This window comes from Streptomyces rishiriensis, assembly GCF_030815485.1.
GTDB classification, from domain to species: Bacteria; Actinomycetota; Actinomycetes; order Streptomycetales; family Streptomycetaceae; genus Streptomyces; species Streptomyces rishiriensis_A.
This window is the reverse complement of the sequence record NZ_JAUSWV010000002.1, coordinates 6,657,711-6,715,381: the sequence shown is the minus strand read 5'-3', so window position 1 is coordinate 6,715,381 and position 57,671 is coordinate 6,657,711. Positions and strand designations below refer to the sequence as shown.

The following is a 57,671-nucleotide window of genomic DNA, read 5'->3' as shown; positions in this document are numbered from 1 at the left end:
GGAGGGGCTCGGCCTCTCCGACGTGGACCGGGTGCTCGCCGTGAACGTGCGCGGGGTGTTCCTGGCCTCGCAGGCGGCGGCCGGGCGGATGGCCGACGGCGGACGGATCATCACGATCGGCACGTGTATGACCCAGCGGGTGCCCGGCCCCGGCGGGACCCTGTACGCGATGAGCAAGTCGGCCCTGGTCGGTCTGACCAAGGCCCTCGCCCGGGAGCTGGGCCCGCGCGGGATCACCGCGAACCTCGTCCACCCCGGCCCGATCGACACGGACATGAACCCGGCGGACGGCCCGTACGCGGCCGGTCAGGCGACGATGACGGCGCTGGGCCGCTTCGGCACGGCGCAGGAGGTGGCCGCGACGGTCGCGCACCTGGCGGGCGCCGCCTACGTCACGGGCGCCGAGTTCGCCGTGGACGGCGGACACGCGGCGTAGAAACCCGGCCGCGCCGGGAATCCGGCTCCGCCTCGGGCCCGGCCCTGGCCCCGGCTCGGGCCGGGGAGCTGGCTCCGACCGGGGAGCTGGCTCCGACCGGGGAGCTGGCTCCGACCGGGGAGCTGGCTCCGACCGGGGAGCTGGCTCCAGCCGGGGAGCTGGCTCCGGCTGGGGATGCGGTCCGGTTCGGATCCGGCCCGGGCTCGGATCCGGCCCGGGCTCAGGCTCGCGCTCTAAATCCGGCCCGGCCTGGGGAGCTGGCTCCGGCTGGGATCCGGCCGGGCTCAGGATCCGGCGTCAACCAGGGAGCCGGCTCGGGCTCAGGGTCCGGCCCGAGCTCCCGCTCGTATCGCGTTGGGCTGGGGTCCGGCCCAGAAGCCGGCCCGGGCTGGGAATCCGGCCCGGGATCTGGCCCGGGCCCGGAATCCGGCCCGGGCTCGCGCTCGACATCCAGCCTCGCTGGGATCGGGCCCATGAGACGCCTCAGGATCGAGCTAGGGCCCGGAATCCGGGATGCGGCTCGGGCCCGGGCCCGGGATCAGGGGGCCGGGAATCCCGGGCCCGGGACCCCGGCGCTCGGTCGTCGGAGGGGGCGCGCCTCCTCCGGCCGGGGTGTGCGCGGTGGAGTGGTCGGGTCAGCCGCCGAGTTCCTGGTGGCGGGCCGTCAGCGCCGCCGCGCCCGCTTCCGTGAGGGAGCCGAACAGCCGCAGCCGGGAGATGCCGCCGTCGGGATGGATGTCCACCCGCGCGTGTGTGCCGACCGCCGGGGCCGGCAGGACGAAACGGTGATTGGTGTCGGGCTGGAGGCGGGTGCGCGGGAGGATCTCCGCCCACTCGCCGCTCTCGCCGTCCTTGACCGACACCGACGCCCAGCCGGCGCTGTTGCCCTTCAGGTAGGCCGTGTCGATCTCCAGGGCCCGGATCCGTGCCTGGGCCGCCAGGCGGTAGCGGATCCAGTCGTGGCCCCGGTCGCGGCGGCGGCGGGTCTCCCAGCCGTCGTCCATCTTGCGGGAGCGGCCCGGCTGGATGGTGTTGCTCGCGGGCGAGTAGAAGAGGTTGGAGGCGTCCTCGGCGCGGCCGCCGTTCTCCAGGGCGACGACGTCGAAGGTGCCGAGCGCCGTCAGCCAGCCGGGATCGGGCACGACCTCTCCGTGCACGCGCAGGCGGGCGATGCCGCCGTCGGGGTGCTGGTTGAGCCGCAGGTGGGTGAAGCGCTGCTCCACCGACACGGCGAAGCCGTTCGCGGCGTGGCCGCCGACCGGTGTGCGCGGGACCAGCGTCGTCCACTTCACATGGTCGCCGAGGAGCTCTTCGGCGGACGGCGCGCCCGGCACCGAGGCGCCCTCGACCGACACCGCTTGCGGGTAGTTGCCGCGGAAGTGCGCCGTGTCGACGACGATGCCCCGGATCACGCCGGGCGCCCCGAGGCGGACGAGCGCCCAGTCGTGGTCCTCGGCGGTCGGCCACGGGTGGTCGGCGGAGGCACCGCGGCGGCGGCGGGTCTCCCAGCCGTCCATGACCTTGCCCTTGTGCCCGAAGTGCTCCGGGTCGAACTCGGCGGGGCCGGGCACCAGCAGGTTCTCGCGCTGGGCGAAGAACTCGTCGTTGGCGGCGATGACTCCCGCTCCGAGCTGCCGGTCGGCGAGGTCGGCGTACCGGGTGAAGGGGAAGTCGGCGGTGCGGTAGTCCGCGTACGGGTCGCCGCCGCCGTAGGGATTCGCGTCGCCGGTGAAGCTCTCTATCGCCGTCACGGTGATCAGGTCTGCCTTTCGGGAGTCGGCCGGTGCGGGTGCGGGTGGAAGAGGAACGCCGCGGGTCGAAGGGCCCCTCGGCTCAGGGGGTGCGGGTGAGGAGCCGGCCCTTCGGCTCGGTGAACTCGCCGTCGGAGACGATGCGTTCACCGCGCAGCCAGGTGGACCTGACGACGCCGTACAGGGTCTTCCCGGCGTACGCCGTGACGCGGTTGCGGTGCTGGAGCGCCGCCGGGTCGACGGTGAAGGTCTCGTCGGGGGCGAGGACGGCGAAGTCGGCGTCCCGGCCCGCTTCGATCGCGCCCTTGTGGGAGAGGCCCACGAGGGCGGCCGTACGGGCGGACATCCACCGGACGACGTCCTCCAGGCCGTGACCCCGCCGGCGGGCCTCCGTCCACACGGCCGCCAGGCTGAGCTGAAGACCCGAGATGCCACCCCACGCCGTCGCGAAGTCGTCGGTCTTGAGGTCGGCCGTGGAAGGGGAGTGGTCGGTGACCACACAGTCGATCGTGCCGTCCGCCAGGGCCTGCCAGAGCAGGTCCTGGTTGGCGGACTCACGGATGGGCGGGCAGCACTTGAACTCGCTGGCGCCGTCGGGGACTTCCTCGGCGGTCAGGGTCAGGTAGTGCGGGCACGTCTCGGCCGTGACGCGGACGCCCTCCGCCTTGGCGGCGGCGATCAGCGGCAGCGCGTCGCTGGAGGACAGGTGCAGTACGTGCACGCGGGCCCGGAGGCGCTTCGCCTGCGCGACGAGGTGGGCGATGGCGGTGTCCTCGGCGTCACGCGGACGGCTGGCCAGGAAGTCGGCGTACCGGGGGCCGCCCCGCTGCGGGGCGGCGTCGAGGTGGTGCGGATCCTCGGCGTGCACGATCAGCAGACCGTCGAATCCGGCGATCTCGGCGAGGGAGCGGGCGAGCCGGTCCTGGTCGAGGTGCGGGAACTCGTCCACGCCCGACGGGGAGAGGAACGCCTTGAAGCCGAAGACGCCGGACTCGTGCAGCGGGCGCAGGTCCTTGACGTTGTCGGGCAGGGCGCCGCCCCAGAAGCCGACGTCGATGTGCGCCTTGTCCGCGGCGACCTCCCGCTTGACGCGGAGGTGGTCGACCGTGGTGGTCGGCGGGAGGGAGTTGAGGGGCATGTCGACGAGGGTGGTGATGCCGCCGGCCGCCGCGGCGCGCGTGGCGGTCCAGAAACCCTCCCAGTGGGTGCGGCCGGGATCATTGACGTGCACATGAGTGTCGACCAGGCCGGGCAGCAGGACGTCGTCGCCGAAGTCCTCCAGCCGGGTCCCCTCGGGGACAGGGGCGTCGTACGGCAGTACCGCCGTGATCTTTCCGGCGGCCACCGCGACCGTGGCGGGCCGTGACCCTTCGGGAGTGATGACGCGCGTCGAGCGCAGCACCAGTTCGGCCTCGGACACCCGGACCCCTCTCTTCCGTTCTCTTCCCGTCACGCGGGAGAAACTTCCACGTAACGGAATTCAACGTTCTGTTGAAGGAGTCTTCCCTTCCGCCTTCGCGCCGTCAAGGGCACCCTCCCCCAGCTTGCACCCGCCCTCGACACTCTGGACGTTTCCACATACTGGAATTAGTATTCCGTCCAGCAGAATCTAATGACGCGCAAGCGAGGAGTCAACCGACCGCCGGGTAGGCTTCAGCCCTTCCGCCAGTTTCGAAAGGAACGCGCCGTGCCGACGTCCAGCGCCAGCACCACCGACTCCGCCAAGTCCGCCAGCGGCGGGGTCCAGTCCCTCGAGCGCGCCTTCGATCTCCTCGAGCGGATGGCGGACGCGGGCGGCGAGGTCGGCCTGAGCGAGCTGTCCGCGAGCAGCGGGCTGCCGCTGCCCACCATCCATCGCCTGATGCGCACCCTGGTGGTCTGCGGTTACGTCCGCCAGCAGCCCAACCGCCGTTATGCGCTCGGCCCCCGGCTGATCCGGCTCGGCGAGTCCGCCGCCCGGCTGCTGGGCACCTGGGCCCGGCCCTATCTGGCCCGCCTGGTCGAGGAGACCGGCGAGACGGCCAACATGGCGCTGCTCGACGGCGACGAGATCGTGTACGTGGCGCAGGTGCCGTCCAAGCACTCGATGCGGATGTTCACCGAGGTCGGCCGCCGCGTCCTGCCGCACTCCACGGGCGTCGGCAAGGCCCTGCTCGCGGGCTTCCCGGACGACGAGGTGCGCGCCCTGCTCGCCCGTACCGGCATGCCCGCCGCCACGGACAAGACGATCACCACCCCCGACGGCTTCCTCGCGGCCCTCGCGGACGTGCGGCACGCCGGCTACGCGGTCGACGACAACGAGCAGGAGATCGGCGTGCGCTGCCTGGCGGTGCCGGTGCCGGACTCCCCCACCCCCGCGGCCGTCTCCATCTCCGGCCCGGCGGGCCGCGTCACGGAGTCGGCCACGGAGAACATCGTGCCGGTACTGCGGCAGATCGCGGTGGAACTGTCACAGGCGCTGACGAGCTCCGGTCCGGCGGTCTAGGGCCGAGCCCCGCCGCGGCGCGCCCCCTCAGCGCAGCCCCACGTCAACGGCGGGGCGGCTCTCCGAACAGCTCCACGGCGTGGCGTACCTCCGACAGGCTCCGGGCCAGTGCGCTCACCGAGCCGATGGCGCCCGCGATCAGCAGCAAGGAGCGGCGTAACCGGGGCACTTCGGGGGTGCCGTGGGTCACCATCGCGGCGAGCGCGGCGAGTTCGTCCTCGGCGATCGCCCGGTCCGGGAACTCGGCTGGATACGTGGCGAGTTCGCGGCGCAGCCGGGACACCGCGGTCCGCAGTTCCGCCACCCTCGGTTCCTCGTAGCTGCCGGTCACTGCCCTCTGCCCCAAGCTCCGCAACACAGCTCTCCCCCCGCGCGCTCCGCCGAGCGCGCTTGCGCGCTCACCCGCCCCGCGGCCCCGCGGTACCGGCCGGGCACCGAAGGACGCGCGGGTCAGTAAACGCCACCCGACGCGGCGTGCGCCACCGCGCGGACCGAAATTCAGCCCCCACGCAAGCGCGCGGCCGACGCCGCGTCAGGTATGCAGGACGCATGACGCCAAAGGAAGACGGGGCCGTCGGCCAGGTGGCCGGCCTGCTCCTCGCGGCGGGCGGGGGCCGCCGGCTCGGCGGACGCCCCAAGGCACTGCTCGAACACCGGGGGCGGCCGCTCGTCGAACACGCGGTGGAAGCGCTGCGCACGGCGGGCTGCGCCCGGGTGCACGTGGTGCTCGGGGCCGCCGCCGGGACCGTACGGGAGCGGGCGCGGCTGGAGGGGTGCGTGCTCGTGACGAACCCGGAGTGGGAGCAGGGCATGGGTACGTCCCTGCGGGCCGGGCTCGGCTCGTTCGCCGGGACGGGGGCGCGTGCCGCGCTGGTCCTTCTCGTGGATCAGCCCGGCATCGGGGCGCAGGCCGTGGCCCGGGTACTGGCCGCCCACGAGGACGAGTCCTCGCTCGTCTGCGCCGCCTATGACGGCGTACGCGGCCATCCGGTCCTGTTCGGGGCCGCCCACTGGGCGGGCATCGCGGCGACTGCCACCGGCGACCGGGGGGCACGCGCCTATCTGAAGGAGCACGAGAAGGCGATCACGCTCGTCGAGTGCGCGGACGTGGCCCGCCCCTTCGACATCGACACCCCCGAGGATCTCGCGCACCTTGAGTGAGGGGGCTGGCACCGAGCGCCACCTTGCCTCGACGCGGAGAATCTCGACATCAACAAATCATTGAAGTTCCACGATGAGGAAACTAGTATCCACTGCTCAGAAGGTCCCGGCCCGTCCGGGCCCCCGCTCGCCGTACCCGGTTTCGACTGGCACCCGGTGCCACCGCTGAAGGAAGTGACCGCTCATGTCCGCACCAGCGCCGTCCCCGCTGGCCATCGTCGACGCCGAGCCCCTGCCGCGGCAGGAGGAGGTCCTCACCGAGGCGGCGCTCGCCTTCGTGGCCGAACTGCACCGGCGGTTCACCCCACGCCGTGACGAGCTCCTCGCCCGGCGCGCGGAGCGCCGCGCCGAGATCGCCCGCACCTCCACCCTGGACTTCCTCCCGGAGACCGCCGCGATCCGCGCGGACGACTCCTGGCGGGTGGCCCCCTCCCCCGCGGCCCTGGACGACCGCCGGGTCGAGATCACCGGCCCGACCGACCGCAAGATGACCATCAACGCGCTCAACTCGGGCGCCCGGGTCTGGCTCGCCGACTTCGAGGACGCCTCGGCGCCGACCTGGGAGAACGTCGTCCTGGGTCAGCTCAACCTGGCCGACGCCTACACCCGCAGGATCGACTTCACGGACCCGGGGACGGGCAAGTCCTACGCCCTGAAGGACGAGGGCGAGCTCGCCACCGTCGTCATGCGGCCGCGCGGCTGGCACCTGAACGAGCGTCACCTCGTCGACGCGGACGGACGTCAGGTCCCCGGCGCCCTCGTCGACTTCGGTCTCTACTTCTTCCACAACGCCCAGCGCCTGCTCGACCTCGGCAAGGGCCCGTACTTCTACCTCCCGAAGACGGAGTCGCACCTGGAGGCCCGCCTCTGGAACGAGGTGTTCGTCTTCGCGCAGGATCACATCGGCATCCCGCAGGGCACCGTGCGCGCCACCGTGCTCATCGAGACGATCACGGCCGCGTACGAGATGGACGAGATCCTGTACGAACTGCGCGACCACGCCTCCGGGTTGAACGCCGGCCGCTGGGACTACCTGTTCTCCATCGTCAAGAACTTCCGTGACGGCGGCGCCAGGTTCGTCCTCCCGGACCGCAACGCGGTCACGATGACCGCCCCCTTCATGCGGGCGTACACCGAACTCCTCGTCCGCACCTGCCACAAGCGCGGCGCGCACGCCATCGGCGGCATGGCGGCCTTCATCCCGTCCCGCCGCGACGAGGAGGTCAACAAGGTCGCCTTCGAGAAGGTCAAGGCGGACAAGGACCGCGAGGCGAACGACGGTTTCGACGGATCGTGGGTGGCCCACCCGGACCTGGTGCCGATCGCCATGGCCTCCTTCGACGCCGTGCTCGGCGACCGGCCGAACCAGAAGCACCGGCTGCGCGAGGACGTCGACGTCAAGGCGGCCGACCTGATCGCCGTCGACTCGCTCGAGGCCCGGCCGACGTACCCGGGACTGGTCAACGCCGTGCAGGTCGGCATCCGTTACATCGAGGCCTGGCTGCGCGGCCTGGGCGCGGTCGCCATCTTCAACCTGATGGAGGACGCGGCCACCGCCGAGATCTCCCGCTCGCAGATCTGGCAGTGGATCAACGCGGGGGTGGAGTTCGAGCGGGAGGGCGGCACGGTGAAGGCCACGCCCGAGCTGGCCCGCGAGGTCGCCGCCGCCGAACTGGCCGCGATCCGCGCGGAGATCGGCGAGGAGGCCTTCGCGGCCGGCCACTGGCAGCAGGCGCACGACCTGCTGCTGACGGTCTCCCTCGACGAGGACTACGCGGACTTCCTCACCCTGCCGGCGTACGAGCAGCTCGAGGGCTGAACCCCGCACGAGCCGGAACGCTCACCTGTCCGAGTGGCCCAGCGACTTCCCCGGGGCCACTCGGTCGCGGACGAGCTTCTTCACCGCGGTCGGCTCCGGGAAGCCCTGTTCGCGGCGGTCCCAGACCACCTCGTCGTCGACCCGGACGACGAAGACCCCGCCCGTGCCCGGCTTCAGGGCGAGCTCCGTCAGCTCGGCCTCGAAGGTCGTGAGCAGCTCCTGCGCCAGCCAGGCCGCGCGCGGCAGCCAGCGGCACTGGGTGCAGTACTCGATCTCGACCCGCCCGCCCACGTCACTCGCGTCGTTCATCCGAGATGCACCGACCAATCCTGTTCAGCGGCCGGCTTGCCGTGCAGGTCGGGGACCCGCTTCAGCCAGTCGGGCCGTCCTTGCCGGGTCCTCGCCGCGCGCCGGGCCTCGTCGGCGGCGAGCTCCTCCGGGGCGGGGAAGTCGGTGGGCAGCCAGGCCGCGGAGGCCGCCGCGCGCGCGTGGAGGTAACCCACGTACGCCTCCCGGACCGCGTCCGGGGTCGCGAACCCCGCTTCGCCGGTCAGCCAGGTGTCCGGCACCTCCGCCACGATCCGGCGCAGCAGCTCCTCGGTCACCCTGGGCGCCAGTTCGGCGTCGGCCGCCCGGGTGTCCGGGGCGCAGCGGCCGAGGGCGTGGTGGCGGAAGTCGTAGCGCTTCTCGGGGTCGGCGCCGTCCCAGCGGTGGTGGAAGACGAGGGCGGCGCCGTGGTCGATGAGCCAGAGCCGGGGCGGGACGGTGCCGAACGTGGGCCAGACCATCAGGTTGGAGCTGTGGACCGTACGGTCGACGTTCACGGTCAGGGCGTCCAGCCAGACGATCCTTCCGGCCTCCAGCGGCTCCACCGGGAAGGCCTCGGCGACCTCCGGCGTGAAGTCCTCCGCACCCGGCAGGAAGTCCATCCCGAGGTTGAGCCCCGCGCTCGCGGCATGCAGCTCCCTCACCTCCTGGTGCGGTTCGTCCCGCGCGATCGCCGGGTCGAAGTGGACCAGGACCAGCTCGGGGAAGCGCAGCCCGAGCGCACGCGCCAGCTCGCCGACGATCACCTCGGCGACGAGCGCCTTGCGGCCCTGCGCGGAGCCCGTGAACTTCACGACGTAGGTGCCGAGGTCGTCGGCCTCGACGACGGCGGGCACGGAGCCGCCCGCCCGCAGCGGAGCGAGGTAGCGGGTCGCTGTGACCTCGGTCAGCATGACGTACTCCCTCTGGTCTGAAGAAGCATGGTAACCAGGCGCGACGGCCGACGAGCGTGCCCGGCCCGGCGTGCGGAAGCGGCCCGTGGGCCGCGGTGGCCGCGGGGCTTCCTCAGCACGCGTCCCGGCGGGCGCGCGGGTCCGCCGCGGCCCTGAGCCGCTCCAGGGCCTGCTCCGGACCGGTCACGACCGGGACGCCCGCCGGGACCGGCGGTCTGCGGACCACGACCACGGGCAGTCCCGCCGCACGGGCGGCGGCCAGTTTCGGGGCGGTGGCCGCTCCCCCGCTGTCCTTCGTCACGACGACGTCGATCCGGTGACGGCGCAGCAGTTCGCGCTCCCCGGCAAGTGTGAAGGGCCCGCGGTCGAGCAGCACCTCCATACGGGGCGGGGCCGGTGTCCCGGGCGCGTCCACGGACCGTACGAGGAACCACAGGTCGTCCAGACCGGCGAAGGCGGCCAGCCCCAGGCGTCCGGTGGTGAGGAACACCCGCCGGCCGAGCGAGGGCAGCAGTGCGGCGGCCTCCGTCAGACAACCGGCCTCGTGCCAGTGGTCGCCCGCCGTCGGGACCCAGCCCGGACGGCGCAGCGCCAGCAGCGGGACAGCGGCCTCGGCCGCGGCCGTCGCCGCGTTGCGGCTGATGGTGGCCGCGAAGGGGTGGGTGGCGTCCACGAGCGCGTCGACCGTGTGCTCGACCAGCCACGCGGCCAGCCCCCCGGCCCCGCCGAAGCCGCCCACGCGTACCTCGCCCGGCGGCAGCCGGGGAGTGGTCACCCGACCGGCCAGGGAGGTCGTCACGCGGAGCCCGGGCAGGGCGTCGGCCGCCAGGAGTTCGGCGAGGCGACGGGCCTCGGCGGTGCCGCCCAGGATCAGTACGTGCACGAGTCCGGCCCCTTCCCGGGGGTGAGGCCCGAGCTGCGCGGCCGGGGCGGCGGTTTCGGCGCCCACTGAAGCACACCGACCCCGGCCCGGCCTCTTCGGCGTCGTGTCCGGCGGGGTGCGGCGGGCCCGGCAGGGCATCGACTCCCTCCGCATCACTTAGAGTAGCCTTGCCTAAGTTGACGGGTTTCGGAGGGTGGCTGGTGAGATCGGGGAACCCTTCGGGGCGGGACGTCCTGACGCGCTCGGTCAGGGGGCAGGCGCGGCGCGTCGGCCTCGGTGCGGCGCTCGGGTGTGTGCACCAACTGGGAGAAGCCCTGGTACCGGTGCTCATCGGTGTCGTCATCGACGAGGCCGTGGCCGGACAGGACGCCCGGCGGCTCGCCCTGTGGCTGGCCGTCCTGGCCGTGATGTACGTGGCGCTGTCGTGGAGTTTCCGGGTGGGCGCGCGGGCCGGTGAGCGCGGCGCCGAAGAGGCCGCGCACACCCTTCGCCTGGCGATCGTGCGCCGCGTGCTCGACGCCCGCGGGGGCGCCGAGGAGGGACGGCTGCCCGGCGAGCTGGCCAATGTCGCCACCGAGGACGCCAAGCGCGTCGGCGCGGTCAACATGGCGCTGATGAGGGGGACATGGGCGGTCGCGGGCATCACCGTCAGTGCCGTGTGGCTGCTGCTGACGTCCGTGCCGCTCGGGCTGATCGTGCTGGTGGGCACGCCGGTGCTGCTGTGGCTGGGGCATCTGCTGAGCAAGCCGCTGGAACGCCGCAGCGAGGCCGAGCAGGACCGGGCCGCCCACGCCTCGGGCGTGGCCGCCGACCTGGTGGCCGGGCTCCGGGTGCTGAAGGGGCTGGGTGCTCAGCAGGCGGCCGTCGAGCGGTACCGCCGCACCAGCCGCGCCTCCCTCGCGGCCACTCTGCGCGCGGCGCGTGCCGAGTCCTGGCAGACCGGACTCGTGCTCGCCCTGACGGGTGGGTTCATCGCGCTGATAGCGCTGGTCGGCGGGCGCCTGGCGCTCGACGGCCGGCTCACGCTCGGGCAGTTGGTGTCCGCGGTGGGTCTCGCCCTGTTCCTGCTGGGACCGTTGGAGACGTTCGCCTGGGTCAACGCCGAACTGGCCCAGGGCCGGGCCTCGGCCGCCCGGGTCGCGGAGGTCCTCGCGGCGCGACCCGCGGTGGTCGGCGGCCGGTCCCCGGTGCCGGACCCGGTGCGCGGTGAACTGCGGCTGCGCGGGGTGCCGCTCGGCGGGCCGGACGGTGTCGACCTGCATGTACCGGCCGGGCGGCTGACCGGGATCGCCGTGACGGATCCGGCCTCGGCCGAGGCCCTGTTGCGCTGCCTGGGCCGCGAGAGCGACCCGGAGTCGGGTTCGGTCGAGCTGGACGGGGTGCCGTTGACCCGGCTCGATCCGGCGGGGCTGCGGGCGGCGGTGCTGGTGGCCGCCCATGACGCCGTGCTGTTCGACGGCTCGCTGGCCGCGAACGTGACGCCGCAGGCGGAGTCGCCGAGCGGCCCGGCGGCCGGGGAGCCGGACGGAGCGGCGGATCCGCGGACGGAACGCGCCATGGCCGCCGCCCACGCCGACGAGGTGGCCCGATCCCTGCCGCGCGGCGCCGCCACCGGTGTCGGCGAGGGGGGCCGGTCCCTGTCCGGCGGTCAGCGCCAGCGCGTCCTGCTGGCGCGCGCCCTGCGCGCCGGGCCGCCCGTCCTGGTCGTGCACGATCCGACGACGGCCGTGGACGCGGTGACCGAGGCACGCATCGCCGAGGGCCTGCGGGAGATCCGGCGCGGCCGCACCACGGTCGTGGTGACCAACAGCCCGGCGCTGCTCGCCGTCGCCGACCGGGTGGTCCTCCTCGACGGCGGCCGGATCGGCGCCGAGGGCACCCACGCCGAACTCGTCCGGGCCCACGAGACCTACCGGACGGCGGTGCTGGCGTGACCACGGAAACCGAGCGCACGGAACCCGGGCCGACGGAACGCGGGCAGAGGGAGGCCGAGCGGACGGAACCCGGAGGGTCCCGGCCCGGACGGCCCCTGCCCGAAGCCGACCGGGCCCTGCTGCCCACGGCGAGTGCCGCTCGCACCCGGGCCGCGGTGCGCGAGCTGCTGCGCCCGCACCGGGGGCTGGCCGGGGCCGGGTTCGGGCTGATGGTGCTCGCCACCTCCGTCGGGCTGCTCACCCAGCCGCTGCTCGGTCACCTCGTCGACGTCGTCACCGAGCGGCGCTCCCCCGACGCGCTCACCCTGCCCGTCCTCGCGCTGGCCGGGGTCGCCGTGGTGCAGGGCGTCACGACCGCGCTCGGCATGTCGCTGGTGTCCCGGCTCGGCGAGACGGTGCTCGCCCGGCTGCGCGAGCTGTTCGTGGAGCGTGCGCTCGCCCTGCCGCTGGAGCGGCTGGAGAAGGCGGGCTCCGGCGACCTCAACTCCCGGGTCACCCGGGACGTGTCCCGGGTCGCCGACGCGGTGCGCGGCGCCCTGCCCGAACTGGCGCGCTCCGCGCTGTCGATCGTGCTCACCCTGGGCGCCCTGGCCCTGCTGGACTGGCGGTTCCTGCCGGCCGCGCTCGTCGCCCTGCCCGTACAGGCGCACACCGCGCGGTGGTACGTACGCAACGCCGTGCCCCTGTACGCCAGGGAGCGCATCGCCACCGGGGCTCAGCAGCAGCAGTTGCTGGACACCATCGGCGGGGCCCGGACGGTGCGGGCGTACCGGCTCCAGGAAGGCCACACCCGGCGGGTCACCGACCGCTCACGGGCGTCGGTGGAACTGACGATGCGCGGGGTGCAACTGGTGCTGCGCTTCTACAGCCGGCTGCACGTCGCCGAGTACGCGGGGCTCAGCGCCGTCCTGGTCACCGGGTTCCTGCTGGTCCGCTCCGGCTCCGCCTCGGTCGGTACCGCCACGGCCGCCGCGCTGTACTTCCACAGCCTGTTCGGACCGGTGAACACCGCGCTCGTGCTGCTCGACGACGCCCAGTCGGCGACCGCGGGACTGGCCCGGCTGGTCGGGGTGGTGGACGAACCGGCGCCGGCGTCCGCCGGACACGCGGACGACCGTTCGACCGCCGCCGGCGCCCCGTCCGTGACGCTGACCGCCGTCTCCCACGCCTACGTTCCCGGCCGCCCGGTGCTGCACGGCGTCGACCTGGAGATCCGGCCCAAGGAACGCGTCGCGCTGGTCGGCACCACCGGGGCGGGCAAGACGACGCTCGCGAAGCTGGTGGCGGGGCTGCACCGGCCGGAGGGCGGCCGCATCGACGTCGGCGGCGTCGCACCGGACGAGTCCGGCCGTCTGGTGGGGCTCGTCACGCAGGAGGTGCACGTCTTCGCCGGGCCGCTCGCCGACGACCTGCGGCTGGCCCGTCCGCGGGCGAACGACGAGGAGTTGCGGGAGGCGCTGGCCACCGTGGGCGCCCTCGACTGGGCCGAGGCGCTGCCGGACGGCCTGGAGACGATCGTCGGCGACGGCGGGCACCGGCTCACCGCCGACCGGGCCCAGCAACTCGCGCTGGCCCGACTGCTGCTGGCCGACCCGCCGGTCGTGGTCCTCGACGAGGCGACCGCGGAGGCGGGCAGCTCGGGCGCCCGCCTGCTCGACGAGGCCGCCGAGCAGGCCCTGCGGGGCCGCACCGCGCTGGTCGTGGCCCACCGGCTCAGCCAGGCCGCCACCGCCGACCGGGTGGTCGTCCTCAGCGACGGCCGCGTCGTGGAGAGCGGCACGCACGACGAACTGCTCACCGCCGACGGCGCGTACGCCGCCCTGTGGCACGCCTGGTCCGGCAGCCGCTCCTCCGCCCCGGACGGCCCCTGACGAGAACCCGCCCGCCCCCACCCCGGCACCGGCCGCCCCCGCCGGACGCACCGCGACGAACAGAAGGATCATCCGATGCCCCGCGCCCTCAGAGCCTGACGGCTGTCCGGCCTGCTCGCCTCCGTCGTCCTGCTCGCCGTCGCGGCGATCGGCTGCGGCGGCCCCGACTCCGGTTCCCGACTCCCGTTCCTCGTCCTCCGGCGCGAAGGGGTCGCACGCGTCGTCCGCCGAGGGCGCCTTCCCCGTGACCCCCGACCACAAGTTCGGCAGTACGACGATCACGTCCGAGCCCGTGCGGATCGTCACCGTCGGTCTCACCGGCCAGGACGCCGTGCTCGCGCCGGGCAAGGTGCCGGTCGGCACGACCGAGTGGCTCGGCGGATACAAGGGCGCCGCCGGCCCATGGGCCGAGGACGAGCTGGGCGGCGCGGCGGCGCCGACCGTCCTCACCGGCACCGGCTTGCCCTACCTGTCGCTCACACTCGCGTCCCCTCCTCGGCCTCACCCGATCAGGGGATTGGGCAGCGGCAGATAGCGGGCGTCGGCGCCGTCCGCTCCCGTCCACCGCAGCAGCAGGTTCGTCTTGCCGGGCAGGGTGGGCGCGGTCAGCAGGGCGGCGGCCTCGGGAAGACCGTGGCGGGCCAGTTCGCGGCGTACGGCGGGCCACGGGTCGAGGCCGGGGTGACGTTCGGCGAGCGCCGCCGCGACCTCCCACAGATGGTTGACGACCAGGCAGTACACCAGTCGCTCCCAGCCGGCCGCCCGCTCCACCTCCGGCAGCAGTTTCACGCCCTCCGCGTCCCGGAACAGGGCCTGCACGGGGGTGCCGTCGGCGTCCACGGCGACGAGCGTGTTCTGCAGATGGGCCTCGAGGACGACGCCGTGGTCGGCGAAGGCCGACAGCACCGGGGGGACGACGACGGCCAGATAGGCCTCCCACCAGGCCGCCGGGTCCGCCGCGGCGTCCGGGGGGCTGCCGTCGAAGCCCTCCACGAGTCCCGCGGCGAGCAGCGGGGTCGCGCCGGGCGGCAGCGCGTCCTCCAGCCCGTCGCGGACCAGGACCGCGAGCGCTTCGAAGGCGAACCCGGCGGTGCGGTACCCGCGGTCGCTCAGCCAGACCGCCGGGGCCGGGCGGCGCGCCGCCCGGCCTTCGCCGACGGCCGCCGCAAGACCACCGTCCGCCACGAGAGCGCCCGCCGGGGCGCCGTCCGCCGTGAAGGCCCGGACCGCCGCCTCGTCGGTGCGGCGCAGTTTCAGCAGGTCGTGCCGCCACAGCCGGCGGATGTCGTTGGTGATGCGGACGTCGAGGCTGAACTTCAGGCACAGGTCCCGCCCGGGTGCGTAGACCGTCCGCACGGCGGCCGTCGGCCAGACCTCGAAGCCGGTCGTGCCGAGCCGGACGAGGCGGCCGTCGGCGAAGGCCGGGGCGAGTTCCCGTCCGGCCAGCTCGAGCTGCCAGGGGTGTGCGGGCAGCAGCCGGTAGCCGGTCGGGGCCGTACCGAGGGCGTCCAGCGCGGAGGTGTCGCCCTCCTCGACGACCGCGTCCTCGCGCAGGCCCAGCAGGACCAGCGGAAAGCGGGCGTGCGCCTCGGGGGCGTAGGGCAGCCAGCCGGCGGTCGGGCCGCCGCCGCGGGCCTTGGGGGCGGGGTGGTGGGGGTGGCCGGTGAGGAGCGACTGCTCGGAGCGCAGATAGCGGCCGGGCGGCGGGGTGGCACGCGCGCGCGCGGTGAGCATGGCGGCGACCGCGTCCCTGCTGTCGGTCATCTCGTCCGGCAGTTCGTGGTTGGCGATCCCGGTGTGCCCCCGCAGCACCCCGGCGACCAGTTCGACCAGCGCTGCGTGGCCGAGGCGGTGCCAGGCGCCCGCCGTGTACACCTCGGGCTCGGCGGGCCGCCGGTCGCCGCGCACGCGCAGCAGCCGGCCGCCGCCGGGCGACCCGTCGCCGGGCAGCCGGTACACGAACCGGCCGTCGCCGCAGGGCGGGCCGGGCAGCGGTTCGGCGACCTCCCGCAGCAGACAGTTGAGCAGCGGCGCCGCCGCGTAGGCGTCGGCGCGCTCGGCGACGCCGTCGGCGGACGCAACGGCCTCTGCGGCCTCTGCGGCCTCTGCGGGCGGGGGGCTGAGGTCCACGCGATCCACTGGTTCCCTGGTTCCCTACGGTTCTTCCGGGCGGAGACGATCATTATCGCGTCGTCACAGCCCCTCCGCGACGTCGTACCCGCACCCTCAGGAGCCCACCCGTGCACCGTCCCTCCACCGCCGAGGCCGAGCTGGCCGCGGAACTGGCCGTCGTTCGCCCCTCTCTCGGCCCGCGGTACACGGCCGCGCTGCCCGGGGCGAGGGCGGCCGTGCTGACCCGGCTGTGGCGGGCGCTCGTCCACGAGCCCCTGCCGTGGATCGCGCACCGCGGGGGGTCCGGCGGGGAGAGCCTGCTGCGGCTGCGCGACGGCCGCCGCCTGCACGGCCCGCGCGCGGATCCGTACGCGACCGCCGCCTATGTGACGGACGTACGGCTGGACGGCGTGGCGTACGAAGATCCCTCGCGGCTGATGACGGACCTCTCCGTGCCGCACGGCGTCGGCTTCGCCGCCGAACTCGGGCACAGCGTCGCGTCGTTGGCGCTGTCACGGGCCGGGCAGAGGCCCGATCCGGCCTCCTCGCAGGATCCGGGCGAGTGGCCCGTGCACGACTGGGAGTGGGAGCAGCGGGTGGTCGACGGCCATCCGTACCATCCCAGCTGCCGTTCGCGGCCCGGTTTCTCGGCGGCCGAGCAGCTGGCGTACGGGCCCGAGCACCGGCCCTCGGTGCGGCTGGGGCTGCTGCCGGTGCCGAGCGACGAGTGCCTGGTGTCGGGTGAGTGGCCGCGGGAGCTGCGGGACGGGACACGGCTGTTCCTCCCCGTGCATCCGTGGCAGGCGGCGCACGTGCTCAAGCTCTCCTGCGACCAGGGGATCGCCGCGCATCCGCTGATGTCGCTGCGCACCCTCGCACTCCCCGGCGGTCCGCACGTCAAGACCGCGCTGAGCACCCGGCTGACGTCCTCCGTCCGGGACATCTCGGTCGGCTCCGTCGCCGCGTCCGCGGCCCTCTCCGCGTTCGCGGAGACCCTGACTCCGCACACCGACGGCCTGCTGCACATGACCCGCACCCTGGGCGCGGCCACCGCGCACTCCCCCGACCTGGCCGCCGTGTTCCGGGAGTCGCCGCGCGTGTTCGGGGCGCCGGGCGAGCACGTCGTCCCCGTCGCCGCCCTCGCAGGAACGGAACTGGCGCACTCCGCGGCCTGGTTGGCGCAGTTCGCGCGTCTCGCCCTCACCGTGGGGCTGCGGCTGCTTGAGCTGGGCGTGGCGTTGGAGGCCCACGGCCAGAACCTGCTGGTGGTGCTGTCGGCTTCGGGCGCTCCGCTGCGGCTGGTCTACCGGGACCTGGCCGACATCCGGGTCAGCCCGGCCCGGCTGTCCCGGCACTCCATCGCGCTGCCGGACGAACTGCCCGAACGGATCCGCACGGACGACGTCAACGCGTTGCGGCGCAAGCTGTTCGGCTCGCTGGTCGCGGGCGCGCTGGCCGGGACGGCGGGCAGCCGCCCGATCCTGCGGGCGGCCCTGGAGACGGCCGTACGGGATCTGCCGCGCTCGCCGGACCTCGTGGCGTTGTGCGAGGAACCGCTTCCCGTGAAGGCGCTGACGCTGATGCGACTGTCGGCGGAGGCGTCCGGGGACCAGTGGTCCCGGTTGCCCAACCCGTTGACGGGGGACGCCTCTTGACCGGGCGCGAGCGCCGGCCGGGGGCGAAGTCCGACCCGGATGCCGAAACCGGTTCCGCCGCCGTTTTGTGGCCGGGCGCCTCTGATCAATAGGATCCGCCGATGATCAGAACACAACGGCTGGCGGCGGGCGTCTGCGCCCTGCTCGCCGCGCTCACGGCCGGGATCGCTTTCCCGGCCGGGGCGGTCGCCGACGAGACCACCGCCACCGCGCCCAAGGTCGACCTGGTCCTCGACGTCAGCGGTTCCATGCGGACGAAGGACATGGACGGCGGGACGCGGATGGCCGCGGCCAAGCAGGCGTTCAACGAGGTGCTGGACGCGACCCCGGAGAACGTTCTCCTGGGCATCCGCACCCTGGGCGCCAACTACCCCGGCGACGACCAGAAAACGGGCTGCAAGGACACCGCGCAGCTCTACCCGGTCGGCCCGCTGGACCGGACCGAGGCCAAGACCGCGGTGGCGACCCTGTCACCGACCGGCTGGACGCCGATCGGCCCCGCTCTGCTGAAGGCGGCCGACGACCTCGACGGCGGCACCGGCTCCAAGCGGATCGTGCTGATCAGCGACGGCGAGGACACCTGCGCTCCGCTCGACCCGTGCGAGGTGGCCCGTGAGATCGCGGCCAAGGGCATCGGTCTGACGATCGACACGCTCGGCCTGGTGCCCAACGTCAAGATGCGGCAGCAGCTCAGCTGCATCGCCGAGGCGACCGGCGGCACCTACACCTCGGTGGAGCACACCGACGAACTCACCGACCGGGTCAACCAGTTGGTCGACCGGGCCGCCGACCCCGTGGTGACGCCGGTCGCCACCGAGGGCGCGGCCTCCTGCTCCGCGGCCCCGGCCCTGAAGTCCGGGCTGTACACCGACCGCGAGGAGTTCGGCCAGGAGCGCTGGTACAAGGTCGACGTCGAGCCGGGCCAGGAGCTGCGCGCCTCGGTGAGCGTGTCGGCGGACCGGACCATGAACCCCGACTACGGCGTGCTGCTGCGCGCGGTCACGGTGCACGGCCGGGAGATCGTGCGCGGCGAGGCGGCCGGCAACGGCCGTACCGACGTCATCTCGACCGGTCTGCGCTACCCGAAGGCCGAGAGCGACGAGGACGAGGCGCCCGCCGAGACGGTGTGCGTGCAGGTGACCAACTCGTACTCGGCGGCCGCGGGCGTGAAGACCACGCCGGGCATGCCGCTGGAGCTGACCGTGGACGTGGTCGACGGTCCGTCGCAGGCGAGCGACGTGGCCTCCTTCGGCCTCGGGCGCGGCTGGTGGCTGCTGGGTGTCCTGGTGCTGTTCGGCTTCCTCGCGGGTGTGCTGTGGGGCTGGGTGTCCCGCTGGCGGGTCGCGGTCTGGAGGACCAACTGATGCGTATCTCACGTGTGTTGACCGGCGCCCTGCTGGCGCTGGGACCGGTGCTGGGACTGGCGCTCGGACCGGCGGCCGCACCGGCCGCGGCCGACTCCACCCCGTCGGCGAGCCCGTCCGACGACGGCTCCGCACCGACGGAGGCGGGCACGTCCTTCCGTACGGCGACGGAGATCGACCAGGGGCAGACGGCGACGGCGAGCGGATCGGCGGGCGACTACCTCTACTGGTCGTTCCCGGCGGACTCCGGGCAGCGCCCCACCGTCAGGGCGACGGTGAAGCTGCCCGAAAGCCACACCACGCAGACCTGGCAGGTCGACGTGTACGACGGTCTGCGGCGCCGCCAGGCCTGCCAGTACGGCGCCCAGACGCGCACCGCCGCACAGGGCACCGCCTCGGTCGAGCTGGCCTGTGTGCTGCGCACGGTCCGCGCCTGGTCGGAGCCGTGGGCGGACGACCCGCTGCCGGGCACGTACTACGTCCGGTTGACGGCCCTCGACCTGAAGGCGGCCGACCTGGGCCTGCCGGTGAGCACGGAACTGAGGGTGGACTCCAAGGACATCGGGGGCGCCGCGGCCGTCGACGGTTCGCTGGCGAAGCCGCTGGTGCCGGGGATCGCGGTCACGTCCCGGGCGGAGGAGGACGACGACTCGTCGGCCACGGCCGTGCTGTCGAGCATCGAGCCGGACGACGGCTGGGCGTCCGGCTGGTGGTCCGACCGCTGGGTGTGGACCGCGATCGGCGCGATGCTGGCCGCCCTCGCCGGGATCGGCGGATACACGCTGACCCGGGGGTCGGGACGACCACGCCACGTGCCGCCGGGCGCCTGACCGGCACTTGACGGACCGTCGGACGGCCTGCCGCGACCTCGCGGCAGGCCGTCCGCCGTCCCCACCGCGCCACCACCCTGCCGCCAACGCCGCTTTTCGGCCCTGCCGCCCTGCCGCCCTGCCCGCCTTGCCGATCGGCCGTTGCCCTCCCGCCCTGTGACCTGACCGCTCAGCCGTCCTGCCGCGTGCGACCTTGCCGCTCAGCCCTCCTGCCGCTCAGCCGCCCCGCCGTCCTTGCCGCCCTCGCAGACCCTCCCCCGCGTCTCCCCCGCATCCTCCCCGCGCCGTCCTCACGCCTCCCGCAACGCCTTGGCGAGGGTGCCGTCGCCGCCGACCTCGATCCGGCCGGTCCGTACCGCGTCGCGCACACCCAACTCGCCCTGGGCGACCGCCGTGCAGGTGTCCGTGTCGAGGACGAGGAGTGCGTCGGGCTCCCCCGGCGCGGGACCGTCGCCGTACACCGGCCCGGTCTGCGCGCCGACCTCCAGGTGGAACACCCCTTCGTCGAGCCGGACCTCGACGAGCCCCGTACCCGCGGCCCCCTCGTCGCCGAGCCCGCGCAGCAGCGGCAGCGCGAACCAGTGGGCGCGGAGGGCGTCGGTGGGCCGCCGCGCACCGAGCTCACCCTCACCCCACTTGCCGAGTGCCTGCAGGACGGGCAGCAACTCCCTGCCACGTCCGGTGAGTTCGTACACGTAGGCCGCGCCCGGCGGGGGCAGCCGACGCCGGGTGGTCAGTCCGTCCCGCTCCATGTCCTTGAGCCGCGAGGCGAGCACGTCGGTGCTCACACCCGGCAGATCGGCGTGCAGGTCCGTGTAACGGCGCGGGCCGGCGAGCAGCTCCCGGACGATCAGCAAGGTCCAGCGGTCACCGACGGCGTCGAGCGCGCGGGCGGCGGAACAGTACTGGTCGTAGCTTCGGCGAGGTGACATGGCACGCAGTCTAGACATGTCGTTGGACTTTCCAAGCTGGAACTTGGTAAAACCAAGCAACACACAAACCGGAGGGGCGAGCGCGCATGGAGTTCCGGCAGTCGAACAAGCTGAGCGAGGTCTGTTACGAGATCCGCGGCCCGGTGATCGAGCACGCCGACGCGCTGGAGGCGGCGGGCCACAGCGTGCTGCGCCTGAACACCGGCAATCCCGCGGCCTTCGGCTTCGAGGCGCCGGAGGAGATCCTCCAGGACATGATCCGGATGCTTCCCCGGGCGCACGGCTACACGGACTCGCGGGGCGTCCTCTCCGCCCGCCGTGCCGTGGCCCAGCGCTACCAGGAGCGGGGCCTGGAGGTCGGCGTCGACGACGTCTTCCTCGGCAACGGTGTGTCGGAGCTGGTCTCCATGGCCGTACAGGCGCTGATCGAGGACGGCGACGAGATCCTGATCCCGGCCCCCGACTTCCCGCTCTGGACGGCGGTGACCACGCTCGCCGGCGGCAAGGCGGTCCACTACCTCTGCGACGAGCAGGCCGAGTGGTACCCGGACCTGGACGACATGGCGTCCAAGATCACCGACCGCACCAAGGCCGTCGTCATCATCAACCCCAACAACCCCACCGGCGCGGTCTACCCGAAGGAGATCATCGAGGGGATCCTCGACCTGGCCCGCCGGCACGGCCTGATGGTCTTCGCCGACGAGATCTACGACCAGATCCTCTACGACGGCGCCGTCCACCACTCGGCCGCCGCGCTCGGGCCGGACCTGGTGGTCCTGACCTTCTGCGGTCTGTCCAAGACGTACCGGGTGGCGGGTTTCCGCTCGGGCTGGCTGGTGGTGACCGGCCCCAAGCAGCACGCCAGGGACTACCTGGAGGGCCTCACGATGCTGGCCTCCATGCGCCTGTGCGCCAACGCGCCCGCCCAGTACGCCATCCAGGCGGCGCTCGGCGGACGCCAGTCCATCCACGAGCTGACGGCGCCGGGCGGCAGGCTCTACGACCAGCGGGAGACGGCCTGGGAGAAGCTCAACGAGATCCCGGGCGTGTCCTGTGTGAAGCCCAAGGGCGCGCTCTACGCGTTCCCGCGCATCGACCCCAAGGTGCACCCGATCCACGACGACGAGAAGTTCGTCCTGGACCTCCTGCTGAGGGAGAAGATCCAGGTCGTCCAGGGCACCGGATTCAACTGGCCGACCCCCGACCACTTCCGCATCCTGACCCTGCCGCACGCGGACGACCTGGAGGCGGCGATCGGCCGGATCGGGCGGTTCCTCAGCGGGTACCGGCAGTAGGGCGGCGGGGCGGTCGCTTCGTCGACCCGCCGAAGCGTCGGAGCGTCGCCCCGCCGGTCCCTCGGCCCGTCGGTTCGTCGGCCCGCCGGAGCGTTTCCTCGGCACGCCGCCGTCCGCTGACGTGCGCACGCCCAGGTCCTGTGTCACGGTGCACACAGGGGCGGCAGGAAGGGGCACGCGCGCGTGGGCGACCTGTTTCTCGTCCGGCACGGGGAGACCGCATGGTCACGCTCGGGCCGGCACACCGGATGGACGGACGTCCCGCTCACCGAGCACGGCCGGGACGAGGCACGACAACTGGTGCCGCTGATCCGCTCGCACCGGCTCGCGGCCGTGTTCGTCAGCCCGGCACAGCGGGCGCGGGAGACGGCGGAACTGATCGGACTGCACGAGGCCCGGGTCGACGCCGAGCTGCGGGAGTGGGACTACGGCGGCTACGAGGGCGTCACGACGGCCGAGATCCAGCGGACGCGACCGGGTTGGTTCCTGTTCACGGACGGTGTCGCACCCGGCCCGCCGGACCGTCCCGGTGAGACGCCCGAGCAGGTCGGCGAACGGGCCGACCGGGTCCTCGCCCGGGTCGACGCGGCCCACGCCGGCGGCGAGGAAGGCGTGCTGCTGGTGGCGCACGGACACTTCCTGCGGGTGCTGACCGCTCGCCGGCTCGGCCTGCCCGCGTCGGCCGGAGCACTGTTCCGGCTGGCGACGGGGACGCTGTGCCGACTGGGCACGGAGCACGGGCGGCCGGTGATCGCCGCCTGGAATGTCAGACCCGGGCCGTAGCCTTCGACGAGGCCCCACCGGGGGCGCTGTTCGAGGGGAGCACGCCGTGCCACGACCGCCGACCGCCGCCCAGCGGCGGGTGATCGACGCCGCCGACCCGGTCACCGGGCGGCTGCGGGGCACAGAGGCCCAGCTGGCCGCGCTGGTGCGGCACGGGCTCGCCTTCCGGCACCCCCGCCCGCCGCACGACCACTTCCTGACCCCGGCGGGCCATCGGACACGGGAGGAGACCCCGGCCGAGGCCGCGTCCACCGCCCCGGAAGCCGCTTCGCGGCTCGCCCCCGAACCGCCCGCGCCGGACACCGGCGTCTTCGCCGCGCGTGTCGGCGGCGAGGAGGACACCGGGCCCGCCACCGCCGCCTCCCGGGCCCGCGAGGTGCACAGCGCCTGGCAGGGCCTGCTCGAGCTGCGCCGGATGACCAACCGGGACGGGGACACCGACCGGCCGTGCGCCTGGGAGCGCACCCACCTCGTGCGGGCCGCCGCACTGGCCCTGGAGGCGGCCGGCCACGCTCCCGCCGGGCCGCGGGGCACGGACGGCTACCGGGTGCGGGCGACCCCGCAGCCGGAGGCGGTCGCCGTGCACGCCCCGGACGACGCGACACTGGTGGCCTGCGCGGCGACCCTGGAGAAGGCGGGCTGGCAGGTCGGCGAGCACACCGATCCCCGCACGAGAACGCGCTATCTGCTGGCTTCCCCACGCCGGGCGTGAGGGCATGCCAGGATCGACGGGCAGAGCACCGACATCGAGGAAGCGAGAAGAGGACACCGTGAGCGAGCCGTTCTCCGTCCGGGTCACCGTGCGCGGATACGAGACCGACGTGCAGGGGCACCTCAACCAGAGCGTGTACATCAACTACGCGGAGCACGCTCGTTGGTCGCTCCTGCAGGCCGCGGGCGTCACCCAGGCCGGTCTGCTCGCCAAGGGGGTGGGCCCGGTCGCCCTGGAGACGACCATCCGCTACCTGCGCGAACTGGTCGCGGGCGACGAGGTCGACGTGACCTGTGTCTTCGAGTGGGGCGGCGGCAAGACCTTCCGCATCCGGCAGACCATCCGCAAGACGGACGGCACGGTGTCCGCCGAACTCACCGCCGTCGGCGGGCTGCTGGACCTCAAGGAACGCCGGATGGTGGCCGACCCGGCCGACCGATTCAAGGAACTGGCCGCGGATCCCGGCCTGTTCGGGCTGTAGGTCACACCGGTTCGGTCTCCCGCTCGCTGTCGTAGGCCGCCCGCGCCTCGGCGACATAGACCCTGTTGCGCTCGGCCCAGTTCGTCAGGCGTTGCAGGGTCTCGTGCAACTCCTCGGCCACCGGCGTCAGTTCGTACTCGACCTTGGGCGGCACCGTCGGATGCACCGTGCGGGTGACGAGCCCGTCGCGCTCCAGATTGCGCAGGGTGAGCGTCAGCATGCGGCGGCTGATGCCGTCGATGCTGCGCTCCAGTTCCGTGAAGCGGATGGGGCCGTGCGCCGCCGCGACCAGGATCTGCACGCTCCACTTCCCCGAGACCCTGTCAAGAACTTCTCGCACCGGGCAGGCGTGCGCGTTCACCACCTGCGAGGTAACACCGGTGTTCCCCTGGGACATCGAAGTGCCTCCTTATGCCGTTCTCCATGGTTATCCACGATGGTCCCCGTTACAAGTCGTGCACCAAGGGTTCCCTGGAGAATGTGGAGGCCACACCGCCATGACGGCCATCGCCGAGTCCCCGACACCGAGACACACATCGAGATCGACGTCTACATCGACATCGAGCCGAACGTACTCCCGCTGGGCGTCCCTCGTCGTCCTGTGCGCGGGAACCCTGATGACGATCCTGGACGGCAACATCGTCACCGTGGCGATGCCCGCCATCCAGAACGACCTCGGGTTCAGCGGCCCCGGTCTGGCTTGGGTCGTCAACGCCTACCTCATCCCCTTCGGCGGCCTGCTCCTGCTGGTCGGCCGGCTCGGCGACCTGGTGGGACGCAAGCGGATGTTCACGGCCGGCCTCGCGCTGTTCACCGCGGCGTCCGTGCTGTGCGGGGTCGCCGGCAGCCAGGCGACGCTCATCGCGGCGCGTGCCCTCCAGGGCGTCGGCGGCGCGATGACCTCGGCGGTGGTCCTGGGCATGCTCGTGACGCTCTTCCCCGAGCCGCGCGAACAGGCCCGTGCCATCGCGGTGTTCAGCGCGGTCGGCGCGGCGGGCGGAGCGCTGGGCACGTTCCTGGGCGGCGCGCTCACCCAACTCGTCAACTGGCACTGGATCTTCCTCATCAACCTGCCGATCGGCATCGTCGCCTGGCTCGCGGCCGTCCGCGTCCTCGCACCGGAGAAGGGTGCCGGGCTCGGCAAGGGCGCCGACTATCCGGGCGCGGCCCTGGTCACGAGTGCGCTCATGCTGACCGTGTACGTGATCGTCGGGGCAGGCGACCGCGACGGCACCGCCACCGCGCTCCTGGCCCTGCTCGCCGCGGCCCTGTTCTCAGGATTCGTCCTGCGCCAGGCGCGGGCCGCCCGCCCGCTGCTGCGCCTGCGGCTGTTCGGCTCCCGGCTGCTCAGCGGGGCGAACGCCGTCCAGGTGCTGATGATCGCGACGATGTTCGGCTTCCAGTTCATCGGCGCGCTGTACCTGCAACGCGTCCTCGGATACAGCGAGTTGGCGACAGGCACGGCGTTCCTGCCCGCGCCGGTCGCGATCGGCCTGCTGATGCTGCTCCTGTCCGCGCGGACCATCGGACGCTTCGGTCCCTATCGTGTCCTGCTGGCCGGTCTGGTGCTGATCACCGCCGGAATGGCGCTGCTGAGCCGCGCCCCTGCCGACGGCTCCTACGCCGCCGACTTCCTCCCGCCCATGTTGCTCATGGCCGCCGGTTTCGCCGCCGCGATGCCCGCGCTGACCGGTCTGGCCATGTCGGGGGCCCGCGAGGAGGACGGCGGCGTGGCCTCCGGCCTCTTCAACACCACACAGGTGGTGGGCGGTTCGCTCGGCCTCGCGGTCCTGTCGACCCTGGCCGCGAGCCACACGGACGGCCTGGTCGGCGGCGGCGCCGAGCTGCTGCCGGCCACGGCGGAGGGCTACCGGCTGGCGTTCCGGGTGGCGTCGCTGTTCGCGCTGACGGCACTGGCGCTCGCCGCGGTCGTCCTCCGGACGCGGCGACCGGAGGACGACGAGGGCTGAGAGGGCGGGGGCCGAAGACGTCCGGGGCGGACAGCGGCGGGGGCCGAGGACGACCTGGACCCCGCGAGGCGGAGGCCGGCCCGGCGAGGGGCCAGGGGTGGGCGGAGGCGAGGGGTGGGCGGGTGGCGGGGCTCGGAGCCGCGCCACCCGCCCACCCCGTTTCCTCATGCGGTCCCGAAAGCCTCCCGGTGGTCGTGCGCCCATTGCCGGTACGTGCGCGCCGGACGCCCCAGCAGCTCCGGCACGTCCTCGGTGACGACGGCGTTCCCGCCTCGGCGGACGTACGCGGAACCCCTGGCGACCCCTTCCGCGACGGCCTCGCCCTGCCCCCAGCCGAGGAGGTGCTCCCGCACCTCGTCCGGGGTGAGGTCGTGTGTCGTCACCGGCCGGCCGAGGACATCCGCCAGAACGGCCGCCTGGCCGGGCACGCTGATGGTCTCGGGGCCGGTCAGCGTGTACGTACGCCCCGCCCACCGCTCGTCGAGGAGGGTCACGGCCGCCGCCTCGGCCACGTCGCGCGGGTCGACGACGCCCTGGGGTCCGTCGCCGCTCAGGTTCGGCACCGGCTCGCCCGCGCCGATCGCCGCCGCCCAGCCGAGGGTGTTGGAGGCGAAGGAGGACGGCCGAAGCACCACCCACTGCGCCCCGCTCTCCCGGACGGCCCGCTCGCCGTCGACATGCCATCGCCCTGCCGGACCCACCTCGGGATCACCGGTGCCGATCGCGGACAGCTTGACCAGCCGGCCCACGCCCGCGGCCCGAGCCGCCGCCACCAGGGCGCCGTCGTGCTGCACGGACGGTCCGGGCAGGCCCACCAGGAAGGCCGCCGTCACGGCGGACATCGCCCTCTCCAGGGAGGACGGGTCGAGGTAGTCCCCACGTGCCACCTCGACCTCCGCAGGCACCGCGGCCCGTGCCGGGTCCCGGGTCAGGGCGCGCACCTTCTCACCGCGCGCCGCGAGGTGTCGTACGAGTCGGCTGCCGATGGTGCCCGTGGCACCGGTCACGAGAATCATGCCGACCACGCTGCCGTCCGGTCCCGCCGCGTCTCTAGGAGATTCCGGCACGCTTCGGCCGCCCGGAGGATCCCTCGACGCGCTTACCGTGGAGGGCGTGACGAACAGCCCCGCGGGCGCGGCGGATCCGCCGCACCCGTCCGAACAGGTCCTGCCCGTCCCCGCCGCGCTGCGCCGCTGGATCACCGGCATCGGGACGGTCGCGGTCGGCCGCCCCCTCGACGACGCCTTCGCGCACGTGCCGGACACGGCCACGAAGGTGGTCCTCCGTGAGGAGGCGAACGGGCGGCGCGACACCTTGGTCGTCGGCCCGCGCACCCGTGCCTCGTACCACACGGACCCGGACGAGCGGGCGGTGTCATGCGTGCAACTGCGCTTGCAACCAGGCGCGGTCGGCCCGCTGTTCGGGGTGGCGGCGGTGGACCTCGTCGGCCGGGTGATCCCGCTCGGCGACCTGCCGGCCGGGACGGCTCGGCGACTGGCCCGCGAGTTGGCCCGGGTCGAACGGGACGCGGTCACGGCGCGTCTGGCGGAGCTGCTCCCACCCGCCGGGGACGGCTCGCGCGAACGGCTGCTGCGGGCCGCCGTCGAAGCCCTGTCGACCCGCCGTCACCGCACCCCCGCCCCGGTGCGGGACGTGGCCCGTGAACTCGCGGTGAGCGAACGCCAGTTGCGCAACCTGTTCGCCGACGGCGTGGGCGTCTCCCCCAAGCACTACGCCCGCATCGACCGGGTGCGCCACGTCCTCACCCACGCGGCCTCCGCGCCCTGGGCCGAACTCGCCGCCGCCACCGGCTATTACGACCAGTCGCACATGACGGCCGACTTCCGCACCCTGATGGGTGTCCCGCCGGGGGCCTTCTTCACCGGGCGGCTGCCCCGGGCCACACCCTGCCGGGCGCCCCGGCAGGGCTGAATGCGCAGGCGGAGCCCCGTGCGGACCTGCGCTGCTCCGGTTCCATGTCCGTACGACGCGTGAGACCGGCGTCGCACGACTGGACGTTCCTGCACTGGTACCTGATCCGCTTCACCGGGAAGAGCCCCTTCGGGCACTCCGGCTGCCTCGACATGAAGACGCTGTACGCCACCAAGGCGGGGTTGCCGCTGCGGGCGGTGGCGAAGCGCACGATGCCGGCGGAACCTGCTGCCGTGGCGCCCTCACACGCGTCACGCGCTGGACGACGCCGTCGAGCAGGCCGAGTTGCTCGCGAACCTCATGGCGTGGCCGGGGCCCGGGTCGCCCCGGTGAGTTCCTCCCCCGCCTCCATCGGGTGGGTCACGTCCGCCGCGTTGCGCCCCTGGCCGACGTGGTTGAAGACCAGGTTGAGCAGGACGGCGGCCAGGCAGCCCGTGGAGATGCCCGAGTCCAGGACGATCTTCGCCGTCTCCGGGAAGGCGTGGTAGAACTCCGGCTCGGTGATCGGGATGATGCCGACGGCCAGGGACACGGCGACGATCAGGACGTTGTTGTCCTTCTCCAGGCCGGCCCGGACCAGGGTCTGGATGCCGCTGGCGGCGACCGACCCGAACAGGACGACGCCGGCGCCCCCGAGGACCGGGCGGGGTACGACGGCGATGAGCGAGGCGGCCATCGGGCACAGACCCATCAGGACGAGGAAGCCGCCCCCGGTGGCGACGACATAGCGGCTGCGGATCCTCGTCATCGCGACCAGCCCGATGTTCTGGGCGAAGGCGCTGCACATGAAACCGTTGAAGACGGGGCTGAGCGCCGAGCCCAGGGTGTCGGCGCGCAGCCCGGCAGCGATGGTCCGCTCGTCCGCCGGACGTTCGACGATCTCGCCCAACGCCAGCATGTCCGCGGTGGATTCGGTCATCGACACCACCATCACCACGCACATCGACAGGATCGCCGCGAGCTGGAACTGCGGGGCGCCGAAGTGGAAGGGGGCGGGGAAGCCGATGACGTCCGCGGCGGCCACCGGGCCGAAGTCCGTGACGCCGAAGGGGATCGCGACGAGCGTGCCGACGACCAGGCCGAGCAGAACGGCGATCTGCTTGACGAAGCCGCGGGTGAAGCGGCGCAGGAGCAGCACGATCAGGAGGGTGGCGGCCGCGAGGCCGAGGTTCGTCGTCGAGCCGTAGTCGTGCGCCGCGGGGTCCGGGCCCTGCGCCCAGCCGAAGGCGACGGGAAGCAGGGAGACGCCGATCAGCGTGATGACCGTCCCCGTGACGACCGGCGGGAAGAAGCGGACCGCCTTGCAGAAGACGGGCGCGGCCAGAAAGCCCAGCAGACCGGCGACGATCACCGCGCCGAAGATGACGGGCAGGGCGTCCCGCTTGTCGTCGGTGGAGGCCACGATCGCCGTCATGGGGGCGACCCCGGCGAAGGTGACACCGTTGACGAAGGGAAGGCGGGCCCCGATCTTCCAGACGCCCAGTGTCTGCAGCAAGGTGGCGAGGCCGGCCGTGAACAGACAGGCGCCGGTGAGGAACGTGAGTTCGGAGCCGGTGAGGCCTACGGCCGCGCCGACGATCAGAGGCGGGGCGACGACCCCCGCGTACATGGCGGCCACGTGCTGGAGGCCGCTCGTCGTCATTCTCAGGGCGGGGAGTTTCTCGTCGACGGGGTGGTCGACTGCTTGCGAGGACACGGCGGCTCTCCTCCGGTCGGGTACACGTCGGCTCTGACGCGGGTGTCAGGGAGGTGGTGCGGCGGCGCTGGAAGCACCTGGGAACTGGCGGTTCCCGAAAACCGGCGGCACCGGAGAACGCGAGGTGCCGGGCGGTGACGGAAGACGCGAGATACCGGGTGGTACCGAGGAACGCCAGGTACCGGGTGGCACCGGGAACGGCAGGCCACGGAACGGGAGGTATCCGCGGACGGGAGGGGTACCTGCGGGAGGGGACGGTGGGGAACCGTTCCGGGGCACGCGCGTTCACGCGCGCCCCGGCCACGGCTGCCGGTCGAGGGCCGTCCCCCTCGACCGGAGTTCAGTGCCCGCAAGAGCCGAGCCCTTACGGAACAGGCCTGTCAGCCCTGCGCGGCGATGCGTGCCAACCGCTGCGCCTCTTCCCGCGTCGAGCGGGCGATCGCGTCCTCGTCGGCGTGCAACAGGCGTCCGTCCTCGACGATCTGACGGCCGTTCACGAGCGAGGCGGTGACGGGCGCCGCCGCGCCGAAGACCAGGGCGGTGACCGGGTCGGCGATGGAGGCGTGGGCGAGGGTGTCCAGCTTCCACAGCACCAGGTCGGCCAGCTTGCCCGGCTCCAGGGAGCCGATCTGCGAGGCGCGGCCCAGGACCTGTGCTCCGCCGTGGGTGCCGAGCCGCAGCGCCTGACGGGCGTTCAGGGCGGCCTCGCGGTGGGCGCCGAGGCGGTTGATGAGCAGGGCGTTGCGCAGCTCGGTGTGGAGCTCGCCGGACTCGTTGGAGGCCGTGCCGTCGACGCCGAGGCCGACCGGGACGCCGGCCCTCAGCATGTCGGGGACCCGGGCGATGCCCGCCGCCAGCCGGGCGTTGGAGGAGGGGCAGTGGGCGACGCCCGTTCCGGTCCGGGCGAAGGCGTCGATGTCGGAGTCGTTCATGTGGACGCAGTGCGCCATCCACACGTCCTCGCCCAGCCAGCCGGTGGACTCGAAGTAGTCGGTCGGGCCCATGCCGAACAGCTCGTGGCAGAACTTCTCCTCCTCGACCGTCTCCGAGCCGTGGGTGTGCAGACGCACGCCGAGCCGGCGGGCCAACTCGGCGCCCTGGCGCATCAGTTCGGTCGAGACGGAGAAGGGCGAGCAGGGGGCGACGGCGACCTGGGTCATCGCGTCGAAGGAGGCGTCGTGATGCTGTCCGACGGTCTGCTCGGTGGCGGCGAGGGCGCCTTCCAGGGTCTCGACGGCGAAGTCCGGGGGCAGGCCGCCGTCCTTCTCGCTGCGGTCCATGGAACCGCGGGCCAGGGTGAAGCGGACGCCCATGTCGCGGGCGGCGCCGATGATCGCGCCGGACAGGTCGCCGGAGCCCTTCGGGAAGACGTAGTGGTGGTCCATGGCGGTGGTGACGCCGCCGCGGGCCATCATCGCCAGGGAGCCCTGGGCGGCGGCGCGGACCATCTGTTCGTCGATGCGCGCCCAGGTGGGGTAGAGGGCGACGAGCCAGTCGAAGAGGTTGTGGTCGGTGGCCAGGCCCCGGGTGATCCACTGGTAGAAGTGGTGATGGGTGTTGACCAGGCCCGGGGTGACCAGGTGCCCGGTGGCGTCGATACGGCGCTCGACGTTCTCCAGGCCGTCCGGGGCCCTGCCCGCGCCGAGCGACTCGATCCGGTTGCCGGCGAGGACGACGTGACCGTTGCCGTATTCCGTGTCCTGAGCGTCGACGGTCGCGATCGAACAGTTCTCGATGACGGTGCGCCGGTCTGCTGCCATGGATTCGTCCTTTTCACTCAGTGGACTCTGGTGGAGAGGGCACGGCAGGACCCTGGGAGTTTGAGTGCCGTGGCCGGTGAGGCGCGGGCTCGCCGGCCACGGGTGCCGCGAAGGAGGGACGGTTCAGAGGTTGGTGAGGTCCACCGGGATCTTCGCCTCGCAGCCGTCCCGCAGAACGGTGGCCTCGATCAGGCCGTAGGGACGGTCGGCGGCGTAGTAGACGGCTCCGTCGGCGGTGTCGTTCTTCAGTCCGAACGGCTTCAGGTCCACCAGGAAGTGGTGCTTGTTGGGGAGCGAGAAGCGGACCTCGTCGATCTCGTCGCGGTGGTCGATGATCCGTGCGCCCATGGCGTACAGGGTCTGCTGGAGGGAGAGGGAGTACGTCTGCGCGAAGGCCAGCAGCATGTGCTTCTTGACCTGGGCGTACGACTCCTCCCAGTCCGGTGCCTGCTGGGCGTCGTCGGACCAGTGGAAGCGCCACCGGCTGGACACCTCGGTCGCCAGGACGCGGTCGTACGCCTCGGGCAGCGTCGTGTACTTGTCCTTGACGTAGCCCCAGAACTCGGAGTTCGTCGAGTTCATGACCGTCAGGTCCTTGAGCCCGGAGACGACCTCCCAGGAGGAGCCGTCGTAGGTGATCTGGGCGACGCGGGTCTCCTGGCCCCGGCGGACGAAGGAGTGCTCGTCCTCGCCGGGCGTCTCGATCCGCTCCCAGGCGTACTCCTCGATGCGGATCCGCGCGGTCCTGATCGGTTCCTGCGAGGTCACGAAGTGACGGGCGAGGTGGATGCCGAACTGCTCGGCGGACTCGATGCCGTGCTCCTTGGCGAACGCGTACACCGTGTTCTTGGTGGTGTCGGTCGGCAGGACGTTGGCGTTCGAGCCGGAGTAGTGGACCTCGTCCATGTCGCCGCTCAGCGACACGGACACGTTGAGGTCCTTGATGTGGTGGGTGGTGCCGTCCCGCGTGATCCTGACGACTCGGTTCTCGGCCTTGCCGTACTGGTTCTGTCCCAGGAACACAGGGCGGGCCGGGTGGGAATGGGCGGTCATCTAGCTAGCTCCCTCGGTAAACGGAGTAGCCGAACGGGTTGAGCAGCAGCGGTACGTGGTAGTGCTCGCCGGGTACGACGGCGAAGGTGATCGCCACCTCCGGGAAGAACACGGGTGGGGCACCGCTGTCCCGATTCGCGGGGGCGTCCTGCTGCGCATCGGCTTGCTTCTTCTCGGATCGCTCGAAATACGCCTCCACGGCGAAGTCGAGCCGTACATGGGTGGTCCCCTCCGGCAACGCCGGCAGGTCCTTGCAGCGGCCGTCCGCGTCGGTCGCGGAGCCGCCGAGCGCCCTCCAGCCCGCATCCGGCCCCTGCCGGGCATCCCGGCCCGAACGGGCGGACAGGTGGACGGCGACTCCCGCGGCGGGCCGGCCGACGGAGGTGTCCAGGATGTGGGTGGACACCGATGCGGTGCTGCTGGTGCTCATGGGGTGGGTCGGTCCTCTTCGACGAGTCGGGCGAGGCGGATACGGTTGATCTTGCCCAGTTCGACGCGGACGATCTCCCGTTCCTGCTCCGGCGCGTTGCCGATCCGCTCCTTGACCGCGTCGCGCAGCTGCTCGCCGGTGCGACCGGTGGCACAGATCAGGAAGACATGGCCGAACTTCTCCTGGTAGGCCAGGTTCAGTTCGAGCATCTCGGCCTTGAGTTCCCGCGAAGCGCCGGCCATGCCGTGCTGTTCGCGGGCCGAGGTCGGGTCGCCGGGCTTCGGACGGCCGATCGGCGGGTGCCCGGCCATCGCTTCCGCCAGGTCCGTGGCGGTCAGGTCGGCCATGGCGGCGTCGCTGACGCCGTACAGGTCGGTGACGGTGGCGTAGGGGCGGGCCGCGAGCAGTCGGGTGGTCCACGCCGTGGAGGCGCACGCCTCGTGGAGCGCGGCACGGGCCACGGACTCCTCGAGGTCGTTGAACCGGGCCAGGCCCGGGGGTGGGGAAGTCGAAGTCACGGGAGCCTCCGTGGCCGCGAGACGGCCTTCGTGCTTGAGCGGGCTGCGGCCAGCTAACGCCTGTCCGCGACATCACGTCAACACTTTGTTGAAAATTCCGGGTAACGAAACCCGGCGTCCACCGCCGGCCCACCACTCGCCCCCGGCCGGCCTCCGGACACGCCACAAGAGACCGCTCAGGCCTCTTTCTCCCGGTTGAGATAGTTGTAGACCGTGAAGCGGCTCACCCCGAGCGCGCTCGCCACGGTCTCCACACCGTGCCGTACGGAGAAGGCGCCACGCGCCTCGAGTATCCGCACGACCTCCTGCTTGGCCTTGCGGTCCAGGTCGGCGAGCGGTCTGCCCTTCCTGCGCTCCATGGCGGCGAGGATGTGGTCGAGGGAGTCGGCCAGCTGGGGCAGGCGCACGGCGACGGTGTCGACCCCTTCCCAGGCCAGGACGACGTCGTCGACGCCGGCCTCGTCCGGCGGGAGCATCTCCCCGCCCATCGCGTCGACCAGCGGCTTCACGGCCGCGATGAAGGCCTCGTCGCCGGAGGTGCTCACACGCCCTCCCCGACGACATCGCCGTCCGCGTCCCGGTCCCCGTCCCCCATGACGTTGACCTGGAGCGAGATGCGGGTGGCGCCCGCACCGAGGGACCTGCGCAGCAGGGCGTCCACGGCGGCGAGCACCGCGTCGGCGGCCCCCTCCACGGTGTTGCCGAACGGCCCCACGTCCACCGCGTCCAGGTCGGCCGCCTCGATCACCTCACGGGCGACCAGCGCGTGCGCGGGCGCCTCGTCGAGGTCGAAGGGCTCGGTGGTGAACTCCACTTTCAGTCGCATCGCGCCCCACACCTCTCTGAACGGGACCGGAACGTCGGCGCCCGGACACCGACCTTAACGGACCGGACGGACGACCACCCGGGAGTCGGGGTTCCACCTCGGCCGGGCTCCGGCGCACCCCTCCGCCCCTTGACAAGCCGCCCGGCCCAACGGCAATCTTCCAATAAGCAGAAAACAACTTCCGCAATACGGAAATACTCGACACGGAAGGGAGCGCGGCACCCTATGGGCTTCGAAGACCGGCGCTTCAACGTCAACCTGTCGATCCTCTTCACGGAACTCCCGCTCCTGGAGCGCCCCGCGGCGGCGGCCGCGGCCGGCTTCACCGCGGTCGAGCTGTGGTGGCCCTGGATCGACTCACCCACCCCCGAGCCGTCCGAGCTCGACGCCCTGAGGCAGGCGATCGAGGACGCGGGCGTACAGCTCACGGGCCTCAACTTCTATGCCGGACAGCTCCCGGGCCCCGACCGCGGCGCCCTGTCGCTGCCCGGCGAGGAGTCGGAACGGTTCCGTGCCAACATCGACGTGGCCGCCGGCTTCGCGCAGTCCCTGGGCTGCCGCGCGCTCAACGCGCTGTACGGCAACCGCCTCGACGGCGTGGACCCGGCCGAGCAGGACGCCCTCGCGCTGGAGAATTTGGTCCTCGCGGCCCGGGCAGCGCACCGGATCGGCGCGATCCTGCTCGTCGAGGCGCTGAACAGGCCCGAGTCGCCCCGCTACCCCCTGGTCAGTGCACCGGCCGCGATCGGCATCGTCGACAAGGTCAACGACGCCACAGGGCTCGGCAACGCGAAGTTCCTGATGGATCTGTACCACCTGTCGATGAACGGCGAGGACCTGCCGTCGGTGATCGAGCGCTACGCGTCGAGGACCGGCCATGTACAGATCGCCGACAACCCGGGCCGTGGCGCGCCGGGCACCGGCTCGCTGCCCCTCGAGGACCTCCTCGACCGGCTGCGGAAGGCCGGATACGACGGCTGGGTGGGCCTCGAGTACAAGCCGGGCGACCGTCCGAGCGCCGAGGCCTTCGACTGGCTGCCCCGCTGAACCCCCGTACCGAGAGGCACCCCCGATGAGCAACGCAGTTCCCGCAGTACCCGCACTTCCCAAGATCGCCTGGATCGGCCTCGGCATCATGGGCTCCCCCATGTCCGAGAACCTCGTCAAGGCGGGTTACGACGTCACCGGCTTCACCCTGGAACAGGACAAGCTGGACCGGCTCACGGCCGCCGGCGGCAGCGCCGCGGGCTCCGTCGCCGAGGCCGTGCGCGACGCCGACGTCGTGATCACGATGGTGCCCGCCTCGCCCCAGGTCGAGGCCATCGCGTACGGCCCCGAAGGCATCCTGGAGAACGCGCGGTCCGGGGCGCTTCTGATCGACATGTCCTCGATCACCCCGCAGACCTCGATCGACCTCGCACGGGCGGCGAAGGACAAGGGCATCCGGGTGCTCGACGCCCCGGTGTCCGGCGGTGAGGCCGGCGCCGTCGAGGCCGTGCTGTCCATCATGGTGGGCGGCGAGCAGGCCGACTTCGACGAGGCCGAGCCCGTCTTCGAGGCACTCGGCAAGACCATCGTGCTGTGCGGTCCGCACGGCTCGGGCCAGACCGTGAAGGCCGCCAACCAGCTGATCGTCGCCGTGAACATCCAGGCGTGCGCCGAGGCCGTGGTCTTCCTGGAGAAGTCGGGCGTGAACCTGAAGGCGGCGCTGGACGTCCTGGGCGGCGGGCTCGCCGGCTCGACCGTACTGGCCCGCAAGAAGGACAACTTCCTCACCCGCGACTTCAAGCCGGGCTTCCGGATCGACCTGCACCACAAGGACATGGGCATCGTCACGGACGCCGCCCGCAACGTCGGCGCGGCCCTGCCCGTCGGCGCGGTGGTCGCCCAGCTGGTCGCGAGCCTGCGCGCGCAGGGCGACGGCGGACTGGACCACTCGGCCCTGCTGCGGGCCGTGGAGCGCCTGTCGGGCGCGCGTCTCTGAGACTTCCGGGCGGCGCCGTCGCTGACATCTGTCCTGTCGCGCCCAGGCGGCGACGCCGCCCGGAAACCGCTTCCAGCAACCTGTCGCCGCCCGGTTCCCACGCCCCCGGCGCCGACGTGACACAAGACTCGTGCATGGCATCTGACGGAACGTCATAACGCCGTGCACGCGGCCCGCGGCTGTGCCGTGCGACCCGGATGAGGGGTGGTCGCCGGATACGGGCGCGGGCAGGGCGAGGACCGCGGCGGCGTGCGAGCCAGTGCGGTGGTGAAGGAACGGGGCCCGCTTCTCGACCTGAGGGAAGCCCGCTCCCGGCTCCGTCGCAACCCGCCGCGGTCCCTGCCCCTACCTCGACCCGTCCATGTCCCGGCCCACTCCGCCCCACCCCGCTCAGCCGGCCCCACCCCTGCCTCCGACCCCGGCCCGGCCTGTCCCGTCCGTCCCACTTCCCCGAAGAAGCTCCGTCCGGCGGCGCGAACGTCCTGTCGCGCCCAGCCTCGCGCCGTCGGACGGCCACCGCACCCCAGCGCTCCCCCGTCAGCAGGACCGACGAGGGAGCGCTGCGCGTTGCCCCGCGGAAAGGGCACCGATCTGGTTATGAATACGCGTATGAATACGGACAATACGACGCCGCAGCCGCACATCGTCGTCCACCCGCCGGCGCTCGACGGGTCCCGGCGGGTCACCTCGGGTGACGCCGTTCTCGGGGTCGCCTCCCATCTCGACGACGTCGTGGAGATCCTTCGGCTGGCCGACCTGGACCGGATCGAGGTGGAGGAGAGCGACCTCATCGAATGGCAGGGCGGCGGCCCCGACGACTGGCCGGGGCTGTCGGAGGAGCACGGGCACCGGCACGAGGAGTAGGCCGGGCACACCAACCTCAAATCAACCTCTGAAGTCCGTTCAAGAGGCTTCAACCACCCCCGCGCAAGGGCACATTGTGGTCACGCGGGGCCCGCCGACACGGGGGCGGCGGGCCTCGCTCCGGGGTTGGGAGCATGAGCGACGACATGTCGGTCCGGCTGGATCCCTACCAGGTCGCGCCGCTGCGGGGCGGTCCGCGGGCGGCGGGCGTCGGTCCGCAGGCGGCAGTGCGGTGGCCGCACCCGCCCTTCAGCTGAGGAGCCCGGTCGACGCGCGGCGGTCCGCGGGCAGCGGTGACAGTGGCCGCACCCGCCCATCAGCTGAGGAGTCCGGTCGACGCGGGGCGTCCGGGTCGGATCCGGGCGACCTGCGGGGCAGGCATCCCGTGCCGGCCGATGGCAGGGAAGGGGAAGGGCCGTCGACCGACGGCGTCCTGGCGGTGGCCCTGTACGGGCGAGCCCGCCCTGAGTGTCCTGGCAGCGCGCCCGCGCTTCGGGCAGGGCTGATCGCCCGGACCGAGGTGGCGGACACAGGGTTTCATCGCCGCTCACCGCGGGGCGGCGGAACGGGCGAAGTGATGTACTCCTGCGGCCGAGGCGGAGGCGGCGGCCGCTCGGACCGAATCCCGGAAACGGCTCGGAAAACGCCTACCGCACTGACAGGCAGCAACGCTTCTCGGAAAACGCCTACCGGACTGACGCACGGCAACGCTTGCGGAAAGCGCATACAGAAAGGGGTGGCCCATCCCCCGGATGGGCCACCCCTTCGCGACGACGAGCCTCGGCCCGGAACTTCAGTCCCGGACCCTCAGCCGTAGACCTTCAGCCTCAGACCTCAGACCCTCAGCCCTCAGCCCCGCAACCTCAGACCCTCAGCCTCACACCCACAACCTCAGACCTTCAGCGTCCTGATCGACGTCGGCGCATGCCCCGGCTCGGTGGCGAGCTCCTCGAACTCCACTACGTTGCCGATGTCGTTGGTGCCGCTCATCGAGATGTTGGTGACGCGCTCCAGGATCGCCTCCACGACGACCGGCACCTGGAACTCGGCGGCCAGCTTCTTGGCCTGTTCGAAAGCGGCCCCCAACTCGGCGGGGTCCGTCACCCGGATCGCCTTGCAGCCGAGGCCCTCGGCGACCTTGACGTGATCGACGCCGTACACGCCCAGCTCGGGCGAGTTGATGTTCTCGAACTCCAGCTTGACCTGGAAGTCGATGTCGAACGCCCGCTGCGCCTGCCGGATCAGCCCCAGGTAGGAGTTGTTGACGAGGACATGGACGTAAGGGATCTTGTGCTGTGCTCCGACCGCCAGCTCTTCGATCATGAACTGGAAGTCGTAGTCCCCGGAGAGGGCGACGACCTGCGCCTCCGGGTCGGCCTTCGCCACGCCCAGGGCCGCCGGGATGGTCCAACCGAGGGGCCCCGCCTGCCCGCAGTTGATCCAGTGGCGCGGCCGGTAGACGTGCAGCATCTGGGCGCCCGCGATCTGCGAGAGCCCGATGGTGGTGACGTACCGGGTCTCCGGACCGAAGGCCTTGTTCATCTCCTCATAGACGCGTTGCGGTTTGATCGGGATGTCGTCGAAGTGCGTCCGGCGCTGGAGGGTCGCCTTCTTCTCCTGCGCGGCGGCCGCCCACGCGGAACGGTCGGGGAGCGTGCCCGCCGCCTTCGACTCCCTCGCCGCCTCGACGAAGAGCTCGAGAGCCGCCTTCGCGTCCGAGGCGATCCCGTAGTCCGGAGCGAAGATCTTGCCGATCTGGGTGGGCTCGACGTCGACGTGGACGAAGGTGCGGCCGGCCGTGTAGACGTCGACGCGTCCGGTGTGACGGTTGGCCCAGCGGTTGCCGATACCGAGGACGAAGTCGGACTCCAGGAACGTCGCGTTGCCGTAGCGGTGCGAGGTCTGGAGGCCGACCATGCCGGCGTTCAGCTCGTGGTCGTCGGGGATCGCACCCCAGCCCATCAGCGTCGGGATGACCGGAGTGCCCGTCAACTCCGCGAATTCCACCAGGAGTTCCGTGGCATCCGCCGTGATGACGCCGCCACCCGCGACGATCAGCGGCCGCTCGGACGCGTTCAGCATCGAGAGCGCCTTCGCGATCTGCGCACGGCTCGCGACCGGCTTGTAGACGGGCAGCGGCTCGTACGTGTCCACGTCGAACTCGATCTCCGTCTGCTGGACGTCGACCGGCAGGTCGATGAGGACCGGGCCCGGCCGACCGGAGCGCATGAGGTGGAAGGCCTGCTGGAAGACGCCGGGGACCTGGGCCGCCTCCAGGACGGTGACCGCCATCTTGGTCACCGGCTTGGCGATGGAGGCGATGTCCACGGCCTGGAAGTCCTCCTTGTGGATCACGGCGGTCGGGGCCTGGCCCGTGATGCACAGGATCGGGACGGAGTCGCCGATGGCCGAGTACAGACCGGTGATCATGTCGGTGCCCGCCGGGCCCGAGGTGCCGACACAGACGCCGATGTTGCCCGGATGGGTCCGGGTATAGCCCTCGGCCATGTGGGAGGCGCCCTCGACATGACGGGCGAGGGTGTGGTTGATGCCGCCGGAGACCTCGAGTGCCGCGTAGAAAGGGTTGATCGCCGCGCCGGGGACACCGAACGCACTGGTGACGCCCTCGCGCTTGAGGATCTCGACTGCCGCGCGGGCAGCGGTCATACGAGCCATGGGCTACTCCTGCTTCGACTGCTTCAGCTGCTACAGCTGTCGGATTCGCTCTCCCGTCGCGCCCCGCGGTGAGCCCTTCCATCGGTTTCCAGCAATCCGCATACTTCCGTAATACGGAAAATACTTTCTGCTATCTGGAAGCAATGTAAGTGGGCAGGCGAAGGTCGTCAAGAGACGGACAAGCGGGGGCGGGAGGAGGACGATGGGGCCATGTCCGAGAGCGTGCCGGTGCGCTGCCCGGCCTGTCGGCGCGAGCGCCCCTACACCGCACCGTGCTACCCGTGTGCGTGCGGCGCTCCCGTCACGCCTGTGCTCGACCGGCGGACGGCGCCGACGACCGTCGTACACCGGGCGTGGGACGACGAGTGGGTCGCCCTGCGGTGTCCCTCCTGTCACCGTCGGCACCAGTGGCCGCACCCGGAACTGGGCTGCGCCTGCGGAGCGGTGATACGGGTCCCGGTGACCGACCCGCCCCCAGAGCCCGGAGAGGGGTCGGAGGCGGCGGGGACGGAAACAGACTCGGAAACAGGGTCGGAAACAACCGCCGTGGAAACAACCGCGCCGGAATCGCCACCGCCGCCGCCATCCGCACCTGCAAGGGATGCGGGACTTGCGCAGGCACAGGCACCGGCACAGACACCGGCACCGGCACCGGCACCGGCACCGGAGCGGCGTGCCTTCCGACCGGTCGCCATCCGTACCGCCCGTGACGCGGTCACCGCCGCAGCGCTCTATCTGAACTGGCTCGGGCACGAGGAGATCCGGCGAGCCGATCAACGGCCCACCTCCGGCATCGGACTCGCCGCCCGCGGGATCGTGGCCCAGGTGGATCCGAGCGTGCGGCCGGCCTCACTGCGGGACGTGGAGTGTCTCTGGCTGACGGCCATGACGGCATCCGCGGACTGTGTCTACTTCTCCCTCGCGGGGTACGCCGAGGACGCCCGGGCCCGTGCCGACCAACTGCGCGTACCGCTCTTCGTCCTGGACCTGACGGGCACCCCGCAGCCGGTCAACGCGATGGCCGACGCCCTCGACGCAGGAAACACCTGAGACGACGGCCATCACCGCGAAGAACCCGAAGTGCCCAGAGCCCGGGGCTCGAAGCCTCCGAGCCCCGAATCCCAAACCCGAGCTCCGAGCTCCGAGCTGCGAACTCCAAGCTCCGACGACCCGGACACCCCGAGCCCCGAGGACCCGGAAACATCGAGCCGGAAACACCGCTACAGCGCGTGCCCCTCACGCAGCTCGATCTTGCGCACCTTGCCCGAGACGGTCATCGGGAAGGCGTCCATGATGCGCAACCTGCTCGGGATCTTGTAGTGCGCCAGCCGGCCCTCGCAGTAGGCACGCAACTCCTCCAGCGACGGCGGGTCCGTCGCGTCGGCCGGGATGACGCAGGCGAGGACCTCCTCGCCGTACTTCTCGTGCGGGACGCCGACGACCTGGACGTCCCGGATCCCCGGGTGACCGTAGAGGAACTCCTCGATCTCGCGCGGGTAGATGTTCTCCCCGCCCCGGATGATCATGTCCTTGATCCGGCCGACGATCTCGACGTAACCGTCTTCGCGCATCACCGCCAGGTCCCCGGTGTGCATCCAGCGTCCCGCGTCGATCGACTCGGCGGTCTTCTCGGGTTCGTTCCAGTAACCGAGCATCACGCTGTAGCCGCGGGTGCACAGCTCCCCCGCGACGCCGCGCGGCCGGGTCACACCGTCCACCGGATCCACGACCTTCACCTCGATGTGCGGCAGGACTCTGCCCACGGTGCCGGTGCGGTGCTCCAGATCGTCCTCGCGGCGGGTCTGGGTGGAGACGGGCGAGGTCTCGGTCATGCCGTAGCAGATCGACACCTCGGCCATGTTCATCTCTGCGACCACCCGTTTCATCACCTCGACCGGGCAGGGCGAGCCGGCCATGATGCCGGTGCGCAGCGAGGAGAGGTCGTAGGACGCGAAGTCGGGCAGGTTCAACTCCGCGATGAACATGGTCGGGACGCCGTACAGAGAGGTGCACCGCTCCTGCTGGACGGCCTCCAGCGTGGCCTTCGGGTCGAAGGACGGGGCGGGGACGACGATGCAGGCGCCGTGCGAGGTGGCCGCCAGGTTTCCCATCACCATGCCGAAACAGTGGTAGAAGGGGACCGGGATGCAGATCCTGTCCAGCTCGCTGTAGGCGATCGACTCACCCACGAAGTAACCGTTGTTGAGAATGTTGTGGTGGGAGAGGGTGGCCCCCTTGGGGAAGCCCGTAGTACCCGAGGTGTACTGGATGTTGATGGGGTCGTCGCAGGACAACTCGTTTCCGCGGGTGTGGAGATCCTCGCGGAGATCGGGCGTTCCGCGCCGCAGCAACGCGTTCCAGCTCGGATCCCCGAAGTAAACGGTTTCCCGCAGTTGTGGACAGTTGCCGCGAACCTGCTCGACCATGGCGCGGTAGTCGCTCGTCCGGTGGCTGAGCGAGGCGAACAGCACGGAGATCCCGGCCTGTCGCAGGACGTACTCGACCTCGTGCGTGCGGTACGCCGGGTTGATGTTCACCATGATCGCGCCGATGCGGGCGGTGGCGTACTGGACGAGCACCCACTCGGCGCAGTTGACCGCCCAGATGCCCACCCGGTCGCCCTTGGCGACCCCGCTCGCGAGCAGCGCGTACGCGAGCCGGTCGACGTCCTCGACGAAGCGGCGGTACGTCCAGCGCCGCCCGGACGCCACGTCGACCAGTGCCTCGCGGTCCGGCCAGCGCTGCGCGGTGCGGTCGAGGTCGGCACCGATGGTGTCCCCGAGCAGCGCGGTAGCGCTCGTCCCGTGCGCATACGAAGCGCCTTGCCCCAGCGGGCGCGAGGCGCTCCCCTCGCCCGCAGCCGAAGCGGAAGCGGAAGCCGAAGCGGAAGCGCCCGTGTCCCTCGTGTAGGGAGCCTCGCTCACCGGAAGTCCTCCTCGCGGTACTCGTCCGGCGAACCCGCCTCGGTCGCCTCGCGCAGCTCGATCCGGCGGATCTTGCCGCTCACCGTCTTGGGCAGCGGGGCGAACTCCAGGCGGCGGACGCGCTTGTAGGGGGCGAGGACCTCGCGGGAGTGCTCGAACAGCACCTTCGCGGTGTCGGGGCCCGGTTCCCAGCCCTCGGCGAGCACGACGTACGCCTTGGGCACGGCGAGGCGCAGGGGGTCCGGGGCGGGGACGACGGCCGCCTCGGCGACCGCCTCGTGCTCCAGCAGCGCGCTCTCCAGCTCGAAGGGGCTGATCTTGTAGTCGGAGGCCTTGAGGACGTCGTCGGCCCGTCCGACGTAGGTGAGGTAACCGTTCTCGTCGCGGTTGCCGATGTCGCCGGTCCGGTAGTAGCCGCCGGCCATCGCCTCCGCCGTGCGGTCGGCGTCGCCGTGGTAACCGGTCATCAGGCCGACCGGCCGGGCCGCCAGGTCCAGTGCGATCTCGCCCTCCTCCGCACCCGGCGCGCCGGACACCGGGTCGAGGAGTTCCACCCGGTAGCCGGGGCTCGGGCGGCCCATCGAGCCGGTCTTGAGTTCCTGTCCGGGGCTGTTGGCGATCTGCACGGCCGTCTCGGTCTGCCCGAAGCCGTCGCGGACGGTCACCTTCCAGGCGCGCCGCACCTGCTCGATGACCTCGGGGTTGAGCGGCTCGCCCGCGGCCACCGCTTCGCGGGGCGGGATGCGCAGCTGGGTGAGGTCGGCCTGGATGAGCATGCGCCAGACGGTGGGCGGTGCGCAGAACGTCGTCACCCCCGCCCGGTCCATCTCGGTCATCAGCCGGGCCGGGTCGAAGCGGGTGTAGTTGTGGATGAAAACGGTTGCTTCGGCGTTCCAGGGAGCGAAGAGGTTGGACCAGGCGTGCTTGGCCCAGCCGGGCGAGGAGATGTTGAGGTGCACGTCGCCGGGCCGGAGCCCGATCCAGTACATCGTCGCCAGATGTCCGATCGGATACGACGTGTGGGTGTGCTCCACCAGCTTGGGGCGGGCGGTCGTGCCGGAGGTGAAGTAGAGCATCAGCGGGTCGTCGGCGAGGGTGGGGCCGTCGGGTGTGAAGCCGGCCGGGGCGGTGTAGGCGTCCTCGAACCGCTGCCAGCCCTCGGGGGCGCCGCCGACCGCGATGCGCCGGTAGTCGCCGGGGACCTCGTCGAACTTGCCGGTGTCCTCGGCGCGGACGAGGACGTGCCGGATACGGCCGCGCTCCACGCGGTCGGTCAGGTCGGCGGGGCCGAGCAGCGGTGTGGCCGGGATGACGACGGCGCGCAGTTTCATCGCGGCCAGCGCCGTCTCCCACAGTTCGGCCTGGTTGCCGAGCATGACGAGGATCCGGTCCTCGGCGGCGACGCCGCGCCCGCGCAGCCAGTTCGCGACCCGGTCGGAGCGCTCGGACAGCTCGGCGAAGCTGAGACGGGTTTCGGAACCGTCTTCTTCCACGATGTGCAGGGCGGTGCGCCCGTTGCCGTCGGCGATGACGTCGAACCAGTCCAGGGCCCAGTTGAAGCGTTCCGGGCGGGGCCACTCGAAACGCTCGTAAGCGGTTGTGTAGTCCTCGCGGTGTTCCAGCAGGAAGTCGCGGGCTCTGCGGAAGCACTCCGTCGCCGTCGTCATCTGTCCTCCGTGCTTTCTCGGCCTACTCGGTCGTGCACCGGCGGGGCGCTTCCCGCCCCCGCGGTTCACTCACGTGGCGCCGGACCATTGCCGGGCGGCTCTCTGCCATCGTGTAATCCGTGGTGCAGGTCTCACTACCCCCGGACGGGGGTGTGCGGCACCACGCCGCGCGGAAAGGGCGAGAACGTGGCGGCAGACGCGGCCGGAACGGTGGAGATCCGCGGTGCGCTGGCGCGGCTGCGGCGGACGACGGGGCTGCCGGTCGTCTTCGGCGGTCTGGTGGAGCCGGGGCGGCAGCGGATGCGGATCAGCGAGTTCAGCGGCGCGGCCGGTCTCGCGCTGCGCGGACTGGCGGTGACCTCCGGCAACGGCCTCGGCGGCAAGGCGGTGGCGTTGGCCCGTCCGTGCGCGGTGACCGACTACTCCCTCTCCCGGCAGATCAGTCACGAGTACGACGCGGCGGTCGCGGAGGAGGGTCTGCGCTCGGTGCTGGCGATCCCGGTGGTCGTACGGCGCCGGGTGCGCGGGGTGCTGTACGGCGCCCTGCGCACGGCCCAGCCGCTCGGCGACCGCACGCTGACGGCGGCCGTGCAGGTCGCGCGGGACGTCGAGCAGGCGCTGGTGGTCGGGGACGAGGCGCGCGACCTGCTGACCGCGGCCCGGCCGGTGGCCGCGAGCGCGGGGCCCGGTCCGGACGCCGGGGCGGGAGCGGGGGCGGGGGCCGGGTGGGAGCAGGTGCGTGAGGCGCACACGGCGCTGCGCGCGCTGGCCCCGCGGATCGCCGATCCGGCCCTGCGCGCCGAGCTTCTCGAGCTCTGCGGGCTGCTCACCCCGAGGCCGCCGGAGGGGTCGTCGGGGCAGCGGGTCGCCCTGGCCCCGCGTGAGCTGGACGTGCTGGCGTGGGTGGCGGCGGGGGCGACGAACGCGGCGGTGGCCGAGCGGCTGGGGCTGCGCCCGGAGACGGTCAAGGGCTATCTGCGGTCGGCGATGCGCAGGCTGGGCGCGCGCACCCGGGGAGAGGCGGTGGTCGCGGCCCGCAGGGCGGGCCTGCTGCCCTGATCGCGGGGCGCGCAACACGCCCGTAGCGCGGGCGGTGCAAGATGCCCGGGAGCGCAGATCACATCAAGCCAGGGAGGTCCCTCACGACAGGTGACCATTCATCGATCGAGTCCATGAATTTCCGTATGCATCACGTTGTTATATGGCTCACCACCCTGTGTCTCCGAATTTCAAAGAGACGTTGCCTAGAATTTGGCCCGGACACGACACTCGGAGGGGAGCGGTGACCGTGCGACGGGACTTCAAGGAGCCTGCCAGACGCCGCCCCGACCTGGTGATCGGCAGGGACGAGCTGTTCACGGCCGCCCGTGACCAGTTGGCGCGAGGCGGCAGTGTGCTGCTGCACGGCCCGGCCGGAATTGGAAAGTCGACCGTGCTGCGGGCATTGGCCGCGGATTACGGCGAGGCGGCCCACACCGTCCTGCGCTGCTCGGCGACCGAGTCCGAATCCCATCTCCCCTTCCTGGCTCTGGCCGACCTCTTCGGCCTGGTGCTGGACGGGATCTCGGACAAGTTGCCCGTCGCTCAGCGCACGGCCCTGGAGTCGGCGCTGACCGGCCGAGGCGAATCGACTCTGCAGCGCGACGGCCTCGCCCTGCGTCTTGCCGTGCTGTCGGCCCTGCGCGCCCTCGCCGCCGCGGGTCCCGTCCTGCTCGTCGCCGACGACCTCCAGTGGCTGGACTCGGCCAGCGCCGAACTCCTCGGCTTCGCCGCCCGCCGCCTCGGCGACACCCCGGTCCAGTTGCTGTGCGCGGTGCGGACGGAGGAGCAGGAGTACGACCGTCATCTACGCGCGTCCCCGCCCGACACCCTCGCCGTCCGGCTCAACCCCCTCTCCCGCGCCCAGGTCTCCGCGCTGCTCGACCACCGCGGTTACACCGACCTGCCCCGCTCGACGATGCGGGAGATCCACCGCACCAGCGGCGGCAACCCGCTCTTCGCCCTGGAACTGGGCCGGGCCCTCGGCGAGAGCCCGACACCGCCCCGGCCCGGCGAGCCGCTGCCGGTGCCGACCTCGCTGCGCGCCCTCGTCCTCAGCCGCCTCGACATGCTGTCCGACGAGGCCCGCCGCACCCTGCTCGTGGCCAGCGCCGGGGCCCGCCCCACGCTGGCCCTGCTGCACGCGGCCGGCCGGGAGAACGCCGAGGCCGAGACCGCGCAGGCGGCGGCCCTCGGGCTGCTGGCGACGGAGCCCGAGGGGCCGGCCGTACGGTTCGCGCATCCGCTGATCTCGGCCGCGCTGTACGCGGAGGCGCCCGCCCAGGAGCGCCGGGCCGCGCACGCCGCGCTGTCCACCGCCGCCTCCGACCCGATCGAACGGGCCCGCAACCTCGCCCTGGCCACCACCGGCACCGACCCCGAGGTCGCCGCCCGGCTCGCCGAGGCCGCCGCGCTCGCCCGCGACCGGGGCGCCCCCTCGGTCGCCGCCTCCCTCGGCCTCCTCGCCGCCCGGCACACCCCGCCCGACGGCGCTCCCGCCCCGGACGGCCGACGGCTCCAGGCCGCCGAGGACGCGATCACCGCGGGCGAGGTCGACCTCGCCCGGGACATCGCCCGCGAGGTGCTGACCCGGGCCAGCGTGCCCGCCGAGCGGATCCGGGCCTGGGAGGTGGTGATCGAGGCCGCCGGGCAGTCCCTGGGCGAGGTCGACGCCGTCTTCCCGCAGGCCCTCGCCGACGCCGGCGACGACCCGCGGCTGCTCGCCCTGGTCCACTACCGGCTGGCCTGGCGCAAGCTGATCGTGGAGGGCGACTTCGCCGAGGCCCGCGAGGAGGCCGCCCACACGGCCGACCTGGCGGCCCGCGGGGGCGACCGGCGCACCGAGCTGATGGCCCTGTCCTTCCAGGCCTCGACCGAGACCCTGATGGGCCACCCGAACGCCCCGGCCACCATCAAGCGGGCCCTGAGGGAGCCCCAGGACCCCTACGTGGCGTGCCATCACAACGGCGTGGGGGCGGCGCGCTTCCGCTGGCTGCTGATGAGCGATCAGCTGCCCGAGGCCCGGGCGACCATCACCGCGCTGCTGCGCGAGGTGCGCCGGCGCGGCATGGTCGAGAGCGAGGTCCACTTCCAGCGCTTCCTCGCCGAGACGGAACTGCGCTCCGGGCACTGCGGGCGCGCCCTCGACCTGGCCCGCGAGAGCCTGCGGCTGGCGCGGGACTCCGGGATCGGCCTGGGCGCCTCCGCGATGCTGGCCTCCCTCGCCGAGGCCTCCGGCGGTGACGTCGACCGGGCGCTGGCACTGGCCCGGGAGGCGGCCGGGAAGGCCGAGGAGGACGGCGACCAGATGTACGTCTCGCGCGCGCTGGCCGCGCTCGGCCACGCCCAGTTGGTCGCCGGGGACGCGGCGGGCGCCGTCGCCTCGCTGCGCCGGGTGCGGGAACTGGAGCAGGGTCTGGGCATCACCGACCCGGCCAGGGGCCGCTGGCAGGGCGACCTCGCCGAGGCGCTGGTCCGGGCCGGCGAGCCGGGCGAGGCACAGGACGTCATCGACGTGACGCGCGAGCACGCGCTCCGGCTGGGCCGGGAGAGCGTGCTGGCCGTGCTGGACCGGGCCGAGGCGATGGTGCGGGCGGCGCTCGGCGACCACGAGGCGGCGCTGTCGCGGCTGACGTCCGTTCAGGACCGGCTGGCCAAGCTGGGGTACGGCCTGGAGGAGGCACGGGCGGCGTTCGCGCTGGCCACGCTGCGCACCGGACGGCCCGGTCCGACGTCGTACGACGAGGCGGCCCGGTTGTTCCGGCGGTGCCGGGCGCTGCCCTGGCTGCGTCAGGTGGACGCGGCGGCGGCGACGGCCGCGCCCGGGACGGCCGCCGTGCCCCAGCAGACCGCTCCCCCGTCGGACGCGCTGGAGGGGCTGGCCTCGATGGAGCGTCAGGTCGCCGCGCTCGTCATGGAGGGCGCGACCAACCGGGAGATCGCCGCGCGGCTGTTCATCAGCGTCAAGACGGTCGAGGCGACCCTGACCCGGGTCTACCGCAAGCTGGGAATCCGGTCACGGGTGGACATCGTCCGACTGGCGGCGGGGCGTCACGCGAAGTGAAGAATCCGCGGGTTAACTGCCCCTCAGGGGCGCCCCACCCGCAGCGGGTGCTGCGCCCCGCGCGGCGGGTCCACTGAGGGCCCCCTCGGCGGCGACTGTGGCTCCCCTGAGCCGACCGAGGGTTTTCCCTGCCCCAACTCCCTTAGGGGGTTCCCTCATTGGGGGGAACGGGTGCCGGGTCCTAGCTTGAGGGACATGCCGCTCGCCCGGGCATACGGGGGTCGGTCCCGCGACCCCCGTGCAACCCCCCACACCCGCGCGACCCCCCACCGGCAACCCCACCGAGGAGATCCATGTTCGGGCTCAACCGGTTCGGAAAGACCGCCGCCGTCCTCGCGGCGACCGCCGCGGCCGCGACCGCGCTGCTCAGCGCCCCCACCGCTGTCGCAGCGCCGCAGCCGATCGTCGGCGGCACGACGGCCACGACCACGACGTATCCGTTCATGATGCAGATCACGGACGCCTCGCAGAACCAGTTCTGCGGCGGCACCCTCGTCTCGGCGACCAAGGTGGTCACGGCCGCCCACTGCATGGTCGGCGAGACCACGAGCAGCGTGCGCGTCGTCGGTGGGCGCACCTACCTCAACGGCACCAACGGCACGGTCAGCCGGGTCAGCAAGATCTGGATCAACCCGGGCTACACGGACGCCACCAACGGTGACGACGTGGCCGTCCTGACCCTGTCGACGTCGATGCCGTACACCACGGCGTCGTACGTCTCCTCGTCGCAGACCGGTGTGTACGCGGCGGGCACCACCGCCCGCATCATCGGCTGGGGCACCACCTCGGAGAACGGCAGCTCCTCCAACCAGCTGCGGACCGCGACCGTCCCGATCGTGTCCGACACCAGCTGCAAGAGCTCCTACGGTTCCGACTTCGTCGCGACCGACATGGTTTGCGCCGGATACACATCCGGCGGCGTAGACACCTGCCAGGGCGACAGCGGCGGTCCCCTGCTCATCGGGGGCGTCCTGGCAGGGATCACTTCTTGGGGCGAGGGCTGCGCGGAGGCCGGTTACCCGGGTGTGTACACCCGGCTGACCACCTTCTCCAGCCTGGTGACGACGCAGGTCAATTCCTAGCCCGTCACCGCGTGGCGGTACCCGAGAACTCCTGAGTACCCCTCAGGGAAAGACCGGGGGGCGCTGCGAGCCTCCACGAGCGGCCCGCAGCGCCCCCTATCCAAGATCCAAGCCCTCACCGGTCTCCGGTGGGGGCTTCTCGTCTGCCGGCGCGCGCGGCCGGCGGAGCGCGGTGGTCACGAGCGTACGACGGTCCCGAACCGGATGTCGTAGGCCTGCCCCGGGTGCAGGGTGGCCAGCATCCGCTCGCCCTCGGCGGTCACGTCCCGCCGCTCGGCCCCGGTGAGGGTGCCCAGGGGCTCGACGACCAGGGCGTCTCGCTCCAGTTTCCACACGCCGGCCAGGAAGCCGTCGACGAGGAGGGTGCAGTGCGCCTGGTTGCCCTGCCAGGAGCGGCCCCGGTATTCGGCCGGGACGATCCGGGTGCGGTCGGCGTGGGAGAGGAGAAGGTTGTCGAACTCCGGGAGGAAGCGCGGCGGGGCCGGGGTGCCCGGGTCGGGGCGCGGCGCGTCGGGCAGGTCGAAGAGCTCCACGCCGTGCTCGTCGACGAAGGTGCGGAGCTGCGGGCGGAGGCGTTCGAAGGCGTCGCGCAGCCGGGTCAGGCCGGCCCAGGTCTGCATGTCCTTGACGGAGGCCGGGCCGAAGGCGGCCAGGTAGCGCAGGACCACGGAGTCCGCCGTCGGGGCGGGCTCGGCGGCCCGGCCCAGCCAGTGCTCGGCGGTGGTGAGCGCGACCTGTCCGCTCCTGCCCCACAGTCCGCGCGGGGTGACCTGTACGAGGGGCAGCCGGCAGCGGGCGGCGACGGCCAGCGACACGGGGTCGGCGTCCGGCCACTCGGCGGACAGGACCTCGCGCAGCTGCTTCATGGTGCGCGGCTCGGCCTCGACGAGGTCACGGGCCAGGGCGGCGAGCCGGTCGAGGTCGACTCCGGCGAGGCCTTTGCGGAAGTACGTCAGTTCACGGTCGCGCGCGGGCTGGACGAACGGCCGGAGCGTCAGGCAGTCGTCGGCGGTGTGGGTGTGGATGGTGGAGCGCATGCTGACGATGCGGACGGCCTCCCGTCCGGCCATCAGCGCCGACAGTTCCTCCGGGACGAAGCCGTCGAGACGGGCGGCCAGCGCGTGGTACGGCGGCTTGACGTTCTGCGCCTGGAGGCCGAGCAGGTGCTCCACGGCGGCCGCGGCGGACATCGACGACGGCCGCAGCAGCAACTGCCGGTCGAGGGTGGCGCGGTTGAGGGCACGGACGTCGAGCACGGGGCCCGCCGGGTACGTCGTCTTCGTCATGTACGCAACGTAGCGGGGCTTGCGGACACCTTCCGTCCGCAACGTCCCCGAGGCAGGGACGGAGGGCGTCCCCTGCCCGGCCCGGCAGACCGCCGGGCCGCCGGGCCGCCGGGCCGCCGGGCCGCCGGGCCGCCGGGAGGGACGTTGCGGCCACGTTCCGGCCGTGTGCCATTCAATGGAAATCCGCCTGGTGGCCGTCTCGGCGGGCCCCCATTCTTGCCGCACGCCTCGTGGGGGGCCCGGGCCGCCAGGTCCCGGACATGCCGCTCCCGGGCGTTCCGCCCTCACCGCCCGGCTCGCGAAAGGAGCGGCTGCGTGACATCGACGTCTGCAGGCCCCTCGCTCACGGCACCGTCCGCCCGGACCTCCGAACGCTGGAACCCCCGTCTGGTGGCCTTGCTGGTGGCCCTGATCTGGCCGACGCAGCTGCTGGCCGTCGCCGGCATCGTCACGGCCAACACGACGGCCGACATCGCGCAACGCTTCCACACCACCCAGGTCGCCTGGTTCTCGCTGATCGTCACCATGGTGTCGACCCTGCTCATCCCGTTCGTCATCAAGGCAGGCGACCGGTACGGACGGCGGCGGATCATGCTCGCCATGATCGGCCTCGGGGTCGTCGGCGACATCGTCGCGGCCATGGCGGGCAGTTTCTGGCTGCTGCTGGTCGGCCGGGGCATCGCCGCTTGCTACGCCCCGTTCGCCGCCCTGTCCTTCCCCGCCGTGCGCGACCTCTTCCCCGCCCGGTTGGTGAAGCCGGCCAGCGCCGTGCTCGGCGGCAGCATGGGTCTGGTGGGCGTCGTGGGACCGTTGCTCGCCGGCCGGCTGATCGACGCCGGCGGCTACCGGGCCGCACTGTGGTTCATCGCCGCGGCGACGGCGGTGGCGTTCGTCCTGGTGGCGCTGCTGGTGCCCGAGACCCCGCGGCACGACTTCCAGAACGGCTTCGACTGGCTGGGCGGGATGCTGCTCGGCGGTGGCCTGACGGCCGTGGTCTACGCGGTCGGCCGGGGCGGGAGCTGGGGCTGGACGAGCGGCGCGACCCTCGGCTGGACGGCCGGCGGGCTGGTGGCGCTCGTCGTCTTCGTCCTCGTCGAACGCGGCAGCGCCCATCCGATCCTCGATCTGCGGGTGCTCGGCCGGCGCCCGGTCGCGCTGACCGTCAGCGCCGCGGCCGTCGGTCAGGCCACCGCGCTGGCGATGGCCTCCATGGGCATCCTGCTGGCCCTCTACCCGCACATCCCCGGGGTCTCCGACGGCCTGGGCTGGACCAGCACGCACAACGCGCGCATCGGCCTGACCTGGAACCTGGTCATGCTCGGCACCGGTTTCGTCGCCGGCCGCCTGCTGCGCAAGGCCGACGCCCGCCTGCTGTGGGGGATCGGCCTCGGGCTGGCCGCGGCGGGCTACGGGCTGATGAGCCTCTTCCACGCCGACGCCACCGAGCTCGTCCTGACGGCGTGTCTGGCCAACCTCGGCACCGGCCTCATCGTCTCCGTCGCCCCCGTGCTGGTGCTGGGCGTGGTCTCGGTGGAGGAGCAGGGGCAGGGCAGCGGCCTGATGCAGATGCTCTTCAACTTCTTCGGCACGGTGGTCCCCGCCGTGTGCTTCGCGGTCCTCGCCGCGCACAGCACGGTGCTGAAGGGCACCGCCTTCTACCTGGACGCGGGGTACACCTGGGTCTTCTGGACCGGAGCGCTGGTCCTGCTGGCGGCGCTGGTGGTGTCCCTGTTCATCCCGGCCCTTCGGGATCCGGCGGAGAGCGACCCGGCCCCCGCCGCCTGACCGGACAGAACCCCGGCCGCGGATCCTCACCGCCACCGCAACCGTCACCCCCCGCCGAGTGCCAGGGCGGGGGGTGACGACGCTGTCTCGCTCGGGGTTCACCCGGGGACCTGCCGAGGGTTGGCTCACGGATCCGGCCCGGGTCGCCCCGGGGGTTCACCGCCGTCGGAGGAGGCTGCCCTGCGCCGGAGCCGGCGGGCCCGTGACGGCGCCGAGGCTGCGGGACAGGGCCCGGGCGGTGGCACGCAGAGCCGGCGCGAGCACGCGGGGCTCCGCGTGGCCGGCCGGCACGACCACCGACAGCGCCGCGACGACCTCGCCGTCGGCCCCTCGTACGGGCGCGGCCACCGCGTGCAGCGGGACGGGTTCCGCGCGGTTGACGACGGCCACCCCGGTGCCGCGGATCTCGGCGAGGGAACGCCGCAGCGCCGCGGAGGACAGCGGCACGCCCTCCGGCTCGTGGGTCAGGGCCTGCGCGAGGACCTCGTCCTGGAAGTCGGGCTCGGCGTGGGCGAGCAGCACCAGACCGACGCCCGTGGAGTGCAGCGGCAGCCGGCCTCCCACCCGGTACAGCACGTCGATGGCGGCGTGCGCCGACAGCCGCTCGACGAGCAGCGCGTCCGTGCCGTCCCGTACGGCCAGCAGGACGTGCTGGTGCGTCGCCTCGTAGAGATCCTCCATGTAAGGGAGAGCCACCCTGCGCAGCCCGTGCGCGCGCGGTGCCAGCGAGGCGACCTCCCACAGCCGCAGGCCCACGACGTAGCGGCCGTCGGCGTCCCGCTCCAGAGCGCCCCAGTGCACCAGTCGCCGGGCCAGGCGTAGCGTCGTGCTCGGCGGGGTGCCGGTGACGCGGCTGAGCTCGGCGAGGGTCAGCGAGCGGCGGTCCTCGGTGAAGGCCGTGAGCAGCGCGAACGCACGGTCGATCACCGGCTCGCCCTGCGGCGGCCGTCTTCCCCGGGCGGCACGGGACGCGCCCGCGTTGTTCGTCACCCGTGCAGTGTGACCCACCCCGCGAGCAGAAACGTATGGCGTCCACGTTTCGACCGCATGCCAATCAATGGAATTCCGCCTGGTGGGACGCCGGCAGCGGGCCCATCCTTACTGCACCCGTCCTGACCGCGGCCGTGCCGCCGCGGTGGCCGTCCTGACGGCAGACCTCGACAGGTTGCCCGCCTCGGGCAGAGCCGATCAGATTTCCGAGGAGATCCCATGACTGCGGAGTTCGTCCAGAGCGGCGGTGCCAAGCGCCTCCCCCTGCCGGGGAAGCCGACGCCCTTCTTCCTGGAGGCCGGAGAGGGGGAACGGTCCCACCTGTTCGACGCCCTCATCACCGTTCTGCTCAGCAAGGACGAGACCGCCGGCCAGTTCGGCCTCTTCACCTACGCCGCGCCCAAGGGCGACGCGATCCCCACCCACAGCCACGCCGACGTGCACGAGACCTTCTACATCCTGTCCGGTCGCGCCCGGGTGTGGATCCAGGACGGCGAAGGGGAGACGTACGAGAAGCTCCTGAAGCCCGGCGACTTCGGCTACGTGCCCGCCGGCTGTCTGCACACCTTCCGGGTCGAGGCCGACGACACCAAGATCATGGGCGCGTCCAGCGGCGGCTTCGAGCGGTTCTTCGGCGAGGCCGGCACCCGCACGGACTCCCCGCAGCTCCCGCACCCGCCCTACATCCCCTCCCACGAGCAGCTGGCCCGGGTCGCCCGCGAACACCGGCAGGAGTTCCGGTTCGACCTGCGTCCCCTGGACGGCTGACATGGCCCCGTACGCATCCGCACTCCCGGCGGAGCAGACCACGACCGCGGGCGCCCGGGTGCTCCGGGGGGTCGAGTACGCCTCGCCGCCCGGCTTCCGTCCGCTGCTGCTCGACCTGTACCGCCCCGCGCACGACCCGCAGCGTCCCGTCCCGGTGGTCGTCTTCCTGCACGGCGGCGGCTGGCGGACCGGGCGGCGCGACCAGTTCGGCCCGGCCTTCGCCGGGTGGCCGGTCGGCCCGTTCGACCGTCTCGTCCGGGCAGGCTTCGCGGTCGCCTCCCTCGACTACCGGCTCAGCGGCGAGGCCGTCTTCCCGGCCCAGTTGCACGACGGAAAGGCAGCGCTGCGCTGGCTGAGCGCGCACGCCGGGGCGCTGGGGCTCGACGCCGGACGGGTCGTGCTGTGGGGCGAGTCGGCCGGCGGTCATCTCGCGGCCCTGCTCGCGCTCACCGACGGCAGGCCCGAGTGGGAGGGCGAGGTCGGTGAGCCCGGCGCGGGAGTGACCGTCGCCGGGGTCGTCGACTGGTACGGGCCCGCGGATTTGCGCACCATGCAGCGCCAGTCCCGGCCCGACGCGGTGAGCGCGCCGGACGCCGTGGACTCACGGGAGGCGCTGCTCATCGGCGCACCGGTACCGCAGGCGCCGGAACGCGCCGCCGCGGCGAGTCCGGTGAGCCATGTGTCCGCCGCCGCCCCGCCCTTCCTGCTCGCCCACGGCACCGCCGACCGGTTCGTCCCCAGCGGGCAGAGCGAACAGCTCGCCGAGGCCCTGCGCGCGCACGGCTGCCTGGTCACCCTGCACCTGGTCGAGCACGCGGATCACCTCTGGGCCGGACTGCCCGACCCCGAGGCCGTGTTCGCCGAAGCCGTGGAGTTCGCCGTCCAGGTCTGCGGTGCCCCCGGGCTCGCCGCCCCGGCCTGACTCCTCCTCGAACGTTTGGGTCACCTGTATGAACGCCGCTCCCACCTGTCTGCGCGCCGACGAACTGGAAGAGCCGCTGGGCCTCGGCGACCGCCGCCCCCGGCTGTCCTGGTGGCTGCCGCCCGGCGCGCGCGAACAGTTCGCGTACCGCGTCGGCACGAGCACGGGCTGGGACTCCGGCCGTGTCGACTGCGCCGAGAGCACGCACGTGCCGTACGGCGGGCCGCCGCCCGGCTCCGGCGAGCGGATCACCTGGCGGGTCAAGGTCTGGACCGACCTCGGCGAGAGCGCGTGGTCGCGGGAGACCTGGTTCGAGACCGGCCTGCTGGATCCCGCCGACTGGCAGGCCCGGTGGATCGAGCCGGTCGCATCCGTCGTGCCCGTCGTACCGGGCGAGCCCGACCGGCCCGGCGAGCCCGACCGGCCGGTCTCCGCTGAACCCGACCGGTCCGGCGAGCCCGGCGCACGCGGCGGTCCCGGGGCGGCCACCGCATCCACCGCAGCCGGACTGCCTCCCGCCGGGCAGCGGCCCGCCTCGCTGCTGCGCGCGGTGTTCACCGCGGGTTCCCCGGTCCGCCGGGCCCGCCTCTACGCGACCGCCCAGGGTCTCTACGAGGTCTTCCTCAACGGGGAGCGGGTGGGGGACGCCGAGCTGACGCCGGGCTTCACCCAGTACGACGTACGCCTCCAGGTGCAGGCGTACGACGTGACGGCGCTGCTGCGGGAGGGCGAGAACGCCCTGGGCGCGGTGCTGTCCGACGGCTGGTTCCGCGGGCAGGTCGGGGTCGCCCGGGCCCACGACCAGTGGGGCGAACGGGTCTCCTTCCTGGCGCAGCTGCACCTCGAGCACGCCGACGGCACCACGTCCGTCGTGACCACCGACCGCCACTGGCGCTGGGCTCCCGGGCCGATCGTGGCCGCCGACCTGATCGCGGGCCAGTTCACCGATCTGCGCCGCACCCCCGTCGGCTGGGACCGGCCGGGGTACGACGACTCGGCATGGACGCCGGTGGAGGTCGCCGACCACGGACACGCCGGACTGGTCGCCTCGCCCGCCCCGCCCGTGCGGCGTGTCGAGGAACTCGCCCCGGTCGCCGTGACCCGCCCGCGCCCCGACCGGCAGGTCTTCGACCTCGGCCAGAACATCAACGGCTGGGTGCGGCTGACCGACCTCGGTCCGGCGGGCACCCGCCTCGTCCTCACGCACGGCGAGTCCCTGGGCCCCGACGGCGACGTGACGACGGACCACCTTCGCGTGGACATGCCGTTCCTGCCCGAGCCGCTTCCGGCCGGCCAGGTCGACCGGGTCGTCTCGGCCGGCCGGCCCGGTGAGGCCTTCGAACCGCGGCACACCACGCACGGCTTCCGCTACGTCCGTGTCGAGGGCCATCCCGGCGAGCTGACCGCCGATGACCTGCGCGGCGTGGTCGTCCACTCCGACCTGCGGCGCACCGGCTGGTTCGACTGCGACGACGAACGGGTCGTCCGGCTGCACGAGGCCGCCCGGTGGAGTCTGCGCGGCAACGTCTGCGACATCCCCACGGACTGCCCCACCCGCGAACGCGCGGGCTGGACCGGGGACTGGCAGCTGTTCGTGCCGACCGCCGCCTTCCTCTACGACGTGTCGGGCTTCTCGGCGAAGTGGCTGCGCGACGTCGCCGCCGACCAGTGGCCGGACGGCACCGTCGCCAACATCTCGCCGGCCTGCCGCACCGAGGGGCCCAAGGGGCCGGTGGCGCATCTCAACGGCTCCGCCGGCTGGGGCGACGCGGTGGTCATCGTCCCCTGGCAGCTGTACCTGGCCTACGGCGACCCCGGGATCCTGGAGGAGCTGTGGCCGGCCATGACCGCCTGGCTGGGCCGGGTCGAACGGGCGGCCCGCGAGGAACGGCACCCCGACCGGATCCGGCGCTCCTGTCGCCCGGCGCCGCATGAACGGTATCTGTGGGACACCGGGTTCCACTGGGGCGAGTGGCTCGTGCCCGGTGAGCACATCGACGACCTGGCGGGGTACGCGGCCCTGGACAAGGCGGACGTCGCCACCGCGTACTACGCCCACTCCACCCGGCTGGCGGCGCGCATCGCCCGCGTCCTCGGCCGCGAGAAGGACGCCGACCGCTACCGGGAACTGAGCGAGCGGGTGCGCGCGGCCTGGCGGACGGAGTTCATCGCGGCCGACGGCTCGCTGCGCCCGGACACCCAGGCCCACCACGTGCGGGCGCTCGCCTTCGACCTGGTCCCGGAAGGCCTGCGGGCGCGGACCGCGGAACGGCTGGTGGAACTCGTCCGCGCCGCGGGCACGCATCTCGGCACCGGCTTCCTCGCCACCCCCGACCTGCTGCCCGTGCTCGCCGACTCCGGACACCTGGACGTCGCCTACGAGCTGCTGCTCCAGGACACCGCCCCGTCCTGGCTCTACATGATCGACCGGGGTGCGACGACCGTCTGGGAGCACTGGGACGGCGTCGGCGCGGACGGCGCCCCGCACGACTCCCTCAACCATTACTCGAAGGGCGCGGTCGTCTCCTTCCTGCACCGCTGCACGGCCGGGATCAGGCCCGACGAGGACACTCCGGGCTACCGCCGCTTCACCGTGGCGCCCCGCCCCGGCGGGGGTCTGACCCGGGCCGCGGCCGAGCACCACTCGCCGTACGGGCCGATCCGCTCGTCCTGGCACGTCGAGGACGGCCGCTTCCACCTCTCCGTCACCGT

General features: G+C 72.7%; 49 protein-coding genes and 1 pseudogene (2 of these 50 cut by a window edge). 28 read left to right on the top strand and 22 right to left on the bottom strand.

Annotated features, from left to right (window positions below; all coding sequences use genetic code 11):
- Positions 1-436, top strand: partial view of an SDR family oxidoreductase gene (locus QF030_RS32300; RefSeq protein ID WP_307166102.1) — the 3' portion only. It extends 311 nt beyond the left edge of the window; the window shows 436 of its 747 coding nt (coding positions 312-747); its start codon lies beyond the left edge, outside the window; its stop codon occupies positions 434-436.
- Positions 437-1,071: 635 nt separating this feature from the next.
- On the opposite strand, the gene alc is transcribed toward QF030_RS32300, so the two are convergent.
- The gene (alc, locus tag QF030_RS32295) at positions 1,072-2,187 is read right to left on the bottom strand and encodes an allantoicase (protein WP_307166101.1); all 1,116 of its coding nucleotides are present in this window, start codon (positions 2,185-2,187) and stop codon (positions 1,072-1,074) included.
- A gap of 82 nt (positions 2,188-2,269) precedes the next feature.
- Positions 2,270-3,607, bottom strand: a complete 1,338-nt coding sequence (allB, locus tag QF030_RS32290; RefSeq protein WP_307166100.1) for an allantoinase AllB — start codon at positions 3,605-3,607, stop codon at positions 2,270-2,272.
- 267 nt (positions 3,608-3,874) lie between these two features.
- On the opposite strand from allB, the gene QF030_RS32285 reads away from it, so the two are divergent.
- Positions 3,875-4,672: an IclR family transcriptional regulator gene (locus QF030_RS32285; RefSeq protein ID WP_307166099.1), complete on the top strand. Its 798-nt coding sequence runs from the start codon at positions 3,875-3,877 to the stop codon at positions 4,670-4,672.
- A gap of 43 nt (positions 4,673-4,715) precedes the next feature.
- On the opposite strand, the gene QF030_RS32280 is transcribed toward QF030_RS32285, so the two are convergent.
- Positions 4,716-5,030, bottom strand: coding sequence for a DUF5955 family protein (locus QF030_RS32280; RefSeq protein ID WP_307166098.1), 315 nt, complete (start codon positions 5,028-5,030; stop codon positions 4,716-4,718).
- A gap of 191 nt (positions 5,031-5,221) precedes the next feature.
- Between QF030_RS32280 and QF030_RS32275 the strand changes: the two genes are divergently transcribed.
- Both QF030_RS32275 and aceB read left to right on the top strand, forming a co-directional pair.
- Positions 5,222-5,833 carry a nucleotidyltransferase family protein gene (locus QF030_RS32275; protein ID WP_307166097.1) on the top strand — a complete coding sequence of 204 codons (612 nt, stop codon included), beginning with the start codon at positions 5,222-5,224 and terminating at the stop codon, positions 5,831-5,833.
- 184 nt (positions 5,834-6,017) lie between these two features.
- Positions 6,018-7,652, top strand: a complete 1,635-nt coding sequence (gene aceB / locus QF030_RS32270) for a malate synthase A (protein ID WP_307166096.1) — start codon at positions 6,018-6,020, stop codon at positions 7,650-7,652.
- 21 nt (positions 7,653-7,673) lie between these two features.
- On the opposite strand, the gene QF030_RS32265 is transcribed toward aceB, so the two are convergent.
- The 3 genes from QF030_RS32265 to QF030_RS32255 form a co-directional block, all read right to left on the bottom strand.
- Entirely contained in the window at positions 7,674-7,961 is a 288-nt protein-coding gene (locus QF030_RS32265) for a SelT/SelW/SelH family protein (RefSeq protein ID WP_307166095.1), read from the bottom strand.
- Positions 7,958-8,872, bottom strand: a complete 915-nt coding sequence (locus QF030_RS32260) for a HipA family kinase (protein ID WP_307166094.1) — start codon at positions 8,870-8,872, stop codon at positions 7,958-7,960. Before QF030_RS32260 ends, QF030_RS32265 begins: the two co-directional genes overlap by 4 nt.
- Before the next feature lie 112 nt (positions 8,873-8,984).
- Positions 8,985-9,755: a cobalt-precorrin-6A reductase gene (locus tag QF030_RS32255; RefSeq protein WP_307166093.1), complete on the bottom strand. Its 771-nt coding sequence runs from the start codon at positions 9,753-9,755 to the stop codon at positions 8,985-8,987.
- A gap of 200 nt (positions 9,756-9,955) precedes the next feature.
- Between QF030_RS32255 and QF030_RS32250 the strand changes: the two genes are divergently transcribed.
- The 3 genes and pseudogenes from QF030_RS32250 to QF030_RS32240 all read left to right on the top strand — a co-directional run.
- Positions 9,956-11,689, top strand: coding sequence for an ABC transporter ATP-binding protein (locus QF030_RS32250; RefSeq protein ID WP_307166092.1), 1,734 nt, complete (start codon positions 9,956-9,958; stop codon positions 11,687-11,689).
- Positions 11,686-13,560, top strand: coding sequence for an ABC transporter ATP-binding protein (locus QF030_RS32245; protein WP_373428837.1), 1,875 nt, complete (start codon positions 11,686-11,688; stop codon positions 13,558-13,560). Before QF030_RS32250 ends, QF030_RS32245 begins: the two co-directional genes overlap by 4 nt.
- A 102-nt stretch (positions 13,561-13,662) precedes the next feature.
- A pseudogene (locus QF030_RS32240) lies at positions 13,663-14,020 on the top strand (iron-siderophore ABC transporter substrate-binding protein); the annotation flags it as partial.
- Positions 14,021-14,061: 41 nt separating this feature from the next.
- On the opposite strand, the gene QF030_RS32235 reads toward QF030_RS32240, so the two are convergent.
- Positions 14,062-15,699 (bottom strand): IucA/IucC family protein, encoded by a 1,638-nt coding sequence (locus QF030_RS32235; protein ID WP_373428836.1) that lies wholly within the window; start codon positions 15,697-15,699, stop codon positions 14,062-14,064.
- A gap of 101 nt (positions 15,700-15,800) precedes the next feature.
- Here QF030_RS32235 and QF030_RS32230 point away from each other — a divergent pair, with 101 nt between their 5' ends.
- The 3 genes from QF030_RS32230 to QF030_RS32220 all read left to right on the top strand — a co-directional run bounded on the left by QF030_RS32230 (position 15,801) and on the right by QF030_RS32220 (position 19,521).
- On the top strand, positions 15,801-17,327 hold the full coding sequence (locus QF030_RS32230; RefSeq protein WP_307166090.1) for an IucA/IucC family protein: 1,527 nt from the start codon (positions 15,801-15,803) through the stop codon (positions 17,325-17,327).
- A gap of 101 nt (positions 17,328-17,428) precedes the next feature.
- On the top strand, positions 17,429-18,691 hold the full coding sequence (locus QF030_RS32225) for a VWA domain-containing protein (RefSeq protein ID WP_307166089.1): 1,263 nt from the start codon (positions 17,429-17,431) through the stop codon (positions 18,689-18,691).
- A complete protein-coding gene (locus QF030_RS32220; RefSeq protein ID WP_307166088.1) occupies positions 18,691-19,521 on the top strand; it encodes a hypothetical protein in 831 nt (276 codons plus the stop codon). Before QF030_RS32225 ends, QF030_RS32220 begins: the two co-directional genes overlap by 1 nt.
- A gap of 290 nt (positions 19,522-19,811) precedes the next feature.
- Here the strand turns inward: QF030_RS32220 and QF030_RS32215 are convergent, their stop codons facing one another.
- Complete coding sequence (locus tag QF030_RS32215; protein ID WP_307166087.1) at positions 19,812-20,453, bottom strand: winged helix-turn-helix transcriptional regulator; 642 nt, start codon at positions 20,451-20,453, stop codon at positions 19,812-19,814.
- 86 nt (positions 20,454-20,539) lie between these two features.
- On the opposite strand from QF030_RS32215, the gene QF030_RS32210 reads away from it, so the two are divergent.
- The 4 genes from QF030_RS32210 (at position 20,540) to QF030_RS32195 (ending at position 23,724) form a co-directional block, all read left to right on the top strand.
- A complete protein-coding gene (locus tag QF030_RS32210) occupies positions 20,540-21,748 on the top strand; it encodes a pyridoxal phosphate-dependent aminotransferase (protein WP_307166086.1) in 1,209 nt (402 codons plus the stop codon).
- Between the two features lie 183 nt (positions 21,749-21,931).
- On the top strand, positions 21,932-22,531 hold the full coding sequence (locus QF030_RS32205) for a histidine phosphatase family protein (RefSeq protein ID WP_307166085.1): 600 nt from the start codon (positions 21,932-21,934) through the stop codon (positions 22,529-22,531).
- Positions 22,532-22,577: 46 nt separating this feature from the next.
- Positions 22,578-23,243, top strand: a complete 666-nt coding sequence (locus tag QF030_RS32200) for a hypothetical protein (protein ID WP_307166084.1) — start codon at positions 22,578-22,580, stop codon at positions 23,241-23,243.
- A gap of 58 nt (positions 23,244-23,301) precedes the next feature.
- Positions 23,302-23,724: an acyl-CoA thioesterase gene (locus tag QF030_RS32195; protein ID WP_307166083.1), complete on the top strand. Its 423-nt coding sequence runs from the start codon at positions 23,302-23,304 to the stop codon at positions 23,722-23,724.
- A 1-nt stretch (position 23,725) separates the two neighbouring features.
- On the opposite strand, the gene QF030_RS32190 is transcribed toward QF030_RS32195, so the two are convergent.
- Complete coding sequence (locus QF030_RS32190; RefSeq protein ID WP_307166082.1) at positions 23,726-24,121, bottom strand: winged helix-turn-helix transcriptional regulator; 396 nt, start codon at positions 24,119-24,121, stop codon at positions 23,726-23,728.
- A 220-nt stretch (positions 24,122-24,341) separates the two neighbouring features.
- On the opposite strand from QF030_RS32190, the gene QF030_RS32185 reads away from it, so the two are divergent.
- Positions 24,342-25,694, top strand: coding sequence for an MFS transporter (locus QF030_RS32185; RefSeq protein WP_307166081.1), 1,353 nt, complete (start codon positions 24,342-24,344; stop codon positions 25,692-25,694).
- A gap of 164 nt (positions 25,695-25,858) precedes the next feature.
- Here QF030_RS32185 and QF030_RS32180 read toward each other — a convergent pair whose 3' ends face one another.
- The gene (locus QF030_RS32180; RefSeq protein ID WP_373428835.1) at positions 25,859-26,710 is read right to left on the bottom strand and encodes an NAD(P)H-binding protein; all 852 of its coding nucleotides are present in this window, start codon (positions 26,708-26,710) and stop codon (positions 25,859-25,861) included.
- A gap of 97 nt (positions 26,711-26,807) precedes the next feature.
- Between QF030_RS32180 and QF030_RS32175 the strand changes: the two genes are divergently transcribed.
- A complete protein-coding gene (locus QF030_RS32175) occupies positions 26,808-27,626 on the top strand; it encodes a helix-turn-helix domain-containing protein (RefSeq protein WP_307166079.1) in 819 nt (272 codons plus the stop codon).
- Positions 27,627-27,924: 298 nt separating this feature from the next.
- Here the strand turns inward: QF030_RS32175 and QF030_RS32170 are convergent, their stop codons facing one another.
- From QF030_RS32170 to QF030_RS32140, 7 genes are all read right to left on the bottom strand, one after another.
- Positions 27,925-29,268, bottom strand: coding sequence for a nucleobase:cation symporter-2 family protein (locus QF030_RS32170; protein WP_307167759.1), 1,344 nt, complete (start codon positions 29,266-29,268; stop codon positions 27,925-27,927).
- A gap of 434 nt (positions 29,269-29,702) precedes the next feature.
- The gene (locus QF030_RS32165; protein WP_307166078.1) at positions 29,703-31,082 is read right to left on the bottom strand and encodes an 8-oxoguanine deaminase; all 1,380 of its coding nucleotides are present in this window, start codon (positions 31,080-31,082) and stop codon (positions 29,703-29,705) included.
- A gap of 123 nt (positions 31,083-31,205) precedes the next feature.
- Positions 31,206-32,135: a factor-independent urate hydroxylase gene (gene pucL / locus QF030_RS32160; protein WP_307166077.1), complete on the bottom strand. Its 930-nt coding sequence runs from the start codon at positions 32,133-32,135 to the stop codon at positions 31,206-31,208.
- Between the two features lie 4 nt (positions 32,136-32,139).
- Positions 32,140-32,565: a hydroxyisourate hydrolase gene (gene uraH, locus QF030_RS32155; protein WP_307166076.1), complete on the bottom strand. Its 426-nt coding sequence runs from the start codon at positions 32,563-32,565 to the stop codon at positions 32,140-32,142.
- The gene (gene uraD / locus QF030_RS32150; protein ID WP_307166075.1) at positions 32,562-33,083 is read right to left on the bottom strand and encodes a 2-oxo-4-hydroxy-4-carboxy-5-ureidoimidazoline decarboxylase; all 522 of its coding nucleotides are present in this window, start codon (positions 33,081-33,083) and stop codon (positions 32,562-32,564) included. The genes uraH and uraD overlap by 4 nt, the downstream gene beginning before the upstream one ends.
- A gap of 176 nt (positions 33,084-33,259) precedes the next feature.
- A complete protein-coding gene (locus QF030_RS32145; RefSeq protein ID WP_062648954.1) occupies positions 33,260-33,628 on the bottom strand; it encodes a helix-turn-helix domain-containing protein in 369 nt (122 codons plus the stop codon).
- A complete protein-coding gene (locus tag QF030_RS32140) occupies positions 33,625-33,909 on the bottom strand; it encodes a thiamine-binding protein (RefSeq protein ID WP_307166074.1) in 285 nt (94 codons plus the stop codon). Before QF030_RS32140 ends, QF030_RS32145 begins: the two co-directional genes overlap by 4 nt.
- 225 nt (positions 33,910-34,134) lie before the next feature.
- Between QF030_RS32140 and QF030_RS32135 the strand changes: the two genes are divergently transcribed.
- From QF030_RS32135 to QF030_RS32120, 4 genes are all read left to right on the top strand, one after another.
- Positions 34,135-34,956, top strand: coding sequence for a TIM barrel protein (locus tag QF030_RS32135; RefSeq protein ID WP_307166073.1), 822 nt, complete (start codon positions 34,135-34,137; stop codon positions 34,954-34,956).
- Between the two features lie 25 nt (positions 34,957-34,981).
- Entirely contained in the window at positions 34,982-35,893 is a 912-nt protein-coding gene (locus tag QF030_RS32130) for a 2-hydroxy-3-oxopropionate reductase (protein WP_307166072.1), read from the top strand.
- A 609-nt stretch (positions 35,894-36,502) separates the two neighbouring features.
- Positions 36,503-36,757, top strand: a complete 255-nt coding sequence (locus QF030_RS32125) for a hypothetical protein (RefSeq protein ID WP_307166071.1) — start codon at positions 36,503-36,505, stop codon at positions 36,755-36,757.
- Positions 36,758-36,891: 134 nt separating this feature from the next.
- A complete protein-coding gene (locus QF030_RS32120) occupies positions 36,892-37,014 on the top strand; it encodes a hypothetical protein (protein WP_307166070.1) in 123 nt (40 codons plus the stop codon).
- 634 nt (positions 37,015-37,648) lie between these two features.
- Here the strand turns inward: QF030_RS32120 and gcl are convergent.
- The gene (gene gcl, locus QF030_RS32115) at positions 37,649-39,433 is read right to left on the bottom strand and encodes a glyoxylate carboligase (RefSeq protein WP_307166069.1); all 1,785 of its coding nucleotides are present in this window, start codon (positions 39,431-39,433) and stop codon (positions 37,649-37,651) included.
- A 210-nt stretch (positions 39,434-39,643) separates the two neighbouring features.
- Here gcl and QF030_RS32110 point away from each other — a divergent pair, with 210 nt between their 5' ends.
- Positions 39,644-40,483 (top strand): hypothetical protein, encoded by an 840-nt coding sequence (locus tag QF030_RS32110; RefSeq protein WP_307166068.1) that lies wholly within the window; start codon positions 39,644-39,646, stop codon positions 40,481-40,483.
- A 170-nt stretch (positions 40,484-40,653) separates the two neighbouring features.
- Here QF030_RS32110 and QF030_RS32105 read toward each other — a convergent pair whose 3' ends face one another.
- Positions 40,654-42,264 (bottom strand): AMP-binding protein, encoded by a 1,611-nt coding sequence (locus QF030_RS32105; RefSeq protein ID WP_307167758.1) that lies wholly within the window; start codon positions 42,262-42,264, stop codon positions 40,654-40,656.
- Between the two features lie 89 nt (positions 42,265-42,353).
- Positions 42,354-44,024, bottom strand: coding sequence for an AMP-binding protein (locus QF030_RS32100; RefSeq protein WP_307166067.1), 1,671 nt, complete (start codon positions 44,022-44,024; stop codon positions 42,354-42,356).
- A gap of 186 nt (positions 44,025-44,210) precedes the next feature.
- On the opposite strand from QF030_RS32100, the gene QF030_RS32095 reads away from it, so the two are divergent.
- The 3 genes from QF030_RS32095 (at position 44,211) to QF030_RS32085 (ending at position 49,208) form a co-directional block, all read left to right on the top strand.
- On the top strand, positions 44,211-45,083 hold the full coding sequence (locus QF030_RS32095; RefSeq protein ID WP_307166066.1) for a helix-turn-helix transcriptional regulator: 873 nt from the start codon (positions 44,211-44,213) through the stop codon (positions 45,081-45,083).
- A 223-nt stretch (positions 45,084-45,306) separates the two neighbouring features.
- Positions 45,307-48,126 carry an ATP-binding protein gene (locus QF030_RS32090; RefSeq protein WP_307166065.1) on the top strand — a complete coding sequence of 940 codons (2,820 nt, stop codon included), beginning with the start codon at positions 45,307-45,309 and terminating at the stop codon, positions 48,124-48,126.
- A 293-nt stretch (positions 48,127-48,419) separates the two neighbouring features.
- A complete protein-coding gene (locus QF030_RS32085) occupies positions 48,420-49,208 on the top strand; it encodes a S1 family peptidase (RefSeq protein WP_307166064.1) in 789 nt (262 codons plus the stop codon).
- A 176-nt stretch (positions 49,209-49,384) separates the two neighbouring features.
- Here the strand turns inward: QF030_RS32085 and QF030_RS32080 are convergent, their stop codons facing one another.
- Positions 49,385-50,494: a winged helix DNA-binding domain-containing protein gene (locus tag QF030_RS32080; protein ID WP_307166063.1), complete on the bottom strand. Its 1,110-nt coding sequence runs from the start codon at positions 50,492-50,494 to the stop codon at positions 49,385-49,387.
- Positions 50,495-50,809: 315 nt separating this feature from the next.
- On the opposite strand from QF030_RS32080, the gene QF030_RS32075 reads away from it, so the two are divergent.
- Complete coding sequence (locus QF030_RS32075) at positions 50,810-52,279, top strand: MFS transporter (protein WP_307166062.1); 1,470 nt, start codon at positions 50,810-50,812, stop codon at positions 52,277-52,279.
- A 156-nt stretch (positions 52,280-52,435) separates the two neighbouring features.
- Here the strand turns inward: QF030_RS32075 and QF030_RS32070 are convergent, their stop codons facing one another.
- Positions 52,436-53,269: an IclR family transcriptional regulator gene (locus QF030_RS32070; RefSeq protein WP_307166061.1), complete on the bottom strand. Its 834-nt coding sequence runs from the start codon at positions 53,267-53,269 to the stop codon at positions 52,436-52,438.
- Positions 53,270-53,488: 219 nt separating this feature from the next.
- Between QF030_RS32070 and QF030_RS32065 the strand changes: the two genes are divergently transcribed.
- The 3 genes in view from QF030_RS32065 to QF030_RS32055 are tightly spaced (at most 28 nt apart) and all read left to right on the top strand, a layout consistent with a single transcriptional unit that may run on beyond the window.
- Complete coding sequence (locus QF030_RS32065) at positions 53,489-54,037, top strand: quercetin 2,3-dioxygenase (protein WP_307166060.1); 549 nt, start codon at positions 53,489-53,491, stop codon at positions 54,035-54,037.
- Position 54,038: 1 nt separating this feature from the next.
- The gene (locus QF030_RS32060) at positions 54,039-54,959 is read left to right on the top strand and encodes an alpha/beta hydrolase (protein ID WP_307166059.1); all 921 of its coding nucleotides are present in this window, start codon (positions 54,039-54,041) and stop codon (positions 54,957-54,959) included.
- 28 nt (positions 54,960-54,987) lie between these two features.
- Positions 54,988-57,671 carry the 5' portion of a glycoside hydrolase family 78 protein gene (locus QF030_RS32055; RefSeq protein ID WP_307166058.1) on the top strand. It continues 127 nt past the right edge of the window, so only the first 2,684 of its 2,811 coding nucleotides appear in the window; it begins with the start codon at positions 54,988-54,990; the stop codon falls past the right edge of the window.

Coding starts and splice junctions, on each gene's coding strand:
- QF030_RS32170 (WP_307167759.1), bottom strand. CDS start 29,268: ATGACGACGAGCGGCCTCCAGCACGTGGCCGCCATGTACGCGGGGGTC.
- QF030_RS32215 (WP_307166087.1), bottom strand. CDS start 20,453: ATGTCACCTCGCCGAAGCTACGACCAGTACTGTTCCGCCGCCCGCGCG.
- QF030_RS32275 (WP_307166097.1), top strand. CDS start 5,222: ATGACGCCAAAGGAAGACGGGGCCGTCGGCCAGGTGGCCGGCCTGCTC.
- QF030_RS32080 (WP_307166063.1), bottom strand. CDS start 50,494: ATGACGAAGACGACGTACCCGGCGGGCCCCGTGCTCGACGTCCGTGCC.
- QF030_RS32220 (WP_307166088.1), top strand. CDS start 18,691: ATGCGTATCTCACGTGTGTTGACCGGCGCCCTGCTGGCGCTGGGACCG.
- QF030_RS32100 (WP_307166067.1), bottom strand. CDS start 44,024: ATGACGACGGCGACGGAGTGCTTCCGCAGAGCCCGCGACTTCCTGCTG.
- gcl (WP_307166069.1), bottom strand. CDS start 39,433: ATGGCTCGTATGACCGCTGCCCGCGCGGCAGTCGAGATCCTCAAGCGC.
- QF030_RS32165 (WP_307166078.1), bottom strand. CDS start 31,082: ATGGCAGCAGACCGGCGCACCGTCATCGAGAACTGTTCGATCGCGACC.
- QF030_RS32110 (WP_307166068.1), top strand. CDS start 39,644: ATGTCCGAGAGCGTGCCGGTGCGCTGCCCGGCCTGTCGGCGCGAGCGC.
- QF030_RS32060 (WP_307166059.1), top strand. CDS start 54,039: ATGGCCCCGTACGCATCCGCACTCCCGGCGGAGCAGACCACGACCGCG.
- aceB (WP_307166096.1), top strand. CDS start 6,018: ATGTCCGCACCAGCGCCGTCCCCGCTGGCCATCGTCGACGCCGAGCCC.
- QF030_RS32140 (WP_307166074.1), bottom strand. CDS start 33,909: ATGCGACTGAAAGTGGAGTTCACCACCGAGCCCTTCGACCTCGACGAG.
- QF030_RS32125 (WP_307166071.1), top strand. CDS start 36,503: ATGAATACGGACAATACGACGCCGCAGCCGCACATCGTCGTCCACCCG.
- QF030_RS32085 (WP_307166064.1), top strand. CDS start 48,420: ATGTTCGGGCTCAACCGGTTCGGAAAGACCGCCGCCGTCCTCGCGGCG.
- QF030_RS32120 (WP_307166070.1), top strand. CDS start 36,892: ATGAGCGACGACATGTCGGTCCGGCTGGATCCCTACCAGGTCGCGCCG.
- uraH (WP_307166076.1), bottom strand. CDS start 32,565: ATGAGCACCAGCAGCACCGCATCGGTGTCCACCCACATCCTGGACACC.
- QF030_RS32265 (WP_307166095.1), bottom strand. CDS start 7,961: ATGAACGACGCGAGTGACGTGGGCGGGCGGGTCGAGATCGAGTACTGC.
- QF030_RS32260 (WP_307166094.1), bottom strand. CDS start 8,872: ATGCTGACCGAGGTCACAGCGACCCGCTACCTCGCTCCGCTGCGGGCG.
- QF030_RS32225 (WP_307166089.1), top strand. CDS start 17,429: ATGATCAGAACACAACGGCTGGCGGCGGGCGTCTGCGCCCTGCTCGCC.
- QF030_RS32210 (WP_307166086.1), top strand. CDS start 20,540: ATGGAGTTCCGGCAGTCGAACAAGCTGAGCGAGGTCTGTTACGAGATC.
- QF030_RS32180 (WP_373428835.1), bottom strand. CDS start 26,710: ATGATTCTCGTGACCGGTGCCACGGGCACCATCGGCAGCCGACTCGTA.
- pucL (WP_307166077.1), bottom strand. CDS start 32,135: ATGACCGCCCATTCCCACCCGGCCCGCCCTGTGTTCCTGGGACAGAAC.
- QF030_RS32135 (WP_307166073.1), top strand. CDS start 34,135: ATGGGCTTCGAAGACCGGCGCTTCAACGTCAACCTGTCGATCCTCTTC.
- QF030_RS32130 (WP_307166072.1), top strand. CDS start 34,982: ATGAGCAACGCAGTTCCCGCAGTACCCGCACTTCCCAAGATCGCCTGG.
- QF030_RS32185 (WP_307166081.1), top strand. CDS start 24,342: ATGACGATCCTGGACGGCAACATCGTCACCGTGGCGATGCCCGCCATC.
- QF030_RS32065 (WP_307166060.1), top strand. CDS start 53,489: ATGACTGCGGAGTTCGTCCAGAGCGGCGGTGCCAAGCGCCTCCCCCTG.
- QF030_RS32190 (WP_307166082.1), bottom strand. CDS start 24,121: ATGTCCCAGGGGAACACCGGTGTTACCTCGCAGGTGGTGAACGCGCAC.